Raw genomic sequence first — 55387 nt, forward strand, 5'->3', positions numbered from 1 at the left:
CGTGAAGTCGACGCGTGGGCGATGCACTTTCAGTGCCTGGATCTCAACCCACCGGCTTTAGCCGGTGGTTGTTGAGTGGCGTTCCGCATGTATTCCCGTCCCCGTCCTATTCGCAATAAAGCGACTGGTCCGTCGATGGTTCCTGGCGCAAGTGCCCAGCCTGATCACCGCCGCTTCCAGGCGCTGGCCGGCGTCCAGCGTTGCGGCTTTCTGCTGCATCTGCGGCAGGTACTGCGTCTGCACCCGGGGCCGCACCGGGGGCTGCGGGTTTCTCCGCGGGGTGCGGCGTGCGTGCCGCAGGCGCCATCACCTACAGTGCCGCATGGCCTTTCGCATGTTTTTGTGATCGAACGCACCCCATGAATCTTGCCCATCTGCTCCGCCGCAGCGCCCAGCGCTACCCCGATCAACCTGCCGTGCTGCACGGCGACCAGGTGGTGCTGAGCTACGGCGCCCTGGGTGCCCGCGCGGCGGCCCTGGCGGCCTGGCTGCGCACGCACTGCGGTGTGGCGCCGGGCGACCGCGTGGCCATCTACGCCGCCAACTGCCCGGAGTACCTGGAGGCGCTGCATGCCATTGTGTGGGCGGGCGCGGTGTCGGTGCCGGTCAACTACAAGCTGCATGCCAAGGAGCTGGCGCATGTGCTGGCCGATTCGGGTGCGCGCGTGGTGCTGGCATCGCAGTCGCTCGCTGCGGCCGCGCGCGAAGCGGGGGCACCGGATGCCGGCCTGCTGGTGTTGGGCTCGGATGCCTATGCCGCTGCCGTGCGGCATGCGCCCATGGAGGTCCATGACCGAGCCCCGCAGGATGTGGCCTCGCTGTTCTACACCTCGGGCACCACCGGCCGCCCCAAGGGCGTGATGCAGACGCACCGCAACCTGCTGGCCATGACGGCCTGCTATTTCACCGACGTGGACGACATCGCCCCGGGCGACGCCATGGTGTATGCCGCACCCATGTCGCACGGCGCAGGGCTTTACAACTACGCCCAGGTGCTGCGGGGCGCACGCCATGTGGTGCCGGTGTCGGGCGGTTTCGAGCCCGCCGAGCTGGTGCAGCTGGCCGCCTCGGTGGGCCAGCTCACGCTGTTTGCCGCGCCCACCATGGTGCACCGGCTGGTCGAGCATGTGCGGGCCACGGGCGCGGAGGTGGCGGGCTTCAAGACCATCGTGTACGGCGGCGGCCCCATGTATGCCGACGACCTGCGCGCCGCGCTGGCCACCCTGGGCAACCGCTTTGTGCAGATCTACGGCCAGGGCGAAAGCCCCATGACCATCACCGCCCTCGCGCGCGCGCAGCTGGCCGACCGCCACCACCCGCGCTGGGCCGAGCGCATGGCCTCTGTGGGCGTGGCGCAGTCGCTGGTGGAGGTGCGCGTGGTCGATGCGGCCGGTCAGCCTGTGCCCGCAGGCGAGACCGGCGAGGTGGTGGTGCGCGGCGAAACCGTGATGCCCGGCTACTGGAACAACCCCGAGGCCACGGCCCAGACGCTGCGCGATGGCTGGCTGTACACCGGCGACATGGGGTGCCTGGACGGCGACGGTTTTCTCACCCTCAAGGACCGCTCCAAGGACGTGATCATCTCGGGCGGCTCCAACATCTACCCGCGCGAGGTCGAAGAAGTGCTGCTGCTGCACCCGCAGGTGCGCGAGGTGGCCGTGGTGGGGCAGCCGGATGCGGAGTGGGGCGAGGTGCCCGTGGCCTTTGTGGTGGGCAATGAGGGCGTGACCCCCGATGCGCTGGACGCGCTGTGCCTGGCGCACATCGCGCGCTTCAAGCGCCCTCGGCTCTACCGTTTCGTGTCCGCCTTGCCCAAGAACAGCTATGGCAAGGTGCCCAAGACGGCGCTGCGGGAGATGCTGGGTTAAAAGCCCGGCCTGCAAAGGCCAATGCGTGGGCCTACCATCGTGGCCTGCACTTTTCTGCGAGCCCGCCATGACCACCACCACCCTCAAGATCGATTTCGTCTCCGATGTCTCCTGCCCCTGGTGCATCATCGGCCTCAAGGCGCTGGAGCAGGCAGCGGATCGGCTCAAGGACGAAGTCGCGCTCGACCTGCATTTCCAGCCCTTCGAGCTGAACCCGCAGATGGTGCCCGGGGGCCAGGACATTGGCGAGCACCTGCAAGAGAAGTACGGCGCCACACCGGAACAGAGCCAGAAGAACCGCGAGGCCATTGCCGCCCGGGGGGCGGCGCTGGGCTTTACCTTCAGCATGGACAAGCGCAGCCGCATCTACAACACCTTCGATGCGCACCGCCTGCTGCACTGGGCCGAAGAAAAGGGCCTGCAAGCCCCGCTCAAGCACGCGTTGTTCGCGGCCTATTTCACCGATGGACAAGACCCGAGCAGCCATGAGGTGCTGGTGCGCGTGGCGGGCGAGGTGGGGCTGGATGGCGACGAGGCGCGGGCGCTGCTGGCGTCTGACCGCTATGCCGATGCGGTGCGCGAGCGTGAGCAGTTCTACCAGCAGCACGGCATCCACTCGGTGCCGGCGATCATCATCAACGAGCGCCACCTGATCTCGGGCGGGCAGCCGGTGGAGGTGTTCGAACAGGCGCTGCGGCAGATTGCGGCGCAGGGTTGATGGGAGGATTGGCTATTTAATCAATAGCTATTGGCGCTTGTTGATCAAGCGCTAGAGGCTTTCTCATGAGCGGTGGCGTGGGGCCGCCGATTCATTTGCGCAGCGGTATGGGCGTGGCGCGGTCCACCGGAACGGCGGTGACGCTGTTCTGCGGCGAACCGTCGATCAGCTTTTCCGAATAGGTCAGGTAGACCAGCGTGTTGCGCGCCGGGTCCACCATGCGCACGATGCGCAGGCGCTTGAACAGGATGGACATGCGCTCGCTGAACACCTCTTCCTGCTTCCTGAGCGGCTGGGGGATGCGGATGGCCCCCACCTGGCGGCAGGCGATCGAGGCTTCGGCGCGGTCTTCGGCCAGGCCCAGCGTGCCCTTGACGCCCCCGATGCGGGCGCGCGAAACATAGCAGGTCACGCCCTGCACGCCAGGGTCGTCGTAGGCTTCCACGATGATGTCGTGGTCGCGGCCAATCCATTGGAAGGCCGTGTCCACCGTGCCGATCCTTTCGCCCGATGCCGCCAACGCGGCGCAGGGCATAAGGGCACTGGCCAACAGCCCTGCCGCTGCCAAGGCCCGGCAGCGGATGTTCATCATGCTGCCACCCCGGCTTCGGCGCAGCGCCGGGCCAGGTGGGCGAGGGCTTCTTCCACCTGGTCCACCAGCACCAGGCACAGGTCGCCCGGTTGCAGGCGATCGAGGGCGGCGTCGATGGCGATGAACTCGCCGCGGATTTCCTCGACATGCTGGGTGCGCACGGCGCCGGCCAGGCCTTCGCGCAGCAGGGCCATCACTTCGCCGTCGCCGCGGCCCCGCTGGGCGGCGTCCTGGTAGAGGATCACGTCGTCAAAGGCGGCGCCCAGGATCACGGTCTGCTCGCGGATGTCCTCGTCGCGGCGGTCGCCGGCGCCGCTGATCACCACGCTGCGGCGCTTGGCGGGCAGGGCCTCGACGGCCTGCACCAGGGCGCGCATGGCGTCGGGGTTGTGGCCGTAGTCGGCGATCACCGTGGCACCCTTGAAATCCATGACGTTGAAGCGGCCCGGAGCGTTGTCGCTGTCGTTCACAAAGCCCGAGAGGCCGCGGCGGATGGTCTGCCAGGGCAGGCCGGCGCCCCAGGCGGCGGCCACCGAGGCCATGACGTTCTCGACCTGGAAGCCGATCTTGCCGTTGCGCGTGATGGGCACGTCGCGCAGGTGGATGGTTTCGCGCCACGAGCCTTCAGCGGCCACGATCGAATCGCCATCCACGTACACGGTGCGGTGGCCCTGGGCGCGGTGCGTGGCCATCACGGGGTGGTGGCGGTCTGCGGCGAAATAGATGATCTTGCCGGGGCAGGACGAGGCCATGGCGGCCACGATGGGGTCGGTGGCATTGAGCACGGCATAGCCGGTGGTGGCCACGTTCTGCACGATCACGCGCTTGAGCACTGCCAGGTCTTCCACCGTGGTGATGTAGTTCAGCCCCAGGTGGTCGCCCGCACCGATGTTGGTGACCACGGCCACCTGGCAGCGGTCGAAGCCCAGGCCTTCGCGCAGGATGCCGCCACGCGCGGTTTCGAACACGGCGGCGTCCACCTCGGGGTGCAGCAGCACGTTGCGGGCGCTCTTGGGGCCGCTGCAGTCGCCGCTGTCGATCTGGCGGCCGTTCACGTACACGCCGTCGGTGTTGGTCATGCCCACGCGCAGGCCCTGGGCGGTGAACAGGTGGGCAATCAGGCGCGCCGTGGTGGTCTTGCCGTTGGTGCCGGTCACGGCCACGGTAGGAATGCGGCCATCGTCGCCATGGGCATAGAGGCGGTCCACCATGGCCTGGCCGACATTGCGCGGCTTGCCGTAGCTGGGCGCCAGGTGCATGCGCAGGCCGGGGGCGGCATTCACTTCGACGAAGCCGCCGCCCTGCTCTTCGAGGGGGCGCAGCACGGTCTCGGCGACCATGTCCACGCCGCAGATGTGCAGGCCCACCATCTGGGCGGCGGCCACGGCGCGCGCGGCCACGGCAGGGTGCACGTCGTCGGTGACATCGGTGGCGGTGCCGCCGGTCGACAGGTTGGCGTTGTTGCGCAGGATGACGCGCTGGCCCTTGGGCGGAACGGAGTCGGGCGTCAGGTTCTGCATGGCCAGGCGGGCCACGGCGATGTCATCGAGACGGATCTTGGTGAGCGAGGTGGCGTGGCCTTCGCCACGGCGCGGGTCCTGGTTCACGATGTGCACCAGTTCGCGCACGGTGCGTTCGCCATCGCCCAGCACCTGCGGGGGCTCGCGCCGGGCAGCGGCCACGAGCTGGTCGCCCACCACCAGCAGGCGGAAATCGTGGCCGGGCAAAAAGCGCTCGACCATCACGGTGCCGTAGTCGGCCGCGTTGCGGTAGGCCTCTTCGAGCTGGGCACGGTCGGTGATGTTGACCGTGACGCCCTTGCCCTGGTTGCCGTCCTGCGGCTTGACCACCACGGGCAGACCCACCCTGAGTGCGACTTCCCAGGCTTCCTCGACGGTGTCCACCGGCTGGCCCAGCGGCACCGGCACGCCGGCCGCATGCAGCAGGCGCTTGGTGAGGTCCTTGTCCTGGCCGATGGATTCGGCCACGGCGCTGGTGGAGTCGATCTCGGCGGCCTGGATGCGGCGCTGCTTCGAACCCCAGCCAAACTGCACCAGGCTGCCGCGCGTGAGGCGCCGGTAGGGGATGCCGCGGGCCACGGCGGCATCGACGATGGCGCCGGTGCTGGGGCCCAGGCGCTCGTCTTCATCGAGCTCGCGCAGACTGGCAATGGTCGCTTCGGCATCGAATTGGCCCTGGCCCAGCGCGGCGTTGATGAGGCGCTGGGCGTCTTCAAACGCCTGCCGGCCCACGGCTTCCTCGCTGTATTCGACAACCACCTGGTACACACCGGCATCGGTGGTGGCGGTGGTGCGGGCAAAGGTCACCGGGCAGCCCGCCTGGGCCTGCAGGGCCAGCGCCGCCGTCTGCAGCACATGGGCGAGCGAGACATCGCCGCTGCCGCCTTCGGGGTGCAGCATGCCGATGGCCGGAAACAGGGCCCGCAGCCGGGCTTCGAAACCGTCCATGCGGGCGATGGAGCGTTCGGATTCGGCGCAGGCCACCACGGCCTCGATGGCCATGTGGCGGCTCCAGAGGTTGGGGCCACGCAGGGCCCGGGTGCGGGATACATCCATGAAAGTGTCTTTCTGTGGTCCATCAGGGCTGGCAGGCCCCGGTCAGGTCGAGGGCGATGGAATCAACAACGGGTGGCATCAGGTGGGCAGGGTGCTCACGGGCGGCAGCTCGGGCTCGAACGTCTTGATGCCGGCACCGATGAGGTCGGGGGCAATGTCCAGCGCCCAGGCCGCGCCGATCGCGGCCAGCAGGGCATCGGTGTCGGGCACGATGGCGTTGCGCCCGAACGTGAGCTCGGACAGCGTGCCCAGCACATGTTCTGCACTGCCGGTGGCCAGCACCACGTGCTGGTTGCGCAGCACCACGGCGCGCCCCTGGTTGCGGGCACGGTGCTCCACGATGGCGGGCAGGCTGGCGTCCTGTGCATACAGCACCACATCGCCGTCGCACAGCGGGGCCAGGTCGGCCACCTGCGGATCGGCGGCGTTGAGCACGGCCGCGCCGCCCTCCAGCACCACGTCCACCTGCGTGCGCAGCACCTTGGTCATCTGCTCGCGGTTCTGGATGTCGAATTCGGCCAGCGTTTCCGCGCCCTCCATGTCGGTGACCACGCCCACCTGGCAGCGGTCGTAGGCCAGTCCGTCACGCAGTATGGTGCGGGCGTCGTTTTCGATCACGGCGGCCTGCACCATCTGGTTCATGAGCAGGCGGTGTGCCGCTTCCCAGTGGGCGCAGTCGGCCGCCTCCACGCAGCGGCGGTCCAGGAAGAGGCCGTCGCGGCAGGCCAGGCCGGTGTGCCGTCCGCTCAGGTGCAGCAGCCAGGCCACCAGGCGCGCGATGGTGGCGGTGCCCTGCGTGCCGGCCACACCCACCACCGGGATGCGTCCCACGGTGTCTTCGTCTTCGTGTTCTTCGGCGGGGAACAGGTGCTCGACGATGGCCTGGCCCACAGGGCGGGGGGTGCCCACGGCGGGCTTGAGGTGCATGAGCAGGCCGGGGCCGGCGTTCACTTCCACAATGGCGCCGCCCTGTTCGTGCAGGGGGCGGGAGATGTCTTGCGCCACCATGTCGATGCCGGCGATGTCCAGGCCCACCACCTTGGCGGCCAACTGGGCGATGTAGGCCACTTCCGGGTGCACCTCGTCGGTGCAGTCCACGGCCACGTTGCCGTTGCGCTGGATCACCACCTGCCGTCCGGCGGCGGGCACCGCATCAGCGCTGAGGTCCTGGCGCTTGAGTTCCAGCTGCACCTTGGCGTCGGTCGCCACATCGATGATTTCGAGCGGGTACTCTTCTTCGTGGCCCCGGCGGGGGTCGGAATTGAGCTGGCTGTCGATCAGCTCGGTCACCGTGGACCGGCCATTGCCCGTGATGCTGACCACCTCGCCGCGCGCGGCGGCCACCAGCTTGCCACCCACCACCAGCAGGCGGTGTTCGTCGCCGGGAATGAAGCGCTCGACCATCACGTCGCTGCCCTCGGGGTAGGCCACATGGTAGGCCGCCGCGATGTCTTCCTGCTTGCGCAGGTCCAGCGTGACGCCGCGGCCATGGTTGCCGTCGGAGGGCTTGACGACCACGGGCAGGCCGATGTCCTCGGCGGCTTCCCAGGCCTCTGCGGGGCTGTTGACCACCTGGCCGTCCGGGATGGGTACGCCGCAGGCCTTGAGCAGGCTCTTGGTGAGATCCTTGTCGCTGGCGATGCCTTCGGCGATGGCGCTGGTGAATTCGCTCTCTGCCGTCCAGATGCGCCGCTGGCGGGCGCCGTAGCCCAGTTGCACCAGGTTGCCGTCGTTCAGGCGGATGTGGGGAATGCCGCGGTCCGTGCCTGCCGTCACGATGCAGGCCGTGCTGGGGCCCAGGTAGCGGTCATCGACCTCGGTGCGCAGCCGCGCCACGGCGGCCCGTACGTCAAAGGGTTCATCGTTGATGGCGGCCATCAGCAGGCGGTGCCCCTGGGCCAGCGCCACGCGGGCCACCTGTTCGTCGCGTGCCCGGAACACCATGCGGTAGACACCGCGCACCGACGTGCTGCGGGTCTGGCCGAAACCCGTGGGCATGCCCGACAGGTTGAGCAGCTCGATGACCACATGCTCCAGCACATGGCCGCACCAGGTGCCCTCCTGCAGGCGTTGCAGGAAACCGCCGCGCTCGCCCACGCCGCAGTGGTGTTCCTCCAGCGCGGGCAACCAGGCCGTGAGGCGGTCATTGAGCCCGGGGAGGGTGTTGGAGGGGTGGTCTTCCAGTACACCCAGGTCCAGCCAGACCTCCAGTGCCGGCCGGTAGGTCCAGATGTTGGGGCCGCGCAGGTAGTTGATGCGCAGGAGTTGGATATCGTCGATTTTTGCCATGTTTCGGAGCGGTTCAGGGGCACCGGGCGGGCCGGACAGGGAATGCAATTGTGCGCCCGGTTGGACGCCCGTTTTGCCGATCAAGGGGAGGAGGCGGTGCAGTTTGCGCTGGCACGCCGGGTTTCGGTCAAAATTCCAGCTCCTGCAACGCTTGTGGCTGTGTGTCGCCGACTGCAGAGAACCCAAACCTATGCAACATCACCATTCTGTGGACGCCTCCGGTGTCTTTTCTGGCCCCCAGGGGGCCGATTTGCGGGCCATGCTCGCTCCCCAAGAGAACGTGCTGGCCGCGTTACAGGTTGACCTGAGTGTCGAATTGCGCTTTGCCGCCGGCTGGGTGGTGGTGACTTCGGAGCGCATTCTGGCCTGCGACCCCGGCACTGCCGCCTGGCGTGCCTGGCCGCTGTCGAGCGGGTTGGCGCTGCGCATGCAGGACCACGGCGGGGTCGGCACACTGGAGCTGCAGGCCCCGGATGCGCGGCTGGCCCTCTGGCGCTTTACCCTGGCGCACCATCCCCAGGCCCTGCGCCTGGTGCAGCGCTTCGAGCAGGCGACGGCCCGCAGCCTGGCTTCGGGTGCGGCGCAGGACGAGGCCGATGAGCCCACCTGTCCGCAGTGCCACACCCCGCTGCCTCCCGACACCGAAGAATGCCCGGCCTGCGCGCGCGCCCAGCCCCCGCAGACTTCCACCTGGGTGCTGCTGCGGCTGTGGCGCTTCGCGCGGCCCTACCGCAAGCAGCTGGCGACGGGTTTTGCGCTCACGCTGGCTTCCACGGCGGCCACGCTGGTGCCGCCCTACCTCACCATCCCGCTGATGGACGACATCCTGATCCCGTTCCAGAACGGCCAGCAGATCGAGCCCGGCCTGGTGCTGCTCTACCTGGGCGGCCTGCTGCTGTCGGCCCTGGCCGCCTGGGGGCTGTCGTGGGCGCGCACCTACATCCTGGCGCTGGTGTCCGAGCGCATCGGCGCCGACCTGCGCACCACCACCTACGAGCACCTCTTGCGCCTGTCGCTCGACTACTTTGGCGGCAAGCGCACGGGCGACCTGATGGCGCGCATTGGCTCCGAAACCGACCGCATCAACGTCTTCCTGTCGCTGCACGCGCTCGATTTCATCACCGATGTGCTGATGATCTGCATGACGGCGGCCATCCTGTTTTCCATCAACCCCTGGCTGGCGCTGGTCACGCTGGTGCCGCTGCCCTTCATCGGCTGGATGATCCACACCGTGCGCGACCGCCTGCGCACGGGTTTCGAAAAAATCGACCGTGTGTGGAGCGAGGTGACCAACGTGCTGGCCGACACCATCCCCGGCATCCGCGTGGTGAAGGCCTTTGCCCAGGAAAAGCGCGAAGCCCAGCGGTTTCGCGACGCCAACCAGCACAACCTGGAAGTGAACGACAAGCTCAACAAGACCTGGAGCCTGTTCACGCCCACGGTGTCGCTGCTCACCGAAATCGGCCTGCTGGTGGTCTGGGCGTTCGGCATCTGGCTGGTGTCGCGCAACCAGATCACCGTGGGTGTGCTCACGGCCTTCATCGCCTACATCGGGCGCTTTTATGGGCGGCTCGATTCCATGAGCCGCATTGTCTCGGTCACACAGAAGGCCGCTGCGGGTGCCAAGCGCATCTTTGACATCCTGGACCATGTCAGCAATGTGCCCGACCCCGTCCAGCCGGTGAAACTGGCCCGCGTCGAAGGCGCCATCCAGATGCGCAACGTGGGCTTTCGCTACGGCAGCCGCGCCGTCATCAAGCACCTGGATCTGGACATCCGCCCCGGCGAGATGATCGGGCTGGTGGGGCACAGCGGCTCGGGCAAGAGCACGCTGGTGAACCTGATCAACCGCTTCTATGACGTGAGCGATGGCTCCATCCAGGTCGATGGGGTGGATATCCGCCGCTTCGCCGTGGCCGATTACCGCCGCCACATCGGCCTGGTGCTGCAGGAACCCTTCCTGTTTTTCGGCACGATTGCCGAGAACATTGCCTATGGCAAGCCCGATGCCTCGCGCGCGGAGATCGTGGCGGCCGCCCGCGCCGCCCATGCGCACGAGTTCATCCTGCGCCTGCCGCATGGCTACGACTCGCTGGTGGGCGAGCGCGGCCAGGGCCTGTCGGGCGGCGAGCGCCAGCGCATCAGCATTGCCCGCGCGTTGCTGATCGACCCGCGCATCCTGATCCTGGACGAAGCCACCTCGGCCGTCGATACTGAGACGGAAAAGGAAATCCAGAAGGCGCTCGACAACCTGGTGCAGGGCCGTACCACCATTGCCATTGCCCACCGCCTGTCCACCCTGCGCAAGGCCGACCGCCTGGTGGTCATGGACCGCGGCGAGGTGGTCGAGGTCGGGCCGCACGATGAACTCATGGAAAAGCAGGGCGCCTACTGGCGCCTGTACGAAGCCCAGGCCCGCCGCGCCGAAGAAGACGCCCAGGCCGCTGGCGTCATCATCGACAGCGGCCTGCTGCACCCGGCGCACCCCGCCGGCAATTCTTGAACCGGCCGGAAGCTGACCATGACGACATCCATTGTTCCGCTGCAACTGCACCGCAATTCCCATGGCCGCCTGGTTCTGACCCAGCCGGACGGCACCGTCCACGAGGGCGTGACGCCCGTGCGCGCGTTTCCGATCGCGGCGCCGTCCGAAGGCCTTTCGCTCGTTGGCCCGGATGGCCATGAACTGGTCTGGCTGGACCGGCTCGATCAGCTGCCCGAGGCGGCACGCCACCTGGTCGATGAAGAACTGGCCGTGCGCGAGTTTGTGCCCACTATCCACCAGATCGTTTCTGTTTCGAGTTTCTCCACGCCCAGCACCTGGACCGTCGAGACCGACAAGGGCCCGGCCCAGTTCGTGCTGAAGGCCGAAGAAGACATCCGCCGCCTGGGCGGACGCACGCGCCTGCTGATTGCCGCGGGCGATGGCATGCAGTTTCGGGTACCGGACACCACGGTGCTGGACCGGCCGTCCCGGCGTCTGCTGGAGCGCTTTCTGTAAAAGGCCGGCGCAAGCGGGCGGGGGCGGCAGCAAATGTGAGATGTATGGCCACCCCGTTCCCTCATGGTTTGGCGGGAGGGGTGCCCGATGCCACCTCTGCCTGTGCGGCCCGCTTGCGCTCGCGTTCGGCGCGGTGTTTGGCGGCAAAAACCTGCACTTCGGCGTACGAAACGAAGTTGTCGTGGTCGGTGTCGGCATCGTCAAAGGCGGCGGCCAGGCGGGGAAAAAGCACCACTTCGCTGCGGCTGAGCTTGCCGTCGCCGTTGAAGTCGAGCATCTTGAATTCCTGCATGGCCTTGATCTCGCCCTTGGACAGCGGGGCCTTGGCCGGGGCGCTGGCAGCCGCCTGCGCGGGCACGGCCGCCTCCGGCGGGTTGGCGAGTGCCAGGCTGCAGCCCAGGGCGGCCAGCAGGGCCAGTGGGATTTTCATGCGCAAAACTCCTCGGGTCGAACAGGGGTGATGTTGGCATATCTGCGGCCGCAAAGCCCATTTGCAACGCTGCGGGCGCAGGCTTTCACCGGGTGTTGCACTCTTTGGCAGGGCGTCCTGGTTGCATGCAGATGCCAGGCATGCCGGCATGCTCATCCGGCCGGCAGGGTGCCCTGGTTGGCGATGCCGCTGCTCACATGGCCTGCAGGCACATGGCGGGCCGCCGAGGTGACATGGCCGGTCTGGTCGTCAAAGAAAAAGTCGGGTTCGAACTCGCGCAGGAACTCGCCCTTGGGCATGCCACCCAGAAACATGGCTTCATCGACCGCGATCTGCCAGCTCATCAGCGTCTGGATGGCCCGTTCGTGCGCGGGCGCGCCGCGCGCCGTGACCAGGGCGGTGCGGATGCGCATGGACGGTGCGCCGCTTTGCTGCAGGCGGTGCAGGGCCGACAAAAAAGGTTTGAAGGGCCCGGGGGGCAGGGGCAGCAGGGCCTTTTCGACCTCGTGGGCCTGGAAGGCGTCGAGCCCGGAGGCCTGGAACACCCGCTCGGCCTCGTCCGAAAACAGCACGGCGTCGCCGTCAAAGGCGATGCGCACTTCGTGCGGGTGGGCCGCGCTGGCCTGGGCCGACTGCGTGGCCACCTGCGCCGCCGGGAAGCCCATGGCCAGGGCCTCGTTCACGTCGGCCGCGTTGGCCGAGAGAAACAGGTGCGCGCCCAGGGGCCGCAGGTAGCGAAACGGCGCCGCCCCCTGCGTGAAGACCCCGCGCTGCACCGACGCCAACCCGTGGGCCTTGGCCGAGCGGAACACGCGCATGCCACTGACCGGGTCGTTGCGCGACAGCACCACCACCTCCACCCGCTGCTGCGCGGGTTCGTTGAAGGCGAGCAGCTTCTTGACCAGCGAAAACGCCACGCCGGGCCGCGCCGGCTCATCCAGCCGGTCGAGCTGCAGCTGCATGTAGCCTTGGGGGTGCTCGGGGTCGAAGATGCGGTTTTCTTCTTCAAAATCGAACAGGGCGCGTGACGAGATCGCCACCACCAGCTTGTCGTCCAGGGTCACCGCCATGGATCCTCCTTGAAAGCCATCCATTCCACCACTCGCAGCCGTTGAAACAGGCGCGCCACAAGCCAGGGCCGCCGCGCAAGGGCCGCCCCGCCGCGCTGGCGGCGTCCCCCCTCCCGCATCGCGCAGCGAGGCGAGAGAGGGGGGGAAGGCGCGCAGCGCCTCAGGGGGGTGCACGTCATTTCACGAACTGGTTGAGCTGGATGATGGGCAGCAGCACTGCCAGCACGATCAGCATCACGATCAGGCCCATGGCCACGATGAGCAGCGGCTCCAGGATGGTGGCCAGCTGCATGGCGCGGCGCTGCACGTCGTTGGACAGCTGGGTGGCGGCGCGCTGCAGCATCACCGGCAGCTGGCCGGTCTGCTCGCCCAGGCGCGCAAACATGGCCAGCAGGCCGGGGAAGCGTTTTTTTTGCGCCAGCGCCGAGGCCAGCGGGGCGCCCTCGCGCACCAGCACCAGCGCATCGAGCGCATCGGCGCGCAGTGCGCGGTTGTTCAGGGTTTCGGCTGCGGCCTGCAGGGCCTTGAGGATGGGCACGCCGGCGCTGGCCAGCATGGCCAGCGTGCTGGCAAAGCGCGCCGCGTTGTAGCCGCGCGCCAGCTTGCCCACCAGGGGCAGGTTCAGCCAGGCGGCGTCAAACTTTTGGCGAAAATGCTCGATTGCCAAGGCCCAGCGTGCGCCTATAGCTATCAAAACGACAGCAATCAACATCAGCCAGCCATAGCTGCGCACCGCGGCGCTCACGGCCAGCATGGCCACGGTCAGAAAAGGCAGGGCGCGCTTGGTGCCGGCGAACACGCTGGCCACCTGTGGCACCACGTAGCTCACCAGGAACAGCACGATCGCGATGGCGATCAGGGTGACGATGGCCGGGTACAGCGCCGCGCCCATCAGCTTGGCCTGCAGGGCCTGGCGCTCTTCGAGGTCGTCGGCCAGGCGCTCCAGCACCAGGCCGAGGTTGCCGCTGTGCTCGCCCGCGCCGATCACGGCGCAGTAGATGTCGGAAAACTCGCGCGGATGCTGGGTCAGCGCGCGGGCAAAGGTGGCGCCGGCGTTCACCTCGGCGCGCAAGGCCGCCACCAGGTGGCGCTGGCGCTCGTCGTCGGCTTCCTCCGACAGGGCGGCAAGGGCGCGCTCCAGCGGCAGGCCCGAGGCCACCAGCCCCGCTAGCTGGCGGGTCCAGATGGCCAGGGCGGAGGCGCCCAGCACCGGCCGCGTGAAAAGGCGTTGCCCCAGGCCGGCGGGGGCGCCATCGCGCGACTGGCCGGTCTGCACGGGTTCCACGCTCAGGGGCACCAGCGCTTGGGCCCGCAGCAGGCTGCGGGCCGACTTGGCTGTGTCGGCTTCCATCAGGCCCTTGCGGGTCTGGCCCTGGGCGTCCAGGGCTTCAAAAGAAAAAGCGGGCATGTGGGGGGTGGACCGGAGGAGCTATCAGGCGCAATAAGCCAGCCCGTGATGGTAGCCGCTGCCCGTGACGCTGTACTGTGCAGCCGGGGCTTCAGGCCATCTCGGCGACGGCCTGCGCCGCAATGTCCAGCGAACGCAGGCGCAGCGCCGGGTCGAACACGTCGCTGACCAGCATGAATTCGTCCGCGCCCGTGGCCTGGTGCAGGTGGGCCAGGCCGGCGCGCACCGTGTCGGGCCCGCCGATGACGGCTGCGGCCAGAAAGTCGCCGATGGCGGCGCGCTCTTGCGGCTGCAGGCGCGCGGCAAAGTTCTCGATGGGCGGCAGCAGGCGGCGGCGGTCGCCTGTCAGGATGCCCAGCACGCGCTGGTAGGTGCTGCTGGCCAGGAAGTCGGCTTCGGCGTCGGTGGGCGCCGCGATCAGGGGCACGCCAATCACCACATAAGGCCGGGGCCACGCAGCGGACGGCCGGTACAGGTTGCGGTACAGATCGAGCGCCTGGTGCAGCAGGCGCGGCGCGAAATGCGAGGCAAAGGCATAGGGCAGGCCGCGTTCGGCCGCCAGCTGTGCCGAAAACAGGCTGGAGCCCAGCAGCCAGATGGGCACGTTGGTGCCTGCACCGGGCATGGCAATCAGGCGCTGGTCGGGTGTGGCCGGTGCCAGCAGGCGCTGCAGCTCGGCCACGTCCTGCGGAAAATCATCGGCGGTTTCGACGCGGCTGCGGCGCAGGGCGCGCATGGTGGCCGGGTCGGTGCCGGGCGCGCGGCCCAGGCCCAGGTCGATGCGGCCGGGGTACAGCTCGGCCAGCGTGCCAAACGCCTCGGCCACCACCAGCGGCGCATGGTTGGGCAGCATCACGCCGCCCGAGCCCACGCGGATGCGCTGCGTGCCCCCGGCGATATGCCCCACCAGCACGGCGGTGGCCGAGCTGGCAATGCCGGCCATGTTGTGGTGCTCGGCCAGCCAGTAGCGCGCAAAACCCAGCGCTTCGGCGTGTTGCGCGGTGCGCAGGGCGATCTGCAGTGCCTGGGCGACGGTGCCGCCTTCGCGCACGGCGACCAGGTCGAGCATGGAAAGGGCGGGGCGTTGGGCAGTAGTCATGGCCCGATTGTCGGCGCGCTGCGCCATGGCTGCTGGCGGGGCTGTGGGATCCAGGTCTTGCGGCAAGGTCGCCGGCCGGCGATACGCCTGAGCCGTCATTTTTTGGTAGCCAAAACACGGGGTTGCTCACAAAATATTTCAAATCCATGGCCGCCGCACCGTGAGCGATGGGTGGTGGACACCTTGCATGGGGGGCGTATGGGTTTTTTCAGTCGATTGTTCCGGATTCGTGAGCAGGATGCCTCCAGCCCCGAAACCACCTGGGCCGTGGAAGACAACGGCAGCGAACTGGTGCTGGATGAAGAGTACGCCGCCATGCTGATGACAGAGATCGACATCGACGCCGCCATCGCCAGCCACGAGCGCTGGCGCCTGCTGTTGCAGGACATGGTCAATGGTCGCTCCGACGAGGCCATGCACCCCGACCGTATCTGCCAGGATGACCGCTGCGACCTGGGCCGCTGGCTCCATGGTGCGGGCCGTGTGCGGCTGGGGCATTACCCGGCCTTCGGGATGCTGGAGGCGCGGCACCGGTATTTTCACCAGCAGGCGGCGGCGGTGGTCACCTGCTTCGAGGCCGGCGATCAGGCCACTGCGGCCCAGCTGCTCAACAGCCGCTGCCGCCACGCATCCAACCAGGTGCTGTTGCTGCTCAAGGAGCTCAAGCGCGGGCTCGGGCGCTGACCGGGGCTGTCAATTGCTGGTGAATCAATCGCAATTGGCACTTTTCTGGCAGGGCGTGCGGCCGATTTTGCAGGGATCAAACGATCTGTTCCAGCTGCCAGCCGGTTTCTCGGGCAATGTCCTGCAGGTGGTGCCCCGCCAGCGTGTAGTGGATTTCGGTGCCGACAGGCGCCCCCAGCGTGGGCAGCAGCGCGCGCAGGGCGCTGCGGGCGGCGTGCAGGTCATAGGCGTTGATGTCGATGCGGATGTAGGCCGGTGGCCGCAGTCCGTCGGGGCGCCGTTCACCGAGCGAATCGCCCCAGCCCACCACCAGTCCAAGGTCCTGCGAGCGCAGCATCTGGTCGATGGTGTCCTCGCGGTGGTGCAAGGGGTCTGGGACATTGCGCCGGCCCACCGGGATTTTCACGAAGAGGAAGCCAGCGATCACCTCGGGCCGTGCGGGCTGGCCGGGTGAAGGTGCGGGCGCCGAGTGGGGCGCTGGGGTGGGTGGGTGGGCCATGGGGCTGATTTTAGGGACGCGCGGTCAGCAGGGTGATTGGGCGCGGCACCGGGCCGCTTCAGTAGCTGCGACCGCCCTTGTACATCGCGTGCTGGCGCCGCTGCAGCGTGGCCGCTTCGCCCAGCCGCGCCATGGCCGCGCCGGCGTGCGCGTGCGTGATGGCCATGCCCAGCGCATCGGCGGCGTCGGTGCCGGGCAGGCCGGGCAGCTGCAGCAGGCGGCGCACCATTTCCTGCACCTGGGTCTTGGCGGCGCGGCCGTGGCCGACCACGGCCTTCTTCATCTGCAGCGCGGTGTATTCGGCCACGGGCAGGTTGCTGGCCACCAGGGCGGTAATGGCCGCGCCACGGGCCTGCCCCAGCAGAAGGGTGGACTGGGGGTTGACGTTGACGAAGACGATCTCGACGGTGGCCACGTCGGGCTGGTAGCGCGCCGCCACTTCGCTGATGCCGTCAAACAGCACCTTCAGCCGGCCGGGCAGGTCGCCCAGGGCCAGCGCGGTAGTGCGGATGGTGCCGCTGGCCACGTAGCCCAGCCGGTGGCCGTCCACATCGATCAGGCCGAAGCCCGTGGTCTGCAGGCCGGGGTCAATTCCCAGAATTCTCATGTGTTGTTGAAGGAGTGGCTGCTACCGCTTGCCAGTCGCGTGGCGGGAGTGTTTTGGGGCAGGCAAGTGCCGCCGAAAAGAAGCGCTCCAAGCGTGGCGGGCATGGGGCGATGATACGGGCCGGGCACAGTGCACCGAAACCAAATCCGGGACAATGCCCGCTTTTGTGCATTCAGCCTTTGCAGGATTTCCATGACCGAAGCCACTTCCGCGCCCCCGCTGCCCGACCACCTGTCCATCGACCCGCGCAGCCCCCACCATGTCGCCGCCGTGTTCGAGCACGACATCGGCATCCGCCTGAACGACAAGGACCGCTTCGATGTCGAGGAATACTGCATCAGCGAAGGCTGGGTCAAGGTGCCTGCGGGCAAGACGCTCGATCGCAAGGGCAAGCCGCTGCTGATCAAGCTCAAGGGCAAGGTGGAAGCGTTCTACCGTTGATGGCCATCCCGCCGCGGCGGCCGGGTGCAGTGCGGCCCGTGCAGCCTGCGCCATGACTGCGGCGCTGGAGCCGGCATCGGTCCGCCCCTGGGTCGTCCACTGCGATGGCAGCGCCATGCCCAACCCCGGCCGCATGGGGCTGGGCGTGGTGCTCTGCGCGCCCGACGGCAGCCACCACACCTTTGCGCAGGCCACGCACACCACGGGCTGCAACAACGAAGCCGAGCTGCGGGCCCTGCTGCTGGCCTTGGCTGAGTTGCAGGCGCGCGGGGCCAGCGCGCTGCAGGTGCACAGCGACAGCAGCATCCTGGTGGAGCAACTCGGCGGCACGCCCGTGGTGCCGATTGCGCGGCTGCAAGACCTTTTTGACCAGGCGCGCCGCCTTTTGCAGACCTTCGGGCCGGTGCAACTGCAGTGGATTCCGCGCCACCGCAATGCCGAAGCCGACGCCCTGGCCCGCGCCGCGCTGGGGTTGGCACCCAAGCCGCCCGCGCGGCCTATCGGCCAGCGGCGCAAAAAGTAGGCGTTCGCCGGGCCATGGATCAGGGCAGCTCGGCACTGCCCATGCGCGCCAGGATGGTGCGCGTGCGCCCTGCCAGGTAGGCCGAGCCGGGGGTCTTCTCGAAGCGCTTGGGCGCGGGCAGCATGACGGCCAGGCGTGCGGCCTCCTGCGGCGACAGGCGCGCGACCGGCTTGCGAAAGTAATGTTGGGCCGCGGCCTCGGCGCCGAAAACGCCATCGCCCCATTCCACGCTGTTGAGGTAGATCTCCAGGATGCGCTGCTTCGGTAAAAGTTGCTCCAGCAGCACGGTCAGCACGAACTCCTGGCCCTTGCGCAGCAGCGTGCGTTCGCCCGAGAGCAGCAGGTTCTTGGCCAACTGCTGGGTGATGGTGGAGCCGCCCCGTATCCTGGGCGCACGCACGGGCTTGTCGGGCGCGCGGGCCTGGGCCCGGGCGATCTGCGCCTCGGCCTGGGCGTTGCGCTCCCAGGCTTTTTCGATGGCGTTCCAGTCCACGCCGTCGTGGGTGACGAAGCTGCCGTCTTCGGCCGCAATCACGGCGCGCTTGAGGTGGTCGGAAATCTGGGCGTAGGGCAGCCACTGCTGGCGCCAGCGCACATCGCCCTTGCTGGCCACCTGCGCCCAGATCTCGGAGCGCTGGAAGGTGGTGGATTCGGGGGCGACCCAGGCCATCAGCGCGATGCGCGCCACAAAAAACAGCTGCAGGGCCACCAGGGCCACCACCACCAGGCCCAGCCAGCGCAACAGTGCTTTCATGGCCGTGGCCCGCTCACGCAGCGGCCTGCAGTTCGGCCAGCACCTGGGCCGATGGCGGGCGCACGCCACGCCACAGGGCAAAGGCCTCGGCGGCCTGTTCCACCAGCATGCCCAGGCCGTCGCGCGGCACGGCGCCATGCTGGCGGGCCCAGTCGAGAAAACCCTGCGCCGCCGGGCCGTACATCATGTCGTAGGCTAGGCTGCCGGGGCGCAGCACATGGGTGGGCACGGGAACGGAGTCACCGCTCAGGCTGCTGGCCGTGGCATTGATGATGAGGTCGAAATCGGCGTCCAGCGCCTGTGGAGCAAGCGCCAGAAGCTCTGCCTTTTGCAGCAGTGCCAGGTCGGCATGGGCCTGCACCAGGGCCTGCGCCCGGGCCAGCGTACGGTTGGCCACGGTGACATGGCGCACGCCCGCCTGCAGCAAGGGGCCCAGCACGCCGGCTGCGGCGCCACCGGCGCCCACCAGCAGCACGTCGCGCCCGGCCAGCGGCAGGCCCGCGTTGCGCGTGATGTCGGCCACCAGGCCCAGGCCGTCGGTGTTGTCGGCGTGGATGGCCTGTCCGTCAAAGACCAGGGTGTTGGCGGCGCCCGCCCGCTGCACGCGTTCGCTGCGCGTGGTGGCCAGCGCGGCGGCTTCGAGCTTGAAAGGCACGGTGACATTGCAGCCGCGCCCGCCGCGGGCCATGAAGTCGCGCACGCCCTGGGCAAAGCCGCCGATGGGCAGCAGGCAGCGTTCGTACACCAGGTGCTCGCCGGTCAGTTCGGCAAAGCGGGCGTGGATGGCGGGCGAGCGGCTGTGCGCCACCGGGTTGCCCATCACGCAATACAGGTCATCGGAAGAACTCATGGAGCGCGGTGTGAAGGATGGAATGCGGGCGGGGCACGATTGTCTCCCCGGCGCCGCAGGCAGGTTCTTAGGGGCTGCGGCCTTCGGGGTCGGTTTCGAAGTTGGTGGTCAGGGTCTGGTCGCGTGTGAACTTGAAGCGCGCCACCATGGCGATCTGGTCGGCCTGGCGGCGCATCTCGGCATTGAAATGGCCGAATGGACCGGAGGCCCGCGCGATGGCCTCGGCCTGCCGGTCCAGCGTGCGATTGCCCGAACCCTGCACCACCTCGGTGGCCAGGACGCGGCCATCGTGGTTGACGGTGATGATCATTGTCAGCTCGCCATAGAGCTTCCTGCCGCCTTGCTCGGGGAAGTTTTCTGTGCCCTTGTCCTCGACCTTGCTGCGCAGGGCCGAGTAATACACCGCGTAGGCCTCTTCGCGCGTGGCGGGGCTGATGTAGCGCTTCTTGGGGCGTGCGTTTTCTTCGTTGATGCGCTTTTCGATCTCGGCCAGCAGCTTGACGAGCTGGCGGCGCTTTTCCTCTTCGGCGGCCTGGCTGCCACTTTGGCTGGGCTTGCGCGGATCGGGCAGGGGCAGAGCGGCGATCTGTTTGCGCAGCTGGGTCAGCAGCTGGTTTTGCTGCTCTTGCAGGGTGTCCAGCCGGCGCTGCGATTCCTCGAAATCGTCGCCCACGGCCGTGAGTGCCGAATAGGGCAGGGGACTGGTGGCGCGGCCCTTGTTCGCCTCACCGCCCCCGGCCATGTTGGCCTGGGCGATGGCCTGCGCCTTGTCGGGCCGTTCGTTGGACTTGGCGTTGACCAGGATGACTTCGAGCGGCGTGTCCTGGAACACGCGATTGAAGCCCTCGGGGTCGATGAAACGCACCGACAGCAGCGCAGCGTGCAGCGCCACTGACACGCCCAGCGTGAGCTGCAGCGTGGTGAAGCGGGTGAGGAAGGAAGCGTTTTTCATCGCCGGGCTGCCCCAAGATGAAAAGCGGCCCCCTCGGGGCTGAGGGCTGCGGCTTCAGGCCTGCCGGCGCAGGGCTGGACAGCCCGAAGAGGTGATGCCTCTGGCGTCATCGCGGCCTGCAAGGTCAGCGACCACACGAAGTGAGGGAGCGTGGGGGCCATGTTCACGGGGCAGGATTATCGGTGCTGGCGGTGCCGTTGGTGTCGGCCTCGTTCACATCGACGGCAATGGCAATGGGGCCGGCCACGGCCGCGTCGTCATCGGTGTCGTCGGCATCTTCCACCGGGCCATCGTCACGGGTGTCGTCGGGATCGTCCAGGCGCTCGATCACGGTGCCGTGCAGGTCAAGCGTGATCTCGTCCACCTCGCCGAGCTTGACTCTGAGGCGTGCGCCGCGCGGCAGGTTCTGCGCGCCCAGCACGGGGAAGACCAGCGGCAGCGTTTCGGCGCGCACCAGAAAGCTGCCGCCCGGCCCTTCCTTGAAGACGGTGGCGTTGAGCTCGGTGATGCCGTTCTGCTCCAGGTATTGCAGCGTCCAGAAACGCTCCATGCCGGCCTGGTAGCCGTTGTAGGCGCTGTAGGCTGCGTCAAAGCTGCTGATGATGGAGAACAGCTCGGCATCCTTGGGTTTGAAGGGGGCCGCCAGGGCTGCCGTCCTGCCGTTGCGCACGCAGGCAATGATCTGCCACTGGTTCACCAGGTCCACATAGCGGCGCAGCGGCGAGGTGGCCCACGAATAGGCCTTGACGCCAATGCCGGCGTGCGGCAGCGCCTTGGTGCCCATGCGCACCTTCACGCCCGGCGCCATGCTGGCCTGGCTGCGGTAGATGCCGGGCACGCCGTGTTCGGCCAGCATCAGGCCCCAGGTGCTGTTGGCCACGATGGCGGCCTCGGCCACGATCAGGTCCAGCGGTGCGCCGCGCTGGCGCGTGCTGATTTGCACCTGCTCTGAGCCATTGGGCTCGCCACGGTCGTTGCCGATCAGCTTGAAGTTGTAGTCGGGTCGGTTGAAGTTTTCGGGCTTGCCGCGCACCACTTCGCGCTGGGCCTTGAGGGTTTGGGCCAGTCGGTGCAAAAACGACAGCTGCTCGCGCACATCCAGCAATCGCTGCGGGGTGTTTTCTATCTCAATGGCCGGGTCGGTCAGCCAGGCCTCGGTGACGATGTGGTCGAGCTGGTCGTGGCGCAGGTTGGCCACCACGGGCACGCGTTCGAGCTTGGTTTCGGTACCCGTGATCGCGAGCGTGGCTTCGTCCACCGTGACATACAGCGATACAGCCGGGTTGGCGCGGCCTTCGTCCAGCGTGTAGATCTGCACCACCTCGTCGGGCAGCATGGTGATCTTGTAGCCGGGCATGTAGACGGTGGACAGGCGGGTGCGGCCCAGCTGGTCGAGCGGCGTGCCCGGCACGATGGCCAGGCCCGGCGCGGCAATGTGGATACCCACCACCACGGTGCCCGTGCCCAGGCCCTGCACCGACAGCGCATCGTCGATCTCGGTGGTCTGCGAGTCGTCGATGGAATAGGCCTGCACGGGCGCCAGCGGCAGGTCGGCCGGCGGCTGCGGTGCGGTGAGCTGCGGGAAACCCGTGCCCTTGGGGAAGTTGTCGAACAGGAAGCGCTTCCAGTGGAACTGGTAGGCCGAATCGATGGCGCCGGCCTTTTGCAGCAGGTCGAGCGGCGCCAGGTGCGTGGCGCGGCTGGCCTCGACCACGGCCTTGTATTCGGGCGCGTTCTTGTCGGGGCGGAACAGGATCTTGTAGAGCTGCTCGCGGACGGGCTGCGGGCATTCGCCGCGTCCCAGCGCCTCGGCCCAGCCGCTGATCTGCTGCACGATCAGCTTTTTCTTCTCGATGGCGGCCAGGGCCTGCTGCAGGATCTCGGCCGGGGCTTTCTTGAAGCGGCCCTTGCCGGCGCGGCGGAAGTAGTGCGGCGCCTCGTGCAGGGCAAACAGCGCGCCGGCCTGCTGGGCCAGCGTGGCGTTGTCCGAAAAATAGTCGCGCGCCAGGTCGGCAAAACCGAAATCCTCCTCGGGTGCGAACTCCCAGGCCAGCGGCAGCTCGATGGTCTGGGCCATGGCCTGCGCCTGGGCCATCAGCTCGGACGGTGCGGGCTTCTCGAATTTCAACAGGAGGTTCGCGGCCTTGACCTTGACCCGCTTGCCCGAATCGAGCTCGACTTGGGCCGAGCTTTCGGCTTCGGACAGGATGCGACCGGCCATGAATTTGCCGGCTTCTTCAAACAATGCGTGCATGGGCGGCATTCTCCCATGGGCGCCGGGGGGTGTTTTTCAGATCTCCAGCACCAGCCCGGGCGCAAACGCCTTGTTCTCCACCACCCCCTGGGGGGCATAGCCGCGCGGGTTGGCCACGACGCGCGTGGCGCCCACCTGGTAGTCGAAGCTGTCGTGCACATGGCCGTGCAGCCACAGCCGGGGCTGCCAGCGCAGGATGCGCGCCTCCAGATCGGAGACAAAACAGGCGTTGAGGGGTGAGCCGGCAAACTGCGGGGCGATGCTGCCGCGCGCGGGCGCAAAGTGCGTGACGACCACGGTGGGCCCGTCGAACGGCTCGGCAAAACGCGCCTCCAGCCAGGCCACCGACCGGTCGAACAGCATTTGCGAGACGGCGGGCGTGAAGGGTGCGGCAAAGTCGGGTGCCACGCGGATGCGGCTGAAGTCCCGCACCAGCTCCATGGCCTTGGCCAGCGCTTCGTCGCGCTGCTGCGGCGCGTCGAAGAGCCGGTAGTCCGACCACAGCGTGCAGCCCAGGAACCGCACACCGCCATGGCGCCACGCATCGCATTCGAGCACGCGCACGCTGCTGCCTTCGGCATGCGTGCGCAGTTGCGCCATGGTGGTCACCAGATCGGAGCCATAGAACTCGTGGTTGCCCGCGACGAACACGGTGGGCCGGTCCAGTTGCCGCGCCCAGGCCATGGCCGCGGCGGGCCGCTGCAGGTCGCCGGCCAGTACCACCACGTCGGCGGGCGGCACATCCAGGGCCAGCGGGTGCACCGACAGGTGCAGATCGGACAGCAGGGCAATTTTCATGGCGTGCGGTGCATCAGGAGGAGCGGTGGCCATTGTGGCCGCTGACGCCCCTGGCAGGAGGGGCGTGGGGCGGCACCCCTGCCGGCAACAGGTGCTTGTCACTTTTTTGCGCTGGCGGGCGTCCAATGACCAGGAACGAGCAAAAACCGACAAACCCAAGAGGCATGCCATGCACCTACCCCCATCGGAGCCCGTAGCGCGGGCGGCCTGCGATCCTTGCTCTGACGATGAACTGATCGAAGGGGCCTTGCAGGGCGAGCAATCCGCCTTCGAGGCCATCATGCGCCGGCACAACCGCCTGTTGTTCCGCGCCGCGCGCGGGGTAGTGTCCGACGATGCCGAGGCGCAGGACGTGGTGCAGGAGACCTATCTGCGCGCCTTCACCCGGCTGCAGGATTTTCGGGGCGGCGCGGCGCTGGGCACCTGGCTGGCGCGCATCGCCATCCATATTGCGCTGGATGCACTGCGCAAGCGCGGCCGCTCGGTGCCGTCCATGCCAATGGACAGCGCGCAGGACGGTGACGACGAACCTTCACCGGAGCACATGATGTCTTTGAGCGCCCCACCGAGCCAATCGCCCGAGGCGGCCCTGGCACGCGGCGAGCTGCGCGGTTTGCTGCAGTCGGCCGTCGAAGGCCTGCCGCCGCTCTACCGCAGCGTCTTCATTCTGCGCGCGGTGCAGGAGATGAGCGTGGATGAGGCGGCGTTTTGCCTGCAGGTGAGCAGTGACGTTGTCAAGACCCGCTACCTGCGGGCCCGCTCGATGCTGCGCGACGCGCTGGGCGCGCAGATCGAGGCGCATGCCGAGAGTGCCTTTCCCTTTGCGGGCGCACGCTGCGACCAGGTGGTGCGCAACGTCGTTTCCGAGCTGCAGCAGCGCGGGCTGATTGCGCGGCGCTGACAGATCGTTCCTTGTTTTCACCACCCCAGGAGAACACCATGAAGAATATTTTTATTGACGTGCCCTCGCAGGCCCTGTTCCTTGCGCGCCGCCGGGCCATGTCCCTGTCGGGCGCCGCTGTGCTGTCGGCCGGTGCCGTGGCCTTGCTGGGCGGGCGTGACGCGCTCGCGGCGGGCGCCAAGATGAGTGCCAAGGACCTTGAGGCCGATGTGCGCATCCTCAACACCGCTCTGGGCGCCGAGCTGGAGGCCGTGGCGGCCTACCAGGTGGGCGCCGAAAGCGGCCTGCTGAGCAAGGGCGTGCTGCCGGTGGCGGTGCAGTTCCAGGGGCACCACAAGGAACATGCGCAGGCCATTGCGGCCACGGTGCAAAAGCTCGGCGGCAAACCGGTGGCGGCCAAGGACAAATACGCGTTCCCGGTGGAAAAACTCAAGGCCGAGGCCGATGTGCTGCGCTTTGCCGCGGGCCTGGAGCGGGGCGCCATCTCCGCCTACCTGGGCGCCGTGCCCCTGTTTGCCGACCGCGCGCTGGCGCAGGTGGCCGCCAGCATCCTGGGCGATGAGGCCATGCACTGGGCGGTGCTGCGCCAGGTGCTGGGCGACAACCCCGTGCCGTCGGCCTTCATGTCATGACACCGCGCCATGCTCCAGCCGCCCTGTGGCTGGCGGCCGGCCTGTTCGCGGCGGGCGCCAGCGCGGCACCCGACCCGGCCGCCCTGCAGCGCGGCGAGCAGGTCTACGCGCGCTGCGCCGCCTGCCACGCCATCGAGGGCAACCGCACGGGGCCGCAGCATTGTGGGCTGTGGGGGCGCCGCGCAGGCACGGCGCAGGGCTACAGCACCTATTCCAAGGCTCTGCGCGACAGCGCCATCGTCTGGGACGAGCGCTCGCTCAATGTCTTTCTGAAAGACCCGATGAAGACTGTGCCCGGCACGGCCATGGGCTACGCCGGTGTGAAGGACGACGGCGAACGCGCTGATCTCATCGCCTGGCTCAAGGAGGCCACGCGCCCGGGCAAGGCGTGCCAGCTCTTGCCCTAGGCGGTTTTCCCATCGCAAGCATGTTTTGAAATGCGCAGCGCTGCCTGGCAGCGCCACAGGGGCAGGCTTTGCCAAAACATTGGTTGACAGGAGAAATGCACATGAAACACGCACCCATTTCCCTGCGCGCCGCCCAGGCGCTGCGTGCTGCGAACACCTTGCGCCTGCTGCGCCTTGCCGGCCCGCTGGGCCTGGTTGCGGCCGTGGCGGTCGCCTGCGGTGGCGGGTCATCGACGGACAGTGCCGATGCGACCCAGGCTGCGCTGGTCGCGCAGGGCCGGCAGATCTTTCGCTTTGACACCTTCGGCGACGAGGCGCAGTGGACCGATGTGCTGAAGATGCACGACGTCATCAACGCCGCGGTCGACCCGGTCACGGCGCTGTCCGTGGGGCTGAAGGTCGACGCCGAGGCCTTGCCCGCCGCCGTGGTGGCCGGCATCCAGAACGGCAGCGTGGACCTCCAAAGCCCGGCCACCACGGTGGCGCTGCTCAAGCTCAACGCTGTTGTCGGCGTCAAGGGTGTGGTGGAAACGGTCAACGGCGTGGACCGGCTGGCCCGGGTGGGCATCACCTGCGCGCTGTGCCATTCGACCGTCGACAACTCGTTCTCGAAGGGCATTGGCAAGCGCCTGGATGGCTGGCCCAACCGCGATCTCAATCCGGGGGCGATCATGGCCTTGTCACCCGCACTGGACCTAGCGACGAAGGCCGCTCTCAACAGCTGGGGGCCGGGCAAGTTCGATCCGCGCTACAACGTGGACGGCCTGAGCAAGCCGGTCGTCATTCCTCCGGCCTACGGTCTGGCGGGCATCCACCGCATCACCGTCACAGGAGACGGCGAGGACATCGCCTACTGGAACCGCTATGTGGCGGTGGCCGAGATGGGCGGGCAAGGGACGGTGACCGAGCCGCGCCTGAACCTCCGCATCACACATGGCACCGACGATCTGGTTTCGGCCAAGCTGCCCGCCCTGCAGGCGTACCAGCTGTCGCTGGGTGCGCCACCGGCCCCGGCGGGCAGCTTCGATCCGGTGGCCGCCGAGCGCGGGCGCATCGTGTTTGAAGGTGGCGGCAAGTGTGTGGCCTGCCACAGCGGCGGCAGTTTCACCGACGCCAATACCCGCTTGCACCCACCGGGTGATTCCATGGCAGAGCCAGAAACCCCGAGCTACGCCTCCCGGTCAGCAACCCGGCTGTACCGCACGTCGCCCTTGAAAGGGGTCTGGCAGCACGCCCCTTACTTCCACGACGGCTCGGCCGCCACCCTGGACGATGTGGCGCAGACCTACAACACCCGGCAGAGCCTGGGCCTCAGCGCCCAGGATGTGGCCGACCTGGCGCAGTACCTGAAATCGCTGTAGCCGCAGGAGGCGGCCTATGGCATGAATGCACCGGAAAGATCCGGCTGATCGGTATCCTGGTCAGTGCAGGCCCGCAGGGCCGGGACATCGATACGGTGGGCGGCTGTGGGCGCCAGCCTGTGGGCCCAGGGCCGGCAGGCTGGTGTTGCCGATCTGCGGGGGGAGGGGCAGCGCGGCCGGTGCAGGTGCTGCCGGCCCGCCCCTATGATCCAGGGCTTTTGCATGAAGACTTGGGTTCATTGAAATGCGTCTGGATGCCATTGCCGCACCGCTGACCCTGCTGGCAGTGGCTGTGCCGTTTCTGTTCTCGTACCCGCAGCCCCCATCCTCCAATTTCTGGCCCCTGGCAGCGGCGTGGGTTTGCGCGGCCGTGCTGGCCCTGCTGGTGGTGTGCCGGACCGGGTGGTTGCGCCGCGCGCCGGATGCAGCCCTGGCGCCGCATGGCCGTGCTTTCCTGGCAGCGCAGCTGGCGGTGGGCCTGCTGCTGGCGGCCTTGCTGGCCGGGGTGGCCGGCTTGCTGCAGTACTTTCTGGGCGACCCCGGGCTGTCGCCCTGGGTGCAGCCCTCCACGCCAGGGCAGGCCATCGGCAACCTGCGCCAGCGCAACCAGCAGGCATCGCTGATGAGCCTGGGGGTATGGGCGCTGCTGTGGGTGGTGGCGCAGGTGCAGGCGCGGCTGGTGGCTGGCCGCGCAGCGCCGTCCACGCCTGTGCAGCAAGCCTTGCTGGGGGGCGGGCGCATGTGGCCGTCGTGGCTGGTGGGCCTGCTGGTGGTTGCGGCGCTGGCGTTGCTGGCGGCGGGCAGCGCGGCCACTGCATCGCGCACCGGGGCGATGCAGTGGCTGCTGATGGTGGCGCTGCTGGTGCTGTGGCGCGGCACTGGCGGGCACCTGGCGGTGGGCCTGGCCCTGGTCGGGATGCTGCTGTATGCCCTGGCCGGCTGGATGCTGCCGGTTCTGTTGCAGGACTGGACGGGGTTTGCCACCGAGGGGGTGTTCACCCGCCTGGGGGGCGACACGCAGGCCTGTGGCAGCCGGCGGGCGCTGTGGTCCAACGTGCTCTACCTGATTGCCCAGAAGCCCTGGACGGGCTGGGGCTGGGGCGAGCTGGACTATGCGCACTACATGACGCTGTTTCCGGGGGAGCGCTTTTGCACGCTGCTCGACAATGCCCACAACCTGCCTTTGCATCTGGCGGTGGAGCTGGGCCTGCCGGTGGCTGCCATCGCATGCGGCGCCGTGCTGGTTGGGGTGGTGCGCGCGCGGCCTTGGGCGGAGACGGATGCGGTGCGCCAGCTGGCCTGGGGGGCGCTGGCCATCATTGGCTTGCACAGCATGGTGGAGTTCCCCCTGTGGTATGGGCCTTTTCAGCTGGTCACGGTGCTGGCGCTGGCGCTGCTGTGGCGGCGGGCGCTGCTGGGCTGGGTGCGTTCTCCGGCGCTGGTGGCCAGCGCTGCGGTGGCCCTGGTGGCCGTGTGCGGGGTGGGCGCGGCCGTGGCGTGGGATTACTACCGTGTCAGCCAGCTTTACCGCCCCATGGATTCCCGGCCGCCGGCCTACCAGGGCAACACCCTGGCCAAGGTGTCCAACACCGTGCTGTTCACCGACCAGGTGGATTTTGCGTTGCTGACCACCACCGCGCTGACCCATGAGAACGCCCGGCAAGTGCATGCGCTGGCCACGAAGCTGCTGCATTTTTCTCCCGAGCCCCGCGTCATCGAGAAGCTGATCGAAAGTGCGCTGCTGCTGGGCAGGGACGACGAGGTGGCATTCCAGCTGCGGCGTTACCGTGCAGCCTATCCCGAGGAGCATGCGCACTGGGCGAGCGTCCAGCGCCCCGCACCGCCCGCTGCGCCGTGAGCCTTCGGCTTACGCCAGTTGCAGAAACTGCGCCACGGCCGGCAGGTGGTCTTTGAAGTTGCTGAGCGCATGGTCGCCGCCTTCGAGCAGCGTCAACCGGGCGTCGGGGTAGCGCGCCACCATTTCCCGCCAGTCCAGCACCTCGTCGCCCTTGGCGATGATGGCCAGCTCGGGGCCCACGGGCAGGGAGCGGTCTGCGGCCAGGGCCTGCAGCTCGGCGATGTATTCCGGCAGGAAGAAGAAGCGTTCTGTCGGGTCATGCCATGCCGTTTGCTCGCCAATATGGCGTACCAGGTCCCGTGCCGGGTCCACGGCAGGGTTCAGCAGGACACTGGGGCAACCAGTGTGCCGCGCCACCCAGCTGGCATAGAAGCCTCCCAGCGAAGAGCCCACCACGGCCATCGAGGCGCGCGGCCAGGCAGCGATGCCTTGCGCCACCAGGGTCATGGCAGCGCGGGGCGAGGGCGGCAGCTGGGGACACCACCAGTGCACCGCAGGATGGTGCTGCGCCACATAGGCCGCCATCAGCCTGGCCTTGGCCGACTGGGGGGAGGAGCGAAAACCGTGCAGGTACAGCAGGTGTGTGGTGGTCATGGGGCTCTCGGTGCGGGGACTGGCGGGGCCATTGCTGCCTTGGGCGGGTGCGGCGCCAGCATACGACCCGTGTCCCAGGGGGCTACGTCGTGCGGCCCGCGGTTTTGCCAGCGCACACCACGCTCGATTTTGCCCCGCTTTCCACCGCCAACCGCCGGGTTCCGGGGGGGGGGCTCCCTGTGCTGGGCCGTTTCGAGCTGCTGCGGGTGCTGGGGCGCGGTGTGCAGGCCGGCCTATCTGGCGCCCAAGGCGGCCGCAGGTGGCGCGCTACGTCAGCGCAGAGGGGCCGTGATGGCCTTGCGGCAGACGGGCTGACGCGGCCTGCGTTGACTGGGTAGCCCTGGCGGGGGCCGATAATTGCGCCATGGCCGCCGTTTTTGACAAACCCTCTCTCACCCAGCGTTTCGTGCCCCTGTTTCAGGGGTTTGACTGGCCGCTCGTCCTGGTGGTGGCGATGCTGGCCAGCGCCGGGCTGCTGGCCATGTATTCGTCGGGCTACGACCATGGTTCGCGCTTCATGGACCATGGGCGCAACATGCTGATTGCGGCCGCCATCCTGTTCATGGTGGCCCAGGTGCCGCCACAAAAGCTCATGGCCATGGCCGTGCCCCTTTACGCCGTGGGGGTGGTGCTGCTGGTGGCAGTGGCGCTGTTCGGTATTACCAAGAAAGGCGCCCAGCGCTGGATCAATCTGGGCATCGTCATCCAGCCCAGCGAAATCCTCAAGATCGCCATGCCGCTGATGCTGGCCTGGTGGTTTCAGAAGCGCGAGGGCCAGTTGCGGCCACTCGATTTTGCCGCGGCCGGGCTGCTGCTGGTCGTTCCGGTGGGCCTGATCATGAAGCAGCCCGACCTGGGCACTTCGCTGCTGGTGCTGGCGGCGGGGCTGTCGGTGATCTTTTTTGCCGGCCTGTCGTGGAAGCTGGTGCTGCCCCCGGTGCTGCTGGGCGCCGTGGGCATCGTGCTGCTGGTCTCCCTGGAGCCCCAGCTGTGCGCCGAAGGGGTGCGCTGGTCGGTCCTGCATGACTACCAGCAGCAGCGCATCTGCACTTTGCTCGATCCCTCACGGGATCCGCTGGGCAAGGGATTCCACATCATCCAGGGCATGATTGCGATTGGCTCGGGCGGCATCTTTGGCAAGGGCTTCATGGCGGGCACGCAGACCCACCTCGAGTTCATTCCCGAGCGCACGACCGACTTCATCTTTGCCGCCTTTTCCGAAGAGTTCGGCCTGGCCGGCAACCTGTTCCTGATCGTGTGCTTCTTGCTGCTGGTGTGGCGCGGGCTGGCCATCGCGGTGGGCGCAACGACCCTGTTCGGGCGGCTCATGGCAGGGGCAGTGTCGATGATCTTTTTCACCTATGCCTTTGTGAACATGGGCATGGTCAGTGGCATCCTGCCCGTGGTGGGCGTGCCGCTGCCGTTCATCAGCTACGGCGGCACGGCCATGGTCACGCTGGGGCTGGCGCTGGGCATCCTGATGTCGGTCGCCCGGGCCCAGCGCATCGATCCCAAGGACGCCCGGCCCGCGCTGTGAGGGGCCGGCGCCCCATTGCGCTGCAGGGGGCTTGCGGGTACAACCCGGTTGCCAACCGTGCTTTGGCATTAATCCGGAGGTGCTTCCCATGGCGTCAAGGTTTGAGCTGAAAAAATCCAAGAACGACAAGTTCGTCTTCAATCTGCTGGCGGACAACGGCAAGGTCATTTTGACCAGCGAACTCTACGAGTCCAAGGCCAGTGCGCTCAACGGCATCGAATCCGTCAAGAAGAATGCTCCCGACGATGGCCGCTTCGGGCGGCTGAGCGCCAAGGATGGATCGCCCTATTTCACGCTCAAGGCGGGCAATGGCCAGGTCATCGGCCAGAGCCAGATGTTTTCCGGCGAAAAGGCCCGCGATGACGGCATTGAATCGGTCAAGAGCAACGCCCCCGGGGCGGTGACAGACGACCAGACGATGTAATTCCCCGGCAGCGGTGGGCGCGTACCGCGTGGGTTGCGCCCCTGCCCCGCGAAGGGCATGGCGGCGCGCCTAAAATGCCCGCATGTCCTCACGCTCCCCCTCTGTCGCGCCACAGCGCGAGTCCACCCGGCAGCGCATTGATGTTGCCCGACAGTTGCTCCTGACGCCTTTTGGCCTCGATGAAAACCATCTGGCGCGTGCGCTGGCGGAAATTCGCACCCACCAGGTGGACGATGCCGACCTGTATTTTCAGTACACCCGCAGCGAAGGCTGGAGCCTGGAAGAGGGCATCGTCAAGACGGGTTCGTTTTCCATCGACCAGGGCGTGGGGGTGCGCGCCGTCAGCGGCGAGAAGACGGCGTTTGCCTATTCCGACGACATCTCCGATGCCTCGCTGCTCGATGCAGCCCGCACTGTGCGGTCTATTTCGGCGGCAGCACAGAAAGGGCGTGTACGAGTAGCTTCCAAAAAGATAGCTGTCGGGCGCAGCCTGTATCCCGGCGTGGATCCCATCTCGACACTGGACAGCACGGCCAAGGTGGCCCTGCTCGGGCAGGTGGAGCAGCGTGCCCGCGCCAAGGACCCGCGCGTGGCCCAGGTCATGGCCGGCCTGGCCAGCGAATACGACGTGGTGCTGGTGGCCCGCGCGGACGGCACGCTGGCCGCCGATGTGCGGCCGCTGGTGCGGCTGTCGGTCACCGTGATCGCCGAGCAGAACGGTCGCCGTGAAATGGGCTCGGCCGGTGGTGGTGGGCGCTTCGGCCTGGCGTACTTCGACGATGCGCAGATCGCCAGATATGTGGACGAGGCGGTGAACGCCGCCCTGGTCAATCTGGAATCGCGCCCCGCGCCTGCGGGCGAGATGACGGTGGTCCTGGGCCCCGGCTGGCCTGGCATCCTGCTGCACGAGGCCATCGGCCATGGGCTGGAGGGTGACTTCAACCGCAAGGGATCCAGCGCCTTCAGTGGCCGCATCGGCCAGCGCGTGGCGGCCAAGGGGGTCACCGTCCTCGATGACGGCACCATCGCCGACCGGCGCGGTTCGCTCAATGTGGACGACGAGGGCAACACCAGCCAGCGCAATGTGCTGATCGAGGATGGCATCCTCAAGGGCTACATCCAGGATTCGCTCAACGCCCGCCTCATGGGCGTGGCGCCCACGGGCAATGGCCGGCGCGAGAGCTATGCGCACATCCCCATGCCGCGCATGACCAACACCTACATGCTGGGCGGCGACAAGGATCCGCAAGAGATCGTCGCCAGCATCCAGAAGGGCCTGTACGCCACCAACTTCGGCGGCGGGCAGGTGGACATCACCTCGGGCAAGTTCGTGTTCAGCGCCAGCGAGGCCTACTGGGTGGAAAACGGCAAGATCCTCTACCCGGTCAAGGGCGCGACCATCGTGGGCAGCGGCCCCGAATGCCTCAAGCATGTCAGCATGATCGGCAACGACATGGCGCTCGACAGCGGCGTGGGCACCTGTGGCAAGGAAGGCCAGAGCGTGCCGGTGGGCGTGGGCCAGCCCACCCTGCGCATCGACGGGCTGACGGTGGGCGGAACCGCCTGACGCTGCACCGACAACGCCCCGGCTGCTGCTTGCGCGCATGGTGGCGCTGAGTGGGCCGCGCAGGGGGCGACAGCCCGCAAGCGGCGGCGCACAATGGCGTGCATGCCTGCGCCACTTTCCAGTTTGCAGCACACACTCCAGTCGTTCGGCGACATCAGCCGTTTCCTGCGCGAAGGCGGGGCAGACGAGGATTCCCTCCTGCTGCGGGACAAGCTGGGGGCGCTGTCGATGCAGATCGACGAAGCCACCCGCCTGCGCCGCACCGGAGCCGACGCCACGGCCATCACCCGTCGCGTGGGAGATCTGGCCCAGTGCGCCCGGGAGCACCAGCTTTTTCTCACAGGGCTGGGTTCCGCCTGGCACGCGTTGTACGAGTTCGGCGTCTACCAGCGGGCGCTGCGGGAGCTGCGTGATGCCATCGCCGCATGGCAGCAGGCGCTGGAGCGCCACAGCAGCCAGGAAGGTGCCAGCTTTCGGCAATTTGAACTGCTGGCCTGGCGTACGCTGGGCGACGCATTGCTGCTCATTGACATGTACGAGCACGGCAGTGGCCCGCAAAGCGATTTGCCCGGCGTGTTGCCACAGCGCCCGTCGCGCTGGCAGCGCCTGCGGGCGTGGCTGCGGCGCCTGCGGCCATAGGGCTTCAGCCGCGCACCCTGGCGGATCGCGCGATAGTTGCCGCCACGCCACAATGCACCGGGCTTGCTGCGGTGCGGCAAACACTGTGCTACATTGATCTCCATGCAAGTCCGCAGCGCTTTTTATTTTTGGTTTTGGATCTCAGTCCCCGGCGGATGAGAGGACAGCGCGCAAGCCCACACAACCTCCCCATACCAACCGCCGACGCTGAAGAGCCCGGCGGTTTTTGTTTTTCTGACCTTCTGACATTTCACTCCACGAGGAAGCAACCATGACGGCACACACCACCCCCGCCAGCGATGCCTGGTACCGCAGCGTCGAGAAAACCAGCCAGACCGACGACGAACGTATCAAGGACATCACCGTGTTGCCACCTCCCGAACACCTGATCCGCTTTTTCCCCATCAGCGGAACGCCGGTGGAAACGCTGATCACCCAGACCCGCAAGAACATCCACCGCATCATGGCCGGCAAGGACGACCGCCTGCTGGTGGTGATCGGCCCCTGTTCCATCCATGACCCGGCTGCCGCGCTGGAATACGCCCGCCGCCTTGCTGCGGTGCGGGCCCAGTACGCCGACACGCTGGAGATCGTGATGCGTGTGTATTTCGAGAAACCCCGCACCACGGTGGGCTGGAAGGGCCTGATCAACGACCCCTACCTCGATGAAAGCTACCGCATCGACGAAGGGCTGCGCATCGCGCGCCAGCTGCTGATCGAGATCAATCGCCTGGGCATCCCGGCGGGCAGCGAATTTCTGGACGTGATCTCGCCCCAGTACATCGGCGACCTCATCAGCTGGGGTGCCATCGGGGCCCGCACCACCGAGAGCCAGGTGCACCGCGAGCTGGCCTCTGGGCTGTCGGCGCCCATCGGTTTCAAGAACGGAACGGACGGCAACATCCGCATCGCCACCGATGCCATCCAGTCCGCCAGCCGGGGCCACCATTTCCTGTCGGTGCACAAGAACGGCCAGGTCGCCATCGTCAACACCAAGGGCAACAAGGACTGCCACGTCATCCTGCGCGGCGGCAAGGCGCCCAACTACGATGCCGCCAGCGTCGCCGCTGCCTGCAAGGACCTGGAAGCCGCCCACTTGCCGGCCACCCTGATGGTCGATTGCAGCCACGCCAACAGCAGCAAACAGCATGAAAAGCAGCTGGATGTGGCGCGCGACATTGCTGCCCAGATCGCGGGCGGCTCGCGCAGCGTGTTCGGCCTCATGATCGAGAGCCACCTGCACGCCGGTGCCCAGAAGTTCTCGCCCGGCAAGGACCAGCCCGGCGCGCTGGAGTATGGCAAGAGCATCACCGATGCCTGCCTGGGCTGGGACGACTCGCTGCAGTCGCTGGCCGAGCTCTCGGCCGCCGTGCTGGCCCGCCGCGCCCGCTGATTCCGCAGCGGCGGTGTAAGCTCAAACCTCCGGGGTGCGCGCCAGGCGTGCGGCCCCGGCCCTTGCATCCACCTTGCGCCAGAAAGGCAACCCATCATGCACAGCGAAGTGTCGGTCCAACTGACTGGAAACCAGGAATTCCGTTTTGATCTGCAGGGCCAGGAGCCGCTGGCAAACGAAGCCGCGCGCCGCTGGCTCGACGATCAGTTCACAGCCCTTGATTGCGAACCCCTGCGCGCCAGCGGCAAGGTATTGCTGGCCGACAAGGTGCTGACCGTGGCGCGGGCTGCGGGCGCCTCGCTGTTCAACGATCCCGTCTGGTCGCGCGACTTTGCCCGTGCTGCCAGTGCCGCGCTGGCCAAGCCCGTGGTGCGGGTGGACGTGCCGGGCATGGCGGTGTCTTACTGAGTATCCGGTGAAAATGGCTGCTGGCGCTTAAGGTTAAAGCGCTAATGCTATTATTTTGATAGTGAGCTCAGCAACCGTTCGTGCACCCCGCCAAAGCCGCCGTTGCTCATGCAGACGATGTGATCCCCTGGCTGCGCCGCCTGCAGGACCTGGCTGACCAGGGTGTCGATGTCTGCCGCGGTTTGCGCGCGCTGGCCGGGGCCCACACCCAGTGGTGCCAGGGCCTGTGCCGCATCCCAGTCCAGCCCGGCCGTGTGGCAAAAGACCAGGTTGGCCGGCTCCAGCGCCCAGGGCAGCTGGCTTTTCATGGCGCCCAGTTTCATGGTGTTGCTGCGCGGCTCGAACACGGCCAGGATGCGGGCATCGGGCCCCAGGCTGCGGCGCAGGCCATCGAGCGTGGTGCGCAATGCCGTGGGGTGGTGCGCAAAATCGTCGTACACGGCGATGTTGCCCACGGTGCCGCGCAGTTCCATGCGGCGTTTGACATTCTGAAAATCGGCCAGCGCCTGTGCGGCCTGCTGCACCGGCACGCCCACATGGTGGGCCGCTGCGATGGCCGCCAGCGCATTGAGCTGGTTGTGCACGCCCGTCAGGCCCCATTGCACCCGCGCCACGGCCGAGCCCCGGTGCAGCACATCAAAGGCTTGCGGATCGCCCTGCGCAGAAAAATCGCTCACGGCGGCGCCGAAGCTGCTCACCGTGCTCCAGCAGCCGGCGTGCAGCACGCGGGTCAGGCTTTCTTCCAGCCCGTTGACGACCACGCGGCCCGAGGGCGGCACAGTGCGCACCAGGTGGTGGAACTGGCGCTCGATGGCGGCCAGGTCGTCAAAAATGTCGGCGTGGTCGAACTCCAGGTTGTTCAGCACCGCCGTACGGGGGCGGTAGTGCACGAACTTGCTGCGCTTGTCGAAAAAGGCCGTGTCGTATTCGTCGGCCTCGATGACGAACAGCGGGCTGTGGCCCAGCGGTCCCTCGCCTGCGTGGGGACGCTGCGTGGCGCCCAGTCGGGCGGACACCCCGAAATTGAGGGGCACGCCGCCAATCAGAAATCCCGGCTGTTGCCCTGCACTCTCCAGGATCCAGGCCAGCATCGACGTGGTGGTGGTCTTGCCGTGGGTCCCGGCCACCGCCAGCACATGCCGGCCCTGCAGGACCTGCTCGGCCAGCCACTGCGGGCCGCTGGTGTAGGGCAGGCCGGCGTCCAGGATGGCTTCCATGAGGGGGAATTTCGGGCTGCCGTCGGCCAGCCGGGCGCGGCTGACTACATTGCCCACCACGAACACATCGGGTCGCAGCGCCAGCTGGTCCGCGCCAAATCCTTCGATCAGCTCGATGCCCAGGGCCCGCAACTGGTCGCTCATGGGCGGGTAAACGCCGGCATCGCATCCGGTGACCTTGTGGCCGGCTTCGCGCGCCAGCGCCGCCAGGCCGCCCATGAATGTTCCGCAGATTCCCAGTATGTGTATGTGCATGGGCGCAGATTCTAAGGTTCAACCAAAAAATGACCGGTAGCTCTTTCATGGTATGCGCGAGAAGCTATGAAAAACATAGTGTCTGCCGGGGTGTCCGGGGGCAATGACCGTCACTGCGGCGGGCCATGGGGCGCGCAGTGGCGGTCCGCCATGGGTTGGCGCCACAATAGCGCTTCCAACGCCATCCAACGCCGCCATGCCTACACCTTTGAGCGCCGAAATCGCCAGCACCACTGCCCGGCTGGTCGTGGAAGAAGGGCTGGAATGGGGGCCTGCCAAGCGCCGCGCCGTGCGCGAACTCGGCCTGCCGGCACGCACCGCCCTGCCCGACAATGACCAGGTGGAAGATGCCGTGCGCGAGTACATCGCCCTGTTCTGCGCCGATACCCAGCCCCATGAATTGCACGCCCTCCGCCAGCTGGCCCTGGTCTGGATGGAGCGCATGGCCGCCTTCCGGCCCCACCTGGGCGGGGCGGTATGGCATGGTACGGCCACCCGGCTGTCGGATATTTATTTGCAGTTGTTCTGTGATGACTCCAAATCCGCCGAGATCGCGTTGATAGATCACCAGGTGGACTATGAGCCACGCACCGTCACAGGCTTCCATGGCGAATCTGTCGAGGCCCTGAGCGTGGGCAGCATGTGCCCCGAATTGGGTGAAATGATCGGCGTGCATCTGTTGATCTACGATCTCGACGATTTGCGCGGGGCTTTGCGCCCTGATGCCAAGGGGCGATCGCCGCGGGGCGACATCACTGCCTTGCGGCGTCTTCTCCAAGAAAATGCTCCATGACTGCACCCATTACCGAGTTTTCTCCTGCTGTTGCGCCAGCCCATGGCAGCGTGCCCATGAGCCGGCGCCGAGCGCTGTATGCCGGCGTGGCTGCAGCCGCTGCCGCTGGTGGTGCGGGCCTGGCATGGTGGCGCCTGCAGCCCCACGCCATGCAGGCGGGCGCCGAACAGGCGTTGTGGACACAGGCATTCGATACGCCCGAGGGCGCGCGCCTGGCCATGCAGGCGTTTGCTGGCAAGCCCCTGCTGCTCAACTTCTGGGCAACCTGGTGTCCTCCTTGTGTGGACGAATTGCCCATGCTCAACACCTTTCACCGCAACAACAAGGAAAAAGGCTGGCAAGTGGTGGGATTGGCGATTGATCAGCCGTCTTCGGTGCGGAAATTCCTGACCCGTCTGCCGCTTGACTTTCCGGTGGGGTTGGCGGGGCTGGGGGGCTCGGAGCTTGGGCGCTCCCTGGGCAACCTGACAGGTGGGCTGCCTTTTACGGTGGTTTTCAGCGCGGAAGGGAGGGTGTTGCATCGTAAAATGGGGCAAGTCACCCCGCAGGATCTGCAAACATGGGTGGCCATGCGCTGAACATGGTGCGGCGCGGGGCGTGGCCGGATTGACGGTGGTCCAGCGGCAATACCCTGCTGTCAGCGGTGAAAAATGTGCGCTGAAGACTGAAATAGGCTGAAATTGGAGTAAATTCGCGCCTTATTCAGTTTTATGGCCGTTGGAGCTCCCATGGATTTGCGAAAACTCAAAACCCTGATCGACCTGGTATCCGAGTCGAATGTGTCTGAACTCGAGATTACCGAAGCCGAGGGCAAGGTCCGCATCGTCAAGAGTGGCGGCGCCGTGGTGCAGCAATATGTTCCAGCCCCCATGCCCGCGCCGGCTGCTGCTGCAGCAGCCGCTCCGGTGGCTGTGGCGGAGTTGCCCGCCCCGGTGGCTGCAGCGCCGACTGGCCATGTGGTGAAGTCTCCCATGGTTGGCACGTTCTACCGTTCGTCGAGCCCGGGCGCCAAGGCCTTCGTCGAGGTGGGCAGCCAGGTCAAGGAAGGCGAGACGGTCTGCATCATCGAGGCGATGAAGATCCTCAATGAGATCGAGGCCGACAAGTCCGGCACCGTGACCAAGATACTGGGCGAGAACGGCCAGGCCGTCGAATACGGGCAGCCCCTGTTCGTGATCGAGTAAGGCGTTCATGTTCAAGAAGATCCTTGTTGCGAATCGCGGCGTTCTTGCCGCAGGCAAGGCGAAGCAAATTGCACTGGCACGCGCCAGCGTGCAGGCGATGAGCCGCGAGACAACCCATGTTTAAAAAGATTCTGGTCGCCAATCGCGGCGAAATCGCCCTTCGGATCCAGCGTGCCTGCCAGGAGCTGGGTGTGAAGGCCGTGATGGTCTATTCCGAGGCCGATCGTGATGCCAAGTATGTGAAGCTGGCCGAAGAGGCCGTGTGCATTGGCCCGGCGCCTTCGCCGCTGTCCTATCTCAACATGCCCGCCATCATCTCGGCCGCCGAGGTGACGGATGCAGAAGCCATCCACCCCGGCTATGGTTTCCTGTCCGAGAACGCCGACTTTGCCGAGCGCGTGGAAAAGAGTGGTTTCCAGTTCATCGGCCCCACCCCTGAAAACATCCGCATGATGGGCGACAAGGTGTCGGCCAAGCAGGCGATGATTCGCGCGGGTGTGCCGTGTGTGCCGGGGTCGGACGGCGAATTGCCGGACGATCCGGTGCAGATCCGTCGCATTGCCAAGGCGGTGGGTTATCCGGTGATCATCAAGGCTGCTGGCGGTGGCGGCGGCCGCGGCATGCGCGTGGTGCACACCGAGGCGGCGCTGGTCAATGCCGTGCAGATGACCAAGGCCGAGGCGGGTGCTGCGTTTGGCAACCCGGCGGTGTACATGGAGAAGTTCCTGCAGAACCCCCGCCATATCGAGATCCAGATCCTGGCCGACAAGCACCGTAACGCGGTGTACCTGGGCGAGCGTGACTGCTCGATGCAGCGCCGCCACCAGAAGGTGATCGAAGAGGCGCCGGCGCCCGGCATTCCCCGCAAGCTGATCGAGCGGATCGGGGAGCGCTGCGTGGCCGCCTGCAAGAAGATCGGCTACCGCGGTGCGGGTACTTTCGAGTTCCTGTATGAAAACGGCGAGTTCTATTTCATCGAGATGAATACGCGCGTCCAGGTGGAGCATCCGGTGACCGAATGGATCACGGGTGTGGACATCGTGCGCACGCAGATCATGGTGGCAGCCGGTGAGAAGCTTCCCTTCACGCAGCGGCAAATTGAAATCCGTGGCCATGCCATCGAATGCCGGGTGAATGCCGAAGACCCCTACAAGTTCATCCCTTCGCCGGGGCGCATCACCATGTGGCATGCGCCGGGTGGTCCGGGGGTGCGCGTGGACTCGCACGCATATACCAATTATTTTGTGCCCCCGAACTACGATTCGATGATCGGCAAGATCATCGTGCACGGCGATACGCGTGAGCAGGCCCTGGCCCGCATGCGCACGGCGCTGTCGGAAACGGTGATCGAGGGGATCAACACCAATGTGCCGCTGCACCGCGAACTGATGGTGGATGCCAAGTTTGTGGCGGGTGGTACCAACATCCACTACCTGGAAGAGTGGCTGTCCCAGCACAAGCGGTGAAGCCACCTTGTGCATCGTTTCATGCTGGCTCCTGGCAACGGGTGCCAGCATTTCATTTTTTCTGAGAGGCATGTCCCATGTTTGAGCTGAGCCTGATGTGTCCCGAAGACCGCATTGAGGCGGTGAGCGATGCGCTGGACGCGCTGGACGCGCTGAGCGTTTCGGTGGAGGATGCAGATGCGCAGACCGATGCCGAGCAGGCCTTGTTCGGCGAGCCGGGCATGCCGCCGCCCAAGGATGGTTGGCAGCGCAGCCGGGTGGTGTCATTGTTCGCGACCGAAGCGGTTGCCCGCGAGGCGCAGCAGTTGCTGGCGGTGCAGGATTTCTTCGCGGGGTGCCAGGTGCTGGGGTTGGCACGCGTGCCGGATCAGGACTGGGTGCGGCTCACCCAGTCACAGTTTGCACCCGTGGATATCACGGCGGATTTCTGGATTGTTCCGACCTGGCACGAGCTGCCTGCGCAGGCGCTGCGCAGCATCCGGCTGGATCCGGGGCTGGCTTTTGGCACGGGCACCCATCCCACCACGCGCATGTGCCTGCGGTGGATTGCGCGCCACGGTGTCACCAGCGCCGGGGTGGGCAATCCCCTCGGGCGTGTGCTGGACTATGGCTGTGGTTCGGGCATCCTGGCCATCGGTGCGGCGAAGTTCGGTGCAACCGACATCGATGCGGTGGACATTGATCCGGCTGCCGTCGAGTCCACGGTGCAGAATGCCCAAGCCAATGGTGTGCTGGTGCATGCCGGCCTGCCGGACCAGGCACACGGGCTTTATCAGACCGTGCTGGCCAACATTCTGGCCACCCCGTTGAAGGTGCTGGCACCCTTGTTGTGCGCGCATGTGGCTCCGGGCGGACACCTCGTGCTGGCAGGTATCCTGGAGCGCCAGGCGCAGGAGCTGCAGGAGGCTTACGCTCCCTGGATCCGCCTGGAGGTTGCCGACACAGAGGATGGCTGGATTCTCATGACGGCCGCTCGCTGAAGTTGCAACCCCGCCGCAGTTTGTTGAGAAGGGCGCCGACCACCATGGATCGCAGATGAGTCAGATCACACGCTGCCCGTCCTGCGCGACGATGTTCAAGGTGGTTGCCGATCAGTTGCGCATTTCCGATGGCTGGGTGCGATGCGGCCAATGCAAGGAGGTATTTGACGCATCCGCCCATTTGCTGCTGTCCGAGCCACAGGTCTTGTTGCCGGATGTTTGCATGGCGGCAGCGCCACCCCCACCGGCACCTGCCAGGCGTGCGACCGATGATGTGCAGGTCTGGGGAGCGCATGCTGACTGGGGGCAGCCTGCAGCGACGGCGCCCGGCGTGCCGCCCGTCGGTGCACAGGATTTGCCGGAGGGTCCCGTGGCATCGGATGCCATGCTGGATGTGCCCGTGCCTGCGGTTTCTGCATTGCTTGTCGCCGATGCAGAGACTGTCTTCTCCCCTGAGATGCACCCGGCCCTGCAGCCAGGTGGCACATTGGCGTGGCGGTCGGTTGGATCGACAGGCGATACTTTCCTGGGGCCGGCGGTCGCCGACCGGGCCCCGGCCATTCCGGCGGGGGCAGGGGAGTCTCGGAAAGAAGAGACTCCTGCGATTCGGATCAACGAATGCCCGGCCGGCTACGAGCTGCCAACCGCCGAGCTGGGTGACCCGGATGTGGCCGATGGGTTGCCGGATGGCATCCCGGCGGCAGGTGCGTTGTATGCGCCTTTGGAGTTGCTGCGCAAGCCGTCTGACGAGGCGCCGTCACCGACCGGCTTTGGCGGCAAGGGCGAGAGCGAACCGGCGCAGGAAGACGAACCAGAGCGGGCGTCCAGTCAGCCATTGGAAGCGCCCTTTCCACCGGAGGTTTTGCTCAGGCCCGATAGGGGTCAAAGCGAGGCGTTGGAGGTGGCTGCTCCTGACGGCATGCCCCTAGCGCAGCAAGAGTACGACCCACCCGAGGACAGTGTGGGTGCGGAGGATGTGAGTTTCGTGCGCGCGGCCAAGCGCAAGGCCTTCTGGCGACGCCCTTTGGTGCGAGTAGTGCTGGGGACGATCGGGGTCGTGCTGTTGTGCACCCTGGCATTGCAGGTTGTGTTGCAGGAGCGGGACCGCATCGCGGCCATGGATCCCCGTGTGCGTCCCTGGCTTCAGGCACTGTGCGAACCATTTCAATGCACATTGGCTCCGCTGAAACAGATGTCGGATGTCGTGATTGACAGCTCTTCCTTCAACAAGGGGCGCGGAGACAGCTACCAGCTGACCTTCGCCATCAAAAATCGCGCCAACATCCCCTTGGCCATGCCCGCCATGGAGTTGACATTGACCGATGCACAGGACCAGCCCGTACTGCGGCGTGTGTTTTTACCGCCGGAGATGACAGCCCCTGCGGAACTTCCTGCCCTGGGCGCTTGGAACTCTTCGGTGGCGGTCATTGTGACCACTGGCGGAGCGCGCGTGGCGGGCTACCGGTTGCTGGCGTTTTATCCCTAATCTCTTGATCTACCCTCTTGCCATGGCTGTACTGATTTGCGGTTCTCTTGCGTTTGACACCATCATGACTTTTGACGGGCGGTTCGCCGAGCAGATACTGCCCGATCAGCTTCACATTCTCAATGTCTCGTTCCTTGTGCCCTCCTTGCGGCGGGATTTCGGTGGATGCGCCGGCAACATTGCTTACAGTCTGCGGCAGCTGGGGGGGGAGCCGCTGCCCATGGCCATGCTGGGCAGTGATGGGGCCGACTACCTGGTGCGATTGAAAGAGTTGGGCATCAGCACGGCGTATGTGGGTCAAACCCATGACACCTACACGGCGCAGGCCATGATCATGACGGACCGTGACAATAACCAGATCACTGCCTTTCACCCCGGGGCGATGATGCAGGCCCATGTGAATCGCATTGAACCTCGGGCCGATGTGCGCCTTGGCATTGTTGCACCCGATGGACGGGATGCCATGCTGGAACATGCGGCCCAGTTTGTGACGGCAGATATTCCGTTTGTCTTCGATCCAGGCCAAGGGCTGCCCATGTTCAGCGGAACGGAACTTTCCCGGTTCGTCGAGCAGGCCACCTGGGTTACCGTGAACGACTACGAAGGCAAGATGCTGTGCGATCGTACCGGCTGGTCTTGCGCTGACATATCACGCAAGGTGAAGGGGTTGGTCGTTACGCTGGGAGCCCAGGGTTGCGAGGTGTGGATTGATGGCGAAAAGACGGTGGTCCCTGCGGTGCAGCCTGCCCAGGTGGTGGATCCGACCGGGTGTGGAGACGCATGGAGGGGGGCGCTGCTTTTCGGATTGGAGCGTGGCTGGCCGCTGGTGCGTTGCGCGGAGTTGGGCAATCGGGTCGGAGCGCTCAAGATTGCACAGCGTGGTCCACAAAATTACCGGCTGGACTTTACGCCCGCCTGACGCCACTTCTCCATCCGGTGGAGGCGGTCACTTGGCTGGTTGCGTTGGGCTTCATCTGTACTGCCAGTGCTGCGCCTTCGCGTTGGTTCAGGGTAGAGAAATGGGCTGAACGGGCTGGCTGCCGAGATGGGTCTCCGCTCTATCGATGGCGGGGCACTATGGTTTTGGCATAAAAAAGCCCGGTGCACAGGCACCGGGCTGGGCACGCAGTGTGCCGGACTTATGGCTTCGTGCCGGTAGGGAAGGGCCAGGCTGCCTGGGGATTCAGTGTGGTTTGCGCAGCCGGCGCGGCAGCGGCGGTCTTGACGGCTTTCTTGGCTGGGGCGGCTTTCTTGGCCGGGGCTGCTGCCTTTGGGGCAGGTGCCGCAGCTTTCTTGGCAGGAGCGGCTTTCTTTGCGGGCGCAGCCTTCTTGGCAGCCACTACCTTCTTGGCGGGAGCAGCCTTCTTCGCCGGTGCAGCCTTCTTGGCAGCCACTACCTTCTTGGCGGGAGCGGCTTTCTTCGCGGGTGCAGCCTTCTTGGCAGCCACTACCTTCTTGGCGGGAGCGGCTTTCTTCGCCGGTGCAGCCTTCTTGGCGGCCACTACCTTCTTGGCGGGAGCAGCTTTCTTCGCCGGTGCAGCCTTCTTGGCGGCCACTACCTTCTTGGCGGGAGCAGCTTTCTTCGCGGGTGCAGCCTTCTTGGCGGCCACTACCTTCTTGGCGGGTGCAGCTTTCTTCGCGGGTGCAGCCTTCTTGGCGGCCACTACCTTCTTGGCGGGAGCAGCTTTCTTCGCGGGTGCAGCCTTCTTGGCGGCCGGTTTTTTCGCAGTTGCCATCATGTTCTCCTTGGGTCAATTTGCAAAGAGCACTTCCTGTCTGCAGTGGACAGAAAGCGATCCATGGAGATGGGGCAGAACCCCATCCCCATGAACACGGGAACGCCCCGCACGGCGCCGCTTTGCAGCGCTGTGTGTATTGGGCGTGGTGTAAGGATCCATGGTGGTGTGATGCAAAAAGGCGCTAGTCCCAGGACAGCGCACCACCGGACTGGTATTCAATAACCCGGGTCTCGAAGAAGTTGCGTTCCTTCTTCAAGTCGATCATCTCGCTCATCCACGGGAACGGGTTCTCTTCGTTGGGGAAGAGCGTTTCGAGCCCGATCTGCGTGGCACGGCGGTTGGCGATGTAGCGCAGGTAGCCCTTGAACATGGAGGCGTTCATGCCCAGCACGCCGCGGGGCATGGTGTCTTCGGCATAGCGGTATTCCAGCTCGACCGCCTTGAGGAACAGCGCCTTGATCTCGGCCTTGAACTCCGCGGTCCACAGGTGGGGGTTTTCCAGCTTGAGCTGGTTGATCAGGTCGATGCCGAAGTTGCAGTGCATCGACTCGTCGCGCAGGATGTACTGGTACTGCTCGGCGGCACCGGTCATCTTGTTCTGGCGGCCCAGCGCCAGGATCTGGGTGAAACCGACGTAGAAGAACAGGCCTTCCATCAGGCACGCGAAAACGATCAGCGACTTGAGCAGGGTCTGATCGGTTTCGGGTGTGCCGGTATGAAAGTTGGGGTCCATGATCGCCTCGATGAAGGGGATCAGGAATTCGTCCTTGTCGCGGATCGACTGAACTTCGTTGTAGGCGTTGAAGATCTCGCTCTCGTCCAGGCCCAGCGATTCCACGATGTACTGGTAGGCGTGGGTGTGGATGGCTTCTTCAAATGCCTGGCGCAGCAGGAACTGTCGGCACTCGGGTGCCGTGATGTGCCGGTAGGTGCCCAGCACGATGTTGTTGGCGGCCAGCGAGTCGGCGGTCACGAAGAAGCCGAGGTTGCGCTTGATGATGCGGCGCTCGTCATCGGTCAGGCCGTTCGGGTCCTTCCACAACGCGATGTCGCGCGTCATGTTCACCTCTTGGGGCATCCAGTGGTTGGCGCAGGTGGCCAGGTACTTTTCCCAGGCCCACTTGTATTTGAACGGCACCAGCTGGTTGACGTCGGTCTGGCCGTTGATGATGCGCTTGTCTGCGGCGTTCACGCGGCGGTGTACGGTCGCAGCGGTGGGCGCATTGCCACCACCGATGGCGGTGGTGGCAGTACCTGCGGTTTGCAGTGATGGGGTCTGGAAAGACAGAGGCGGTTGTCCCGCCAGGCGGTTGCTGTTCAGACCGCCGTCCAGTTGATTTTGCGATGAGGGCTTGACTTCTTCGTCCCAGGTCAACATAGATTTTCCAGTGTTCGGATTATGAAAGCAGTGCTGCGAAAAGAAAAGCACTGAAGCGTTGCGCAGCAAGGTTTTGTTGCTTCACAGCACATGAGCAATGCCTCGGATGGGTCCGAGGCATTGCAGGCGAAGTCTTTACTGGCAGGCTTCGCAACCGGGATCGTCGATGGCGCAGAACTTCACGTCCGTGGCAGGCACTGCTGCGGCTTGCTGAGAGGCCGCAGCGGCTGCGGCTTCCAGCGGGCTTGGCTTGGCTTGCGTGGCGGCCGAAGCTGCCGATGCGCCGCTGTCGCTGCCCGACGAAACTGCGTTGAGCTGGCGTGTGTTCACGGTGCTCATCTCGACGTGCGTTGCGCTTTGCGTGCGCAGGTAGTACGTGGTCTTGAGGCCGCGCACCCATGCCAGCTTGTAGGTGTCGTCGAGCTTCTTGCCCGATGCGCCCGCCATGTAGATGTTCAGGCTCTGCGCCTGATCGATCCATTTCTGGCGGCGTGATGCGGCTTCCACCAGCCACTGGGGCTCGACTTCGAACGCGGTGGAGTACAGCGCCTTGATGTCCTGCGGCACGCGGTCGATGGGGTGCAGCGAGCCCTTGAAGTGCTTGAGGTCCATGATCATCACGTCGTCCCACAGACCCAGGCGCTTCAAGTCGCGCACCAGGCCGCCGTTGATGACCGTGAACTCGCCCGACAGGTTGGACTTGACCGACAGGTTGCCGAAGGAGGGCTCGATCGACGCGTCCACGCCGATGATGTTGGAGATCGTGGCCGTGGGGGCGATGGCGACGCAGTTGGAGTTGCGCATGCCGTCCTGTGCAATCTTCTTGCGCAGGGCATCCCAGTCCAGCGTGGACGAGCGGTCCACTTCCACATAGCCGCCACGGGCCTGCGACAGCATGTCCAGCGTGTCGAACGGCAGGATGCCGCGATCCCACAGCGAGCCCTTGTAGCTCGAATACTTGCCGCGCTCCCTGGCCAGCTCGGTGGACGCCCAGTAGGCGTAGTAGCAGATGGCTTCCATCGACTGGTCGGCGAATTCCACGGCTTCCTGCGAGGCGTAGGGGATGCGCAGTTCGTACAGGCTGTCCTGGAAGGCCATCACACCCAGGCCGACCGGACGGTGGCGCAGGTTGGAGTCGCGGGCCTTCTTGACCGCGTAGTAGTTGATGTCGATGACGTTGTCGAGCATGCGCATGGCGACCGTGATGGTCTTCTTGAGCTTGTCGTGGTCGATCTGGCCGTTCTTCAGGTGTTGCAGCAGGTTCACCGAGCCCAGGTTGCACACGGCGGTTTCGGTGTCGCTGGTGTTGAGCGTGATCTCGGTGCACAGGTTGGACGAGTGCACCACGCCAGCGTGCTGCTGGGGCGAGCGCACGTTGCAGGCATCCTTGAACGTGATCCAGGGGTGGCCGGTCTCGAACAGCATGGTCAGGATCTTGCGCCACAGATCGGTGGCCTGTACCGTCTTGGCGGGTTTGATCTCGCCGCGTGCAGCCTTTTCTTCATAGGCCACGTAGGCTTTTTCAAACGCGGCACCAAACAGGTCGTGCAGGTCGGGCACGTTGGAGGGCGAGAACAGCGTCCAGGTGCCCTTTTCCATCACGCGGCGCATGAACAGGTCGGGAATCCAGTTGGCCGTGTTCATGTCGTGCGTGCGGCGGCGGTCGTCGCCGGTGTTCTTGCGCAGCTCCAGGAACTCCTCGATGTCCAAGTGCCAGGTTTCCAGGTAGGTGCAGACGGCGCCCTTGCGCTTGCCGCCCTGGTTCACCGCCACGGCGGTGTCGTTGACCACCTTGAGGAAGGGCACCACGCCCTGCGATTCGCCGTTGGTGCCCTTGATGTGGCTGCCCAGGGCGCGCACGCGGGTCCAGTCATTGCCCAGGCCGCCGGCAAACTTGGACAGCAGCGCGTTTTCCTTGATCGACTCGTAGATGCCATCGAGGTCGTCGGGCACCGTGGTCAGGTAGCACGATGACAGCTGCGAGCGCAGCGTGCCGCTGTTGAACAGCGTGGGCGTGCTGGACATGAAGTCGAAGCTGGAGAGGATTTCGTAGAACTCGATGGCGCGGGCTTCGCGATCGATCTCGTTCAGCGCCAGGCCCATGGCCACGCGCATGAAGAAGGCCTGGGGCAGTTCGATGCGGGATTTTTTGACATGCAGGAAATAGCGGTCATACAGGGTCTGCAGGCCGAGGTAATCGAACTTCAGGTCGCGCTCGGCCTTGAGCGCGGCGCCCAGACGCTGCAGGTCGTACTGCAGCAGGCGTTCATCGAGCAGGTCGTTTTCCACCCCCTTCTTGATGAACTGGGGGAAATAGTCCACGTAGCTCTGCGCCATTTCGCTCTGGGCCACTTCTTTGCCCAGGACTTCCCGCACGATGGTGTGCAGCAACAGGCGCGCCGTGGCGTAGGTGTAGTCCGGGTCTTTTTCGATGAGCGTGCGGGCGGCAAGGATGGATGCCTTGTAGACCTCTTCCATAGGCACGCCGTCATACAGGTTGCGCATGGTTTCCGCCACGATGGGCTGGGCCGACACATCTGCGCCGAGGCCGACGCAGGCGGATTCGATCAGGGACTGAAGGCGGGCCAGGTCCAGAACGACGCGTTCGCCGTTGTCCAGCACATGCAACTGGGGTGCCGTTGGCGTCTGCTCTTCGCTTTGCCGGGCACGCTCCTGGGTGCGGCGTTCACGATAGAGCACATAGGCCCGTGCAATTTCATGGTGGCCACTGCGCATGAGGCCCAGTTCCACCTGGTCCTGCACGTCTTCGATGTGGAAGGTTCCGCCGCCAGGACGCGAGCGCATCAGCGCGCGGGTCACATTCTGGGTCAGCGTATCCACCACTTCGCGCACGCTGGCCGATGCGGCGCCCTGCGTGCCATGCACCGCCAGAAAGGCTTTCATCATGGCGACGGCGATCTTTTGCGGCTCGAACGGGACGACCGCGCCGTTGCGCCGGATGATCTGGTAATGCGTCAGCACGTTGGCGGATGCGCCGCTGTGTGCTGGCTGCGCTTGCGGGGTGGCTGCGAGGGCGGCGACGGGGGTGTTCAAAGCAGCTTGCATGGGGTTCCTCTTCTGTGGGCTGTCTGGGATGGGCTGACGGGCTGGAAACGCTGCCGCGGTGCCCGGATGGGGCGCGGCGTTCAATCTTTTGCACACTAGCTATGGTGTGTCGATAGTGTTCAAGACACTACCGGTAGTGTACAACCGGGAAAACCCTTCTCGCCTGAAACCATCCGTGGCGCGGTTGTTCGGCAGGGTGTTGGCAAGCACGGAGAGCCGCGTATCGCCGGCATCTCATGACCCGGATCAAGCAATGTCGGGCCGTACAGGCGGTTTTTCGGTAGCAGCCCGCATGGGCATTGCGTCCGATATTTTTTTCAATTTGTCGTGAACGCGTTGCAAGGAGTGATGCTTGCTCGCGACAGCCGCATCATGGGCCGGGGGGCGGTGCGTTGCGGGTGCCGATCGGAAACCGGGCGAGAGGCCACCCAAGCAGGTTCTGCAGCCGTGACCAGTCAAATCCGGGTCCTGGATCCTGTTTGCGTCCTGGCGCGATGTGTTCGTGTCCCGCCACATGGGCAATGGGGTAGCGCTCCTGGATGTCGGCGCACAGACGGGCCAGCACCTCGTATTGCGCCGGTTCAAAGGTCTGTCCTTCCAGTCCCTCCAGCTCGATGCCGATGGAGTCGTCGTTGCATTGGGCGCGTCCACGGTAACTGGATTGGCCGGCATGCCAGGCGCGCTGGTCGCAGTCCACAAATTGCCAGAGGGTGCCGTCGCGCGCTATGAAAAAGTGCGAAGACACCTGCAGCCCCCGGATGCTTTGGAAGTAGGGGTGGGCGTCCCAGTCCAGTGTGTTGGCAAACAGCCGTTGCACTGCCCCGTTGCCATAGTGTCCCGGCGGAAGGCTGATGGAGTGGACCACGATCAGGTCCACGGCGCCGCCGCCGGGGCGCGGGCCAAAATTGGGCGACGGCTGCCGCAGGGCGTCCCGATGCCAGCCTGCGTTCCACAAGTCCGGGGCGGGTGGCCCGTCAGGCAAGGTCGTCATGCACGTCGTTGTCGTTCGGCGCGGCGATGTTCAAGCGGGCGATGCGGTAGCGAATCTGGCGCAGGCTGATGCCCAGGCGCGCCGCCGTGGCGGTCCGGTTGAAGTTGGCCTCACGCAGCGCGCGCACCAGGATCTCGCGTTCCTGCTGGTCCAGCCAGGCCTGAAGATCACTGGGCAGCGTGGCACAGGGGGCCGGCCCGCCCGTTGCCGGCGTGCCAGGCGGTATGGGAGCGACGGGCGTTGGCGGGGCGGGGCGCGGGGGGCGGTTGCCAAAGGCATCGGCCGTGGAGGGGGCGCACTCCACATGCAGTTCTTCCTCGTCACTCAGTGCCACCGCCCGGTGCAGCAGGTTCTCCAGCTCGCGCACGTTGCCGGACAGGGGGTAGCTGGCAATGGTGCTCAGCGCATGCTCGGTGAGCGCTGGTGGCTTGATTCCCGATTCGTGCGCAATGCGGGCCAGCAAGGCGGCGCACAAGGCAGGCAGGTCCTCCCGACGCTCGCGCAGCGGCGGAATGACGATCTCGATCACGTTCAGGCGGTAATACAGGTCCTGGCGGAACCGGCCCGACAGCACATCGGCAGCCAGGTCCCGGTGGGTGGCGCTCACGATGCGCACGTCCACGGTTTCCTCCTGGGTGGAGCCCAGCGGCCGCACGCTGCGCTCCTGGATGGCGCGCAGCAACTTGGATTGCATGGCCAGCGGCAGGTCGCCGATTTCGTCCAGAAACAGCGTGCCCCCGCGTGCGGCCTGAAAGTAGCCGTCGCGATCCTGGCTGGCGCCGGTGTAAGAGCCTTTGCGGGCACCGAAAAATTCGGCTTCGAGCAGGTTTTCGGGGATGGCGCCGCAATTGACGGCGATGAGAGGGCCTTCAGCGCGCTGGCTGCTGGCGTGCAGCGCCTGGGCCACGAGTTCCTTGCCCGTGCCCGACTCGCCGTGGATCAGCACCGGGGCCATGCTGCGGGCAACCTTGGCGATGCGCTGCTTGACGTTGCGAATGGCCGGCGATTCGCCCACGATGCGGTCCATCGCACCCCCGGTGCCGAAGGGTTCGGCCGTGCTGCCCGTGCGTCCGGCATTGCGGCTGGAACGTGGCGCGGGGACGCCCCCCGTTCCCTGCACGGCCGAAGCCACCACCGAGCGGAACTGTTTCAGGTCTACCGGCTTCGTCAGGTAATCGAACGCGCCCGAACGCAGGGCTTCCACCGCATTTTCCGCGGATCCGTAAGCCGTCATGACCACGCAGCGCTCCCGGCGCTGCTGGTCGCGCAGGTCCCGCAGCAGCTCCATGCCAAAGCCGTCGGGCAGGCGCATGTCGGTGATGACGGCGTCAAACCGCAGGTCTTTGAGTTGCTGGCGCGCCTCCTGCATGCTGGAGGCGGTTTCCACCCGGTAGCCTTCGCGCAGCAGCGTGAGTTCGTACAGGGTGCGCAGATCGGGCTCGTCATCGACGACGAGGATGGAGGCAGCTGGGGCGTTCATGGATTCAGGGGCGTTTCAGACCACGATGGTGTCAAACAGGGTTGCATTCTCTGCAGGGCGCGTGTTGCGGCGGAAACCCACGGTGAAGGCATTGCCACCGGTCTCGCCGCGCTTTGTGGTGCGCGCCAGGCGCTGGTAGCGAATGGATGCGCTGTGGCGCTGGCACAGCTCCCGGCAGATATACAGGCCCAGCCCGCTTGATCGGCTTTCAGAGGAAAAGAAGGGCTCGAACAGGTGGCGCTCCACCGATTTGTCCATGGGCGCACCATCGCTCCATACCTGCAGGCTGACGGCCCCCGAGGGGCTGACGCGCGTGGTGACGACCAGCGAATCGTCGTGCTGGCCCTTGTAGCGCAGGGCATTGTCCAGCAGGTTGAACAGTACACGCCGCAGGTGCTCCGTATCAAACTCGATCTGGGCCCCATGGGCCCTCAGTGAAATGGTGGCGCTGCGCTGCGCCGGGTCCTGGCGTTGCCAGTCGGTACAGATTTGGGCCACGGCGTCGTCCAGCATCAGTGTGGAGGCGGGCGCATGGCTGATCTGGTGCTGCACGCGGGCGATGTCCAGCACCTCTTCGGCGATGCGCGCCAGGCGCTCTGCATTCTGCCGCACCATCTGGGCCAGCCGCTGGTGGCCCGCGTCGCTGAGGTCCTCCTCCAGCAAGGCATTGGCCTGAACGATGGCCGCCAGCGGGTTGCGTATTTCGTGTGCCACGGCGGCAGACATGCGGCCCATGGCGGCCAGCTTTTCCGTGCGCAAGCGCGCTTCCAGCTCGCGCAGATCGTGCAGGAACATCACGCACAGGCGCTCTTCGGGCTCTGGCAGTGATTCACCGCGCGAGGTGGTGAGCCAGGTGCGCACATGCAGTCCGGTCGGGCTCTGCCCGGGGTGCAGCAGGTCCGCGTCGGCCGTGACGGGCTGACCCCGGCGGAATGTGCGCTGCGCCAGCGACACCAGCGGCTCCCAGGCGGGGCTATTGTTCAGGGCAAAAGGAGGTTTCAGGGCACCGGGGCCACCCAGCAACAGCAATGCAGCAGGGTTGGCAATGCGCACCATATCCTGGTTGTCCAGCACCAGGACCCCGTCGGTGAGGTGCTCGATCACCAGCGCGTTCACCTGCGACTGCACTTGTGCTGCCCTCTGGCTTTGCAGTGCCAGCTGCTGTTCGCGCGCCAGTCGCACGGACAACTGGTGCACCAGGTAGGAGATGATGAAAAAGCCGGTGCCTGTGAGGGCGCTCTGGAGGTAGCGGGCTGCGTCATCCCCGCCGCTGTGCAGGCCCTGCCACCAGGCCCAGGCCAGCAGCAGCAAGGTGACGCCCGCCGTCGTGCCGAGGGCCAGGGTCAGCGTGCCCAGCACCGCCGCCATCAGGATGGGCAGGCCGAACAGGGGGGTGTAATTCATGGTGCCGGCCTGCAGCAACTGCAGGGCGCACACTGCCGCCAGGTCCACTCCGATGAACGGGAGCCATCGGGCTCCCGCCGTGGGCGGTGGTGGGGCGCGGCCCGCCAGCGTGCGCTCGGCCAGGGTCGCGGCCAGGTAGGCCAGGCACACCGCCAGCACTGCCGGCTCCACCGCCAGGTTCATGAACTGGCCCAGGCCCTGCAAAAAAAGCAGTGCCATCGCCACCATCACGCGGCCTGTCAGGAACCCACGCCACAGGCGCACAAAAGGCGCATCAGCCGCTGAAGGGGCAAGGCCTGGCAGGAGATGGGGCATGGTGTCAGGCGCTGTGCTGGCGTCTGTGCTCGGCGCTGCAGTAGGCGTGATTGCCCAGCATCAGCGCCTCGGCGCGCGGCACATGTACGCCGCAGTGCTCGCAGGCCACCATGTCCTGCGGCAGAAGGGGAGCCCGGGGCTCTGCCCTGGCGGCGCCGGAGATGGTGGGCCGGCGGCTGCGCCAGATGCCCACGGCCACCGCCAGAACAATCAGCAAGACGAGGTATTTCATGTGCTTCGACCCAATACCACCTCCATCACGAAGCGCGAACCCACATACGCCAGCAGCAACAGCCCGGCACCCGCATAAAGCATGCGCACGGCATTGCGTCCACGCCAGCCAAAGCGCGAGCGGCCCAGCAGCAGGGCGGCAAAGGTGATCCAGGACAGGAGCGAGAAAACCGCCTTGTGGTCCCAACGCCCGGCGTGCCCGTAAAGCACTTCCCCAAACAGCCAGCCGGCCAGCAGGGTGGCCGACAAGAGGACAAAGCCGGCAGTCACGAAGCGGAAGGTCAGCCGCTCCAGCGTGAGCAGCGGGATGCCGTTCTGTGGGTCTTCGGCCTGGCGAATCTGGCGTTCGGCACGCGTCATCAGCCAGGCGTGCACTACCGCTGCGGCAAAAAGCCCATAGCAGGCAATGCCCAGTGCGAGGTGCAGCGGCAGCCAGGCGGAAGCGGTCACATGCAGAGGCTGGCCAGGAAACAGCAAGGTCAGCAGGACTGCCACCGCGCCCAGCACCGCCAGCATCCAGCGCGCCCGCAATTGTGGAAAAAGCTGGCGTTCGACGGCATACACGGTGAGCACGAGCCATGCGGTCATCGACAGCGCGGGTGCAAAGCCGAAGCGGGGGGCGTCGCCCCACAGGCCCCACACCAGCACGGCGGCGTGCAGCACCCACGCCAGCAGCAGCGCATTGCGCGCGGCGGTGGCGCTCAGGCGCGAGGACGCAGCCGCCGGTACGGCATACGCGGCAGCGGCCGCCAGGGCCAATAGCCAGCTGACAGGGGAAGCACTGGGTAAAATCATGGGCACAGTTTAGCCTTTCGCCCCACCGCCAGCGCCCTGGCGGGCCCGCATACACAACGACAGCCAGGCTGGCGCGCGGGCAACACCGGAACTTCTCCTATGGCCTCCGCCCTTACCGACAAACTCACGCGCCTCGTCAAGGAGATGCGCGGCCAGGCCCGCATCACCGAATCCAACGTCACGGACATGCTGCGTGAAGTGCGCATGGCCTTGCTGGAGGCCGATGTGGCCCTGCCCGTGGTGCGCGATTTCATCGCCCGCGTCAAGGAAAAGGCCCTGGGCCAGGAGGTGCTGGGCTCGCTCAAGCCGGGGCAGACGCTGGTCAGCATCGTCAACCGCGAGCTGGCCGCCACCATGGGTGAGGGCGTGGCCGACATCAACCTGGCGGCCCAGCCGCCGGCCGTGATCCTGATGGCAGGTCTGCAGGGCGCGGGCAAGACCACCACCACCGCCAAGCTGGCCAAGCACCTCATTGAAAAGCGCAAGAAAAAGGTGCTAACCGTGTCGGGCGACGTGTACCGCCCGGCCGCCATCGAGCAGCTCAAGACCGTGACCAAGCAGGCCGGTGCCGAGTGGTTCCCCAGCACGCCCGAGCAGAAGCCCCACGACATCGCCGTGGCCGCGCTGGACTACGCGAAGAAGCACTACTTCGATGTGCTGCTGGTCGATACGGCCGGCCGCCTGGCCATCGACGAGGCCCTGATGCAGGAAATCAAGGACCTGCATGCCACCCTGAATCCGGTCGAGACCCTGTTCGTGGTCGATGCCATGCAGGGCCAGGATGCCATCAATACGGCAAAGGCCTTCAAGGAGGCGCTGCCGCTCACTGGCATCGTCCTGACCAAGCTCGACGGCGATTCCCGCGGCGGCGCCGCCCTGTCGGTGCGCCAGATCACGGGCGCGCCGATCAAGTTTGCCGGGGTCAGCGAAAAAATCGACGGACTGGAAGTGTTTGACGCCGAGCGCCATGCCGGCCGCATCCTGGGCATGGGCGACATCGTGGCGCTGGTCGAGCAGGTCACTGCGGGCGTGGACATCGAAGCGGCGCAAAAGCTGGCCGCCAAGGTCAAGAGTGGCGACGGGTTCGACCTGAACGACTTTCTCTCGCAGATCCAGCAGATGAAGCAGATGGGCGGCCTCTCCAGCCTGATGGACAAGCTGCCGTCGCAACTCACGGCCAAGGCCGGCGCGGTGGACATGGACAAGGCCGAAAAAGACATCAAGCGCAAGGAAGGCATCATCCAGAGCATGACCCCGCTGGAGCGCCGCAAGCCCGAGCTCATCAAGGCCACGCGCAAGAAACGCATTGCCAACGGCGCCGGCGTGCAGGTGCAAGAGGTCAACCGCCTGCTCAAGGAGTTCGAGCAGATGCAGGACATGATGAAGAAGATGAAGGGCGGCGGCCTGATGAAGATGATGAAGAAGATGGGCGGCATGAAGGGCATGGGCGGCATGCCCAAGATGCCATTCTGA

The 55387-nt window shown here is 66.3% G+C and carries 50 protein-coding genes; 26 read left to right on the plus strand and 24 right to left on the minus strand.

From position 1 onward, the window contains the following. Positions 1 to 359 precede the first annotated feature (359 nt). The gene (locus tag AC1RDS_RS11040; protein ID WP_092696981.1) at positions 360 to 1868 is read left to right on the plus strand and encodes an AMP-binding protein; all 1509 of its coding nucleotides are present in this window, start codon (positions 360 to 362) and stop codon (positions 1866 to 1868) included. Between the two features lie 67 nt (positions 1869 to 1935). Then, positions 1936 to 2586: a DsbA family oxidoreductase gene (locus tag AC1RDS_RS11045; RefSeq protein ID WP_026437947.1), complete on the plus strand. Its 651-nt coding sequence runs from the start codon at positions 1936 to 1938 to the stop codon at positions 2584 to 2586. 91 nt (positions 2587 to 2677) lie between these two features. Here AC1RDS_RS11045 and AC1RDS_RS11050 read toward each other — a convergent pair whose 3' ends face one another. The 3 genes from AC1RDS_RS11050 to AC1RDS_RS11060 all read right to left on the minus strand — a co-directional run bounded on the left by AC1RDS_RS11050 (position 2678) and on the right by AC1RDS_RS11060 (position 8043). Beyond that, positions 2678 to 3121: a CreA family protein gene (locus AC1RDS_RS11050; RefSeq protein WP_238323296.1), complete on the minus strand. Its 444-nt coding sequence runs from the start codon at positions 3119 to 3121 to the stop codon at positions 2678 to 2680. A gap of 53 nt (positions 3122 to 3174) precedes the next feature. Next, the gene (gene cphA / locus AC1RDS_RS11055) at positions 3175 to 5754 is read right to left on the minus strand and encodes a cyanophycin synthetase (RefSeq protein WP_287878709.1); all 2580 of its coding nucleotides are present in this window, start codon (positions 5752 to 5754) and stop codon (positions 3175 to 3177) included. 78 nt (positions 5755 to 5832) lie between these two features. Continuing rightward, complete coding sequence (locus AC1RDS_RS11060) at positions 5833 to 8043, minus strand: cyanophycin synthetase (protein WP_287878707.1); 2211 nt, start codon at positions 8041 to 8043, stop codon at positions 5833 to 5835. 190 nt (positions 8044 to 8233) lie between these two features. Here AC1RDS_RS11060 and AC1RDS_RS11065 point away from each other — a divergent pair, with 190 nt between their 5' ends. Continuing rightward, on the plus strand, positions 8234 to 10546 hold the full coding sequence (locus AC1RDS_RS11065) for a cyanophycin metabolism-associated ABC transporter (RefSeq protein WP_026437943.1): 2313 nt from the start codon (positions 8234 to 8236) through the stop codon (positions 10544 to 10546). An 18-nt stretch (positions 10547 to 10564) separates the two neighbouring features. Further along, complete coding sequence (locus AC1RDS_RS11070; protein WP_026437942.1) at positions 10565 to 11044, plus strand: cyanophycin metabolism-associated DUF1854 family protein; 480 nt, start codon at positions 10565 to 10567, stop codon at positions 11042 to 11044. Positions 11045 to 11105: 61 nt separating this feature from the next. On the opposite strand, the gene AC1RDS_RS11075 is transcribed toward AC1RDS_RS11070, so the two are convergent. From AC1RDS_RS11075 to AC1RDS_RS11090, 4 genes are all read right to left on the minus strand, one after another. Then, positions 11106 to 11474: an EF-hand domain-containing protein gene (locus AC1RDS_RS11075; RefSeq protein ID WP_081679753.1), complete on the minus strand. Its 369-nt coding sequence runs from the start codon at positions 11472 to 11474 to the stop codon at positions 11106 to 11108. Positions 11475 to 11626: 152 nt separating this feature from the next. After that, a complete protein-coding gene (locus AC1RDS_RS11080) occupies positions 11627 to 12544 on the minus strand; it encodes a 5'-nucleotidase (RefSeq protein ID WP_026437940.1) in 918 nt (305 codons plus the stop codon). Between the two features lie 175 nt (positions 12545 to 12719). After that, positions 12720 to 13952, minus strand: a complete 1233-nt coding sequence (gene gspF, locus AC1RDS_RS11085) for a type II secretion system inner membrane protein GspF (RefSeq protein ID WP_287878697.1) — start codon at positions 13950 to 13952, stop codon at positions 12720 to 12722. Between the two features lie 91 nt (positions 13953 to 14043). After that, complete coding sequence (locus AC1RDS_RS11090; RefSeq protein ID WP_492226999.1) at positions 14044 to 15051, minus strand: LLM class flavin-dependent oxidoreductase; 1008 nt, start codon at positions 15049 to 15051, stop codon at positions 14044 to 14046. A gap of 198 nt (positions 15052 to 15249) precedes the next feature. On the opposite strand from AC1RDS_RS11090, the gene AC1RDS_RS11095 reads away from it, so the two are divergent. Then, a complete protein-coding gene (locus AC1RDS_RS11095; RefSeq protein ID WP_287878690.1) occupies positions 15250 to 15735 on the plus strand; it encodes a CZB domain-containing protein in 486 nt (161 codons plus the stop codon). 76 nt (positions 15736 to 15811) lie between these two features. On the opposite strand, the gene AC1RDS_RS11100 is transcribed toward AC1RDS_RS11095, so the two are convergent. Both AC1RDS_RS11100 and ruvC read right to left on the minus strand, forming a co-directional pair. Beyond that, a complete protein-coding gene (locus AC1RDS_RS11100; protein ID WP_287878689.1) occupies positions 15812 to 16234 on the minus strand; it encodes a hypothetical protein in 423 nt (140 codons plus the stop codon). A gap of 58 nt (positions 16235 to 16292) precedes the next feature. Continuing rightward, positions 16293 to 16841, minus strand: a complete 549-nt coding sequence (ruvC, locus tag AC1RDS_RS11105; RefSeq protein ID WP_092696969.1) for a crossover junction endodeoxyribonuclease RuvC — start codon at positions 16839 to 16841, stop codon at positions 16293 to 16295. 192 nt (positions 16842 to 17033) lie between these two features. On the opposite strand from ruvC, the gene AC1RDS_RS11110 reads away from it, so the two are divergent. Together AC1RDS_RS11110 and AC1RDS_RS11115 are read left to right on the plus strand one after the other, a co-directional pair. Beyond that, positions 17034 to 17282, plus strand: a complete 249-nt coding sequence (locus tag AC1RDS_RS11110) for a DUF3297 family protein (protein ID WP_094097305.1) — start codon at positions 17034 to 17036, stop codon at positions 17280 to 17282. Between the two features lie 52 nt (positions 17283 to 17334). Further along, positions 17335 to 17805 (plus strand): reverse transcriptase-like protein, encoded by a 471-nt coding sequence (locus AC1RDS_RS11115; RefSeq protein ID WP_287878687.1) that lies wholly within the window; start codon positions 17335 to 17337, stop codon positions 17803 to 17805. A 19-nt stretch (positions 17806 to 17824) separates the two neighbouring features. Here AC1RDS_RS11115 and mtgA read toward each other — a convergent pair whose 3' ends face one another. From mtgA to AC1RDS_RS11140, 5 genes are all read right to left on the minus strand, one after another. Further along, the gene (mtgA, locus tag AC1RDS_RS11120) at positions 17825 to 18559 is read right to left on the minus strand and encodes a monofunctional biosynthetic peptidoglycan transglycosylase (protein ID WP_287878684.1); all 735 of its coding nucleotides are present in this window, start codon (positions 18557 to 18559) and stop codon (positions 17825 to 17827) included. Positions 18560 to 18572: 13 nt separating this feature from the next. Then, complete coding sequence (aroE, locus tag AC1RDS_RS11125) at positions 18573 to 19409, minus strand: shikimate dehydrogenase (RefSeq protein ID WP_287878681.1); 837 nt, start codon at positions 19407 to 19409, stop codon at positions 18573 to 18575. Between the two features lie 67 nt (positions 19410 to 19476). Further along, complete coding sequence (locus AC1RDS_RS11130; protein WP_287878678.1) at positions 19477 to 20361, minus strand: TonB family protein; 885 nt, start codon at positions 20359 to 20361, stop codon at positions 19477 to 19479. A gap of 163 nt (positions 20362 to 20524) precedes the next feature. Continuing rightward, positions 20525 to 22615, minus strand: a complete 2091-nt coding sequence (locus AC1RDS_RS11135; protein ID WP_287878675.1) for a ribonuclease catalytic domain-containing protein — start codon at positions 22613 to 22615, stop codon at positions 20525 to 20527. Between the two features lie 36 nt (positions 22616 to 22651). Further along, a complete protein-coding gene (locus tag AC1RDS_RS11140) occupies positions 22652 to 23413 on the minus strand; it encodes a metallophosphoesterase family protein (protein WP_287878672.1) in 762 nt (253 codons plus the stop codon). Between the two features lie 169 nt (positions 23414 to 23582). On the opposite strand from AC1RDS_RS11140, the gene AC1RDS_RS11145 reads away from it, so the two are divergent. From AC1RDS_RS11145 to AC1RDS_RS11165, 5 genes are all read left to right on the plus strand, one after another. Next, positions 23583 to 24314, plus strand: a complete 732-nt coding sequence (locus AC1RDS_RS11145) for an RNA polymerase sigma factor (RefSeq protein WP_287878669.1) — start codon at positions 23583 to 23585, stop codon at positions 24312 to 24314. A gap of 38 nt (positions 24315 to 24352) precedes the next feature. Continuing rightward, positions 24353 to 24946 (plus strand): ferritin-like domain-containing protein, encoded by a 594-nt coding sequence (locus AC1RDS_RS11150; RefSeq protein ID WP_092696963.1) that lies wholly within the window; start codon positions 24353 to 24355, stop codon positions 24944 to 24946. Next, positions 24943 to 25353 (plus strand): c-type cytochrome, encoded by a 411-nt coding sequence (locus AC1RDS_RS11155; RefSeq protein WP_287878667.1) that lies wholly within the window; start codon positions 24943 to 24945, stop codon positions 25351 to 25353. Before AC1RDS_RS11150 ends, AC1RDS_RS11155 begins: the two co-directional genes overlap by 4 nt. Positions 25354 to 25454: 101 nt before the next feature. Further along, entirely contained in the window at positions 25455 to 26714 is a 1260-nt protein-coding gene (locus AC1RDS_RS11160) for a c-type cytochrome (protein ID WP_287878665.1), read from the plus strand. A gap of 244 nt (positions 26715 to 26958) precedes the next feature. Beyond that, positions 26959 to 28572: a Wzy polymerase domain-containing protein gene (locus AC1RDS_RS11165; protein WP_287878664.1), complete on the plus strand. Its 1614-nt coding sequence runs from the start codon at positions 26959 to 26961 to the stop codon at positions 28570 to 28572. A 9-nt stretch (positions 28573 to 28581) separates the two neighbouring features. Here AC1RDS_RS11165 and AC1RDS_RS11170 read toward each other — a convergent pair whose 3' ends face one another. Continuing rightward, positions 28582 to 29166, minus strand: a complete 585-nt coding sequence (locus tag AC1RDS_RS11170) for a YqiA/YcfP family alpha/beta fold hydrolase (protein ID WP_287878662.1) — start codon at positions 29164 to 29166, stop codon at positions 28582 to 28584. A gap of 364 nt (positions 29167 to 29530) precedes the next feature. Here AC1RDS_RS11170 and rodA point away from each other — a divergent pair, with 364 nt between their 5' ends. From rodA to AC1RDS_RS11200, 6 genes are all read left to right on the plus strand, one after another. Then, on the plus strand, positions 29531 to 30703 hold the full coding sequence (gene rodA, locus AC1RDS_RS11175; protein WP_287878659.1) for a rod shape-determining protein RodA: 1173 nt from the start codon (positions 29531 to 29533) through the stop codon (positions 30701 to 30703). Between the two features lie 88 nt (positions 30704 to 30791). Continuing rightward, positions 30792 to 31127 carry a YegP family protein gene (locus tag AC1RDS_RS11180; protein ID WP_287878657.1) on the plus strand — a complete coding sequence of 112 codons (336 nt, stop codon included), beginning with the start codon at positions 30792 to 30794 and terminating at the stop codon, positions 31125 to 31127. An 82-nt stretch (positions 31128 to 31209) separates the two neighbouring features. Beyond that, a complete protein-coding gene (gene tldD / locus AC1RDS_RS11185) occupies positions 31210 to 32694 on the plus strand; it encodes a metalloprotease TldD (RefSeq protein WP_287878655.1) in 1485 nt (494 codons plus the stop codon). Between the two features lie 102 nt (positions 32695 to 32796). Further along, positions 32797 to 33333 (plus strand): hypothetical protein, encoded by a 537-nt coding sequence (locus AC1RDS_RS11190; protein WP_287878654.1) that lies wholly within the window; start codon positions 32797 to 32799, stop codon positions 33331 to 33333. Positions 33334 to 33604: 271 nt separating this feature from the next. After that, complete coding sequence (locus AC1RDS_RS11195; protein ID WP_092696955.1) at positions 33605 to 34726, plus strand: 3-deoxy-7-phosphoheptulonate synthase; 1122 nt, start codon at positions 33605 to 33607, stop codon at positions 34724 to 34726. Between the two features lie 96 nt (positions 34727 to 34822). Next, a complete protein-coding gene (locus AC1RDS_RS11200) occupies positions 34823 to 35134 on the plus strand; it encodes a hypothetical protein (RefSeq protein WP_092696954.1) in 312 nt (103 codons plus the stop codon). A 50-nt stretch (positions 35135 to 35184) separates the two neighbouring features. Here AC1RDS_RS11200 and mpl read toward each other — a convergent pair whose 3' ends face one another. Next, complete coding sequence (mpl, locus tag AC1RDS_RS11205) at positions 35185 to 36606, minus strand: UDP-N-acetylmuramate:L-alanyl-gamma-D-glutamyl-meso-diaminopimelate ligase (RefSeq protein ID WP_287878652.1); 1422 nt, start codon at positions 36604 to 36606, stop codon at positions 35185 to 35187. Positions 36607 to 36802: 196 nt separating this feature from the next. Here mpl and AC1RDS_RS11210 point away from each other — a divergent pair, with 196 nt between their 5' ends. The 7 genes from AC1RDS_RS11210 to AC1RDS_RS11240 all read left to right on the plus strand — a co-directional run bounded on the left by AC1RDS_RS11210 (position 36803) and on the right by AC1RDS_RS11240 (position 43434). Then, positions 36803 to 37399, plus strand: coding sequence for a hypothetical protein (locus tag AC1RDS_RS11210; RefSeq protein ID WP_287878650.1), 597 nt, complete (start codon positions 36803 to 36805; stop codon positions 37397 to 37399). Beyond that, a complete protein-coding gene (locus AC1RDS_RS11215; protein ID WP_287878647.1) occupies positions 37396 to 37977 on the plus strand; it encodes a TlpA family protein disulfide reductase in 582 nt (193 codons plus the stop codon). Before AC1RDS_RS11210 ends, AC1RDS_RS11215 begins: the two co-directional genes overlap by 4 nt. A 150-nt stretch (positions 37978 to 38127) precedes the next feature. Beyond that, a complete protein-coding gene (accB, locus tag AC1RDS_RS11220; protein WP_092696950.1) occupies positions 38128 to 38583 on the plus strand; it encodes an acetyl-CoA carboxylase biotin carboxyl carrier protein in 456 nt (151 codons plus the stop codon). Between the two features lie 116 nt (positions 38584 to 38699). After that, positions 38700 to 40049: an acetyl-CoA carboxylase biotin carboxylase subunit gene (gene accC, locus AC1RDS_RS11225; protein WP_287878644.1), complete on the plus strand. Its 1350-nt coding sequence runs from the start codon at positions 38700 to 38702 to the stop codon at positions 40047 to 40049. A 77-nt stretch (positions 40050 to 40126) separates the two neighbouring features. Further along, entirely contained in the window at positions 40127 to 41029 is a 903-nt protein-coding gene (gene prmA / locus AC1RDS_RS11230; protein ID WP_287878642.1) for a 50S ribosomal protein L11 methyltransferase, read from the plus strand. 55 nt (positions 41030 to 41084) lie between these two features. Continuing rightward, positions 41085 to 42515 (plus strand): zinc-ribbon and DUF3426 domain-containing protein, encoded by a 1431-nt coding sequence (locus tag AC1RDS_RS11235; RefSeq protein WP_287878640.1) that lies wholly within the window; start codon positions 41085 to 41087, stop codon positions 42513 to 42515. Between the two features lie 22 nt (positions 42516 to 42537). Then, positions 42538 to 43434 carry a carbohydrate kinase family protein gene (locus AC1RDS_RS11240; protein WP_287878637.1) on the plus strand — a complete coding sequence of 299 codons (897 nt, stop codon included), beginning with the start codon at positions 42538 to 42540 and terminating at the stop codon, positions 43432 to 43434. Between the two features lie 220 nt (positions 43435 to 43654). Here the strand turns inward: AC1RDS_RS11240 and AC1RDS_RS11245 are convergent, their stop codons facing one another. The 8 genes from AC1RDS_RS11245 to AC1RDS_RS11280 all read right to left on the minus strand — a co-directional run bounded on the left by AC1RDS_RS11245 (position 43655) and on the right by AC1RDS_RS11280 (position 53914). Beyond that, positions 43655 to 44251 (minus strand): histone, encoded by a 597-nt coding sequence (locus AC1RDS_RS11245; protein ID WP_492227000.1) that lies wholly within the window; start codon positions 44249 to 44251, stop codon positions 43655 to 43657. A 184-nt stretch (positions 44252 to 44435) separates the two neighbouring features. Continuing rightward, entirely contained in the window at positions 44436 to 45632 is a 1197-nt protein-coding gene (locus AC1RDS_RS11250; protein WP_287878634.1) for a ribonucleotide-diphosphate reductase subunit beta, read from the minus strand. A 135-nt stretch (positions 45633 to 45767) separates the two neighbouring features. Continuing rightward, positions 45768 to 48698, minus strand: a complete 2931-nt coding sequence (locus AC1RDS_RS11255) for a ribonucleoside-diphosphate reductase subunit alpha (RefSeq protein ID WP_492227001.1) — start codon at positions 48696 to 48698, stop codon at positions 45768 to 45770. A gap of 370 nt (positions 48699 to 49068) precedes the next feature. Beyond that, positions 49069 to 49689, minus strand: a complete 621-nt coding sequence (ampD, locus tag AC1RDS_RS11260; RefSeq protein WP_492227002.1) for a 1,6-anhydro-N-acetylmuramyl-L-alanine amidase AmpD — start codon at positions 49687 to 49689, stop codon at positions 49069 to 49071. Beyond that, positions 49673 to 51169 carry a sigma-54-dependent transcriptional regulator gene (locus tag AC1RDS_RS11265; protein WP_492227003.1) on the minus strand — a complete coding sequence of 499 codons (1497 nt, stop codon included), beginning with the start codon at positions 51167 to 51169 and terminating at the stop codon, positions 49673 to 49675. Before AC1RDS_RS11265 ends, ampD begins: the two co-directional genes overlap by 17 nt. A 15-nt stretch (positions 51170 to 51184) precedes the next feature. Beyond that, positions 51185 to 52888, minus strand: coding sequence for an ATP-binding protein (locus AC1RDS_RS11270; protein ID WP_492227004.1), 1704 nt, complete (start codon positions 52886 to 52888; stop codon positions 51185 to 51187). A 4-nt stretch (positions 52889 to 52892) separates the two neighbouring features. Continuing rightward, positions 52893 to 53120: a PP0621 family protein gene (locus AC1RDS_RS11275; protein WP_492227005.1), complete on the minus strand. Its 228-nt coding sequence runs from the start codon at positions 53118 to 53120 to the stop codon at positions 52893 to 52895. Further along, positions 53117 to 53914, minus strand: coding sequence for a cytochrome C assembly family protein (locus AC1RDS_RS11280; protein ID WP_422205730.1), 798 nt, complete (start codon positions 53912 to 53914; stop codon positions 53117 to 53119). The genes AC1RDS_RS11275 and AC1RDS_RS11280 overlap by 4 nt, the downstream gene beginning before the upstream one ends. A gap of 99 nt (positions 53915 to 54013) precedes the next feature. On the opposite strand from AC1RDS_RS11280, the gene ffh reads away from it, so the two are divergent. Next, positions 54014 to 55387 (plus strand): signal recognition particle protein, encoded by a 1374-nt coding sequence (ffh, locus tag AC1RDS_RS11285; RefSeq protein WP_092696939.1) that lies wholly within the window; start codon positions 54014 to 54016, stop codon positions 55385 to 55387.

The sequence above is a fragment of the Acidovorax sp. GW823-FHT02H02 genome, from assembly GCF_058797075.1.

Excerpts from the sequence above, each read along its gene's own strand:
- mpl (WP_287878652.1), bottom strand. The coding sequence starts at position 36,606 with ATGCACATACACATACTGGGAATCTGCGGAACATTCATGGGCGGCCTG.
- AC1RDS_RS11200 (WP_092696954.1), top strand. The coding sequence starts at position 34,823 with ATGCACAGCGAAGTGTCGGTCCAACTGACTGGAAACCAGGAATTCCGT.
- AC1RDS_RS11170 (WP_287878662.1), bottom strand. The coding sequence starts at position 29,166 with ATGACCACCACACACCTGCTGTACCTGCACGGTTTTCGCTCCTCCCCC.
- AC1RDS_RS11255 (WP_492227001.1), bottom strand. The coding sequence starts at position 48,698 with ATGCAAGCTGCTTTGAACACCCCCGTCGCCGCCCTCGCAGCCACCCCG.
- AC1RDS_RS11145 (WP_287878669.1), top strand. The coding sequence starts at position 23,583 with ATGCACCTACCCCCATCGGAGCCCGTAGCGCGGGCGGCCTGCGATCCT.
- AC1RDS_RS11140 (WP_287878672.1), bottom strand. The coding sequence starts at position 23,413 with ATGAAAATTGCCCTGCTGTCCGATCTGCACCTGTCGGTGCACCCGCTG.
- cphA (WP_287878709.1), bottom strand. The coding sequence starts at position 5,754 with ATGGATGTATCCCGCACCCGGGCCCTGCGTGGCCCCAACCTCTGGAGC.
- prmA (WP_287878642.1), top strand. The coding sequence starts at position 40,127 with ATGTTTGAGCTGAGCCTGATGTGTCCCGAAGACCGCATTGAGGCGGTG.
- AC1RDS_RS11150 (WP_092696963.1), top strand. The coding sequence starts at position 24,353 with ATGAAGAATATTTTTATTGACGTGCCCTCGCAGGCCCTGTTCCTTGCG.
- AC1RDS_RS11045 (WP_026437947.1), top strand. The coding sequence starts at position 1,936 with ATGACCACCACCACCCTCAAGATCGATTTCGTCTCCGATGTCTCCTGC.
- AC1RDS_RS11270 (WP_492227004.1), bottom strand. The coding sequence starts at position 52,888 with ATGCCCCATCTCCTGCCAGGCCTTGCCCCTTCAGCGGCTGATGCGCCT.
- AC1RDS_RS11065 (WP_026437943.1), top strand. The coding sequence starts at position 8,234 with ATGCAACATCACCATTCTGTGGACGCCTCCGGTGTCTTTTCTGGCCCC.
- AC1RDS_RS11060 (WP_287878707.1), bottom strand. The coding sequence starts at position 8,043 with ATGGCAAAAATCGACGATATCCAACTCCTGCGCATCAACTACCTGCGC.
- accC (WP_287878644.1), top strand. The coding sequence starts at position 38,700 with ATGTTTAAAAAGATTCTGGTCGCCAATCGCGGCGAAATCGCCCTTCGG.
- ffh (WP_092696939.1), top strand. The coding sequence starts at position 54,014 with ATGGCCTCCGCCCTTACCGACAAACTCACGCGCCTCGTCAAGGAGATG.
- aroE (WP_287878681.1), bottom strand. The coding sequence starts at position 19,409 with ATGAGTTCTTCCGATGACCTGTATTGCGTGATGGGCAACCCGGTGGCG.
- AC1RDS_RS11245 (WP_492227000.1), bottom strand. The coding sequence starts at position 44,251 with ATGGCAACTGCGAAAAAACCGGCCGCCAAGAAGGCTGCACCCGCGAAG.
- AC1RDS_RS11235 (WP_287878640.1), top strand. The coding sequence starts at position 41,085 with ATGAGTCAGATCACACGCTGCCCGTCCTGCGCGACGATGTTCAAGGTG.
- mtgA (WP_287878684.1), bottom strand. The coding sequence starts at position 18,559 with ATGAAAGCACTGTTGCGCTGGCTGGGCCTGGTGGTGGTGGCCCTGGTG.
- AC1RDS_RS11210 (WP_287878650.1), top strand. The coding sequence starts at position 36,803 with ATGCCTACACCTTTGAGCGCCGAAATCGCCAGCACCACTGCCCGGCTG.
- AC1RDS_RS11135 (WP_287878675.1), bottom strand. The coding sequence starts at position 22,615 with ATGCACGCATTGTTTGAAGAAGCCGGCAAATTCATGGCCGGTCGCATC.
- ruvC (WP_092696969.1), bottom strand. The coding sequence starts at position 16,841 with ATGAGAATTCTGGGAATTGACCCCGGCCTGCAGACCACGGGCTTCGGC.
- AC1RDS_RS11240 (WP_287878637.1), top strand. The coding sequence starts at position 42,538 with ATGGCTGTACTGATTTGCGGTTCTCTTGCGTTTGACACCATCATGACT.
- AC1RDS_RS11075 (WP_081679753.1), bottom strand. The coding sequence starts at position 11,474 with ATGAAAATCCCACTGGCCCTGCTGGCCGCCCTGGGCTGCAGCCTGGCA.
- AC1RDS_RS11180 (WP_287878657.1), top strand. The coding sequence starts at position 30,792 with ATGGCGTCAAGGTTTGAGCTGAAAAAATCCAAGAACGACAAGTTCGTC.
- AC1RDS_RS11195 (WP_092696955.1), top strand. The coding sequence starts at position 33,605 with ATGACGGCACACACCACCCCCGCCAGCGATGCCTGGTACCGCAGCGTC.
- gspF (WP_287878697.1), bottom strand. The coding sequence starts at position 13,952 with ATGCCCGCTTTTTCTTTTGAAGCCCTGGACGCCCAGGGCCAGACCCGC.
- AC1RDS_RS11100 (WP_287878689.1), bottom strand. The coding sequence starts at position 16,234 with ATGGCCCACCCACCCACCCCAGCGCCCCACTCGGCGCCCGCACCTTCA.
- AC1RDS_RS11250 (WP_287878634.1), bottom strand. The coding sequence starts at position 45,632 with ATGTTGACCTGGGACGAAGAAGTCAAGCCCTCATCGCAAAATCAACTG.
- AC1RDS_RS11110 (WP_094097305.1), top strand. The coding sequence starts at position 17,034 with ATGACCGAAGCCACTTCCGCGCCCCCGCTGCCCGACCACCTGTCCATC.
- rodA (WP_287878659.1), top strand. The coding sequence starts at position 29,531 with ATGGCCGCCGTTTTTGACAAACCCTCTCTCACCCAGCGTTTCGTGCCC.
- AC1RDS_RS11040 (WP_092696981.1), top strand. The coding sequence starts at position 360 with ATGAATCTTGCCCATCTGCTCCGCCGCAGCGCCCAGCGCTACCCCGAT.
- AC1RDS_RS11160 (WP_287878665.1), top strand. The coding sequence starts at position 25,455 with ATGAAACACGCACCCATTTCCCTGCGCGCCGCCCAGGCGCTGCGTGCT.
- AC1RDS_RS11190 (WP_287878654.1), top strand. The coding sequence starts at position 32,797 with ATGCCTGCGCCACTTTCCAGTTTGCAGCACACACTCCAGTCGTTCGGC.
- AC1RDS_RS11165 (WP_287878664.1), top strand. The coding sequence starts at position 26,959 with ATGCGTCTGGATGCCATTGCCGCACCGCTGACCCTGCTGGCAGTGGCT.
- tldD (WP_287878655.1), top strand. The coding sequence starts at position 31,210 with ATGTCCTCACGCTCCCCCTCTGTCGCGCCACAGCGCGAGTCCACCCGG.
- accB (WP_092696950.1), top strand. The coding sequence starts at position 38,128 with ATGGATTTGCGAAAACTCAAAACCCTGATCGACCTGGTATCCGAGTCG.
- AC1RDS_RS11155 (WP_287878667.1), top strand. The coding sequence starts at position 24,943 with ATGACACCGCGCCATGCTCCAGCCGCCCTGTGGCTGGCGGCCGGCCTG.
- AC1RDS_RS11265 (WP_492227003.1), bottom strand. The coding sequence starts at position 51,169 with ATGAACGCCCCAGCTGCCTCCATCCTCGTCGTCGATGACGAGCCCGAT.
- AC1RDS_RS11280 (WP_422205730.1), bottom strand. The coding sequence starts at position 53,914 with ATGATTTTACCCAGTGCTTCCCCTGTCAGCTGGCTATTGGCCCTGGCG.
- AC1RDS_RS11275 (WP_492227005.1), bottom strand. The coding sequence starts at position 53,120 with ATGAAATACCTCGTCTTGCTGATTGTTCTGGCGGTGGCCGTGGGCATC.
- AC1RDS_RS11130 (WP_287878678.1), bottom strand. The coding sequence starts at position 20,361 with ATGAAAAACGCTTCCTTCCTCACCCGCTTCACCACGCTGCAGCTCACG.
- AC1RDS_RS11115 (WP_287878687.1), top strand. The coding sequence starts at position 17,335 with ATGACTGCGGCGCTGGAGCCGGCATCGGTCCGCCCCTGGGTCGTCCAC.
- AC1RDS_RS11080 (WP_026437940.1), bottom strand. The coding sequence starts at position 12,544 with ATGGCGGTGACCCTGGACGACAAGCTGGTGGTGGCGATCTCGTCACGC.
- AC1RDS_RS11215 (WP_287878647.1), top strand. The coding sequence starts at position 37,396 with ATGACTGCACCCATTACCGAGTTTTCTCCTGCTGTTGCGCCAGCCCAT.
- AC1RDS_RS11070 (WP_026437942.1), top strand. The coding sequence starts at position 10,565 with ATGACGACATCCATTGTTCCGCTGCAACTGCACCGCAATTCCCATGGC.
- AC1RDS_RS11050 (WP_238323296.1), bottom strand. The coding sequence starts at position 3,121 with ATGCCCTGCGCCGCGTTGGCGGCATCGGGCGAAAGGATCGGCACGGTG.
- AC1RDS_RS11090 (WP_492226999.1), bottom strand. The coding sequence starts at position 15,051 with ATGACTACTGCCCAACGCCCCGCCCTTTCCATGCTCGACCTGGTCGCC.
- ampD (WP_492227002.1), bottom strand. The coding sequence starts at position 49,689 with ATGACGACCTTGCCTGACGGGCCACCCGCCCCGGACTTGTGGAACGCA.
- AC1RDS_RS11095 (WP_287878690.1), top strand. The coding sequence starts at position 15,250 with ATGGGTTTTTTCAGTCGATTGTTCCGGATTCGTGAGCAGGATGCCTCC.